Source organism: Dietzia massiliensis (assembly GCF_018390595.1).
Lineage (GTDB): Bacteria > Actinomycetota > Actinomycetes > Mycobacteriales > Mycobacteriaceae > Dietzia > Dietzia massiliensis.
This window is the reverse complement of the sequence record NZ_JAHBAV010000001.1, coordinates 1-57251: the sequence shown is the minus strand read 5'-3', so window position 1 is coordinate 57251 and position 57251 is coordinate 1. Positions and strand designations below refer to the sequence as shown.

Annotated in this window: 52 protein-coding genes and 1 tRNA gene (1 of these 53 running past the window's edge); 33 read left to right on the top strand and 20 right to left on the bottom strand. The window is 71.9% G+C overall.

The features are described 5' to 3' along the window. The 5 genes from KHA85_RS00265 to acnA all read right to left on the bottom strand — a co-directional run. Positions 1-1466, bottom strand: partial view of a pyridoxal phosphate-dependent decarboxylase family protein gene (locus tag KHA85_RS00265; RefSeq protein WP_213184392.1) — the 5' portion only. 97 nt of this gene lie to the left of the window's left edge; the window shows 1466 of its 1563 coding nt (coding positions 1-1466); the start codon lies at positions 1464-1466; the stop codon falls past the left edge of the window. Next, complete coding sequence (locus KHA85_RS00260; RefSeq protein ID WP_213184391.1) at positions 1463-2827, bottom strand: MFS transporter; 1365 nt, start codon at positions 2825-2827, stop codon at positions 1463-1465. Before KHA85_RS00260 ends, KHA85_RS00265 begins: the two co-directional genes overlap by 4 nt. A gap of 63 nt (positions 2828-2890) precedes the next feature. Then, positions 2891-3733 (bottom strand): aldo/keto reductase, encoded by an 843-nt coding sequence (locus tag KHA85_RS00255; protein ID WP_213184390.1) that lies wholly within the window; start codon positions 3731-3733, stop codon positions 2891-2893. A gap of 30 nt (positions 3734-3763) precedes the next feature. Continuing rightward, on the bottom strand, positions 3764-4333 hold the full coding sequence (locus tag KHA85_RS00250) for a TetR/AcrR family transcriptional regulator (protein WP_043568887.1): 570 nt from the start codon (positions 4331-4333) through the stop codon (positions 3764-3766). Positions 4334-4425: 92 nt separating this feature from the next. Then, positions 4426-7227: an aconitate hydratase AcnA gene (acnA, locus tag KHA85_RS00245; RefSeq protein WP_213184389.1), complete on the bottom strand. Its 2802-nt coding sequence runs from the start codon at positions 7225-7227 to the stop codon at positions 4426-4428. A 253-nt stretch (positions 7228-7480) separates the two neighbouring features. Between acnA and KHA85_RS00240 the strand changes: the two genes are divergently transcribed. From KHA85_RS00240 to KHA85_RS00205, 8 genes are all read left to right on the top strand, one after another. Next, positions 7481-8011 (top strand): Rv1476 family membrane protein, encoded by a 531-nt coding sequence (locus KHA85_RS00240; RefSeq protein ID WP_213184388.1) that lies wholly within the window; start codon positions 7481-7483, stop codon positions 8009-8011. A 361-nt stretch (positions 8012-8372) separates the two neighbouring features. Continuing rightward, positions 8373-9899: an NlpC/P60 family protein gene (locus KHA85_RS17760; RefSeq protein ID WP_308936804.1), complete on the top strand. Its 1527-nt coding sequence runs from the start codon at positions 8373-8375 to the stop codon at positions 9897-9899. 14 nt (positions 9900-9913) lie between these two features. Next, entirely contained in the window at positions 9914-11053 is a 1140-nt protein-coding gene (locus KHA85_RS00230) for an AAA family ATPase (RefSeq protein ID WP_438802035.1), read from the top strand. Further along, positions 11050-12033 carry a DUF58 domain-containing protein gene (locus KHA85_RS00225; RefSeq protein WP_213184386.1) on the top strand — a complete coding sequence of 328 codons (984 nt, stop codon included), beginning with the start codon at positions 11050-11052 and terminating at the stop codon, positions 12031-12033. The genes KHA85_RS00230 and KHA85_RS00225 overlap by 4 nt, the downstream gene beginning before the upstream one ends. Then, positions 12030-13010, top strand: a complete 981-nt coding sequence (locus tag KHA85_RS00220) for a VWA domain-containing protein (protein ID WP_213184385.1) — start codon at positions 12030-12032, stop codon at positions 13008-13010. The genes KHA85_RS00225 and KHA85_RS00220 overlap by 4 nt, the downstream gene beginning before the upstream one ends. Before the next feature lie 64 nt (positions 13011-13074). Beyond that, positions 13075-13806 carry a 3-oxoacyl-ACP reductase FabG1 gene (gene fabG1 / locus KHA85_RS00215; RefSeq protein ID WP_043567277.1) on the top strand — a complete coding sequence of 244 codons (732 nt, stop codon included), beginning with the start codon at positions 13075-13077 and terminating at the stop codon, positions 13804-13806. 1 nt (position 13807) lies between these two features. Beyond that, a complete protein-coding gene (gene inhA / locus KHA85_RS00210) occupies positions 13808-14665 on the top strand; it encodes an NADH-dependent enoyl-ACP reductase InhA (protein WP_007629338.1) in 858 nt (285 codons plus the stop codon). A 5-nt stretch (positions 14666-14670) separates the two neighbouring features. Next, positions 14671-15735: a ferrochelatase gene (locus KHA85_RS00205; protein ID WP_061915118.1), complete on the top strand. Its 1065-nt coding sequence runs from the start codon at positions 14671-14673 to the stop codon at positions 15733-15735. 10 nt (positions 15736-15745) lie between these two features. Here the strand turns inward: KHA85_RS00205 and KHA85_RS00200 are convergent, their stop codons facing one another. Then, the gene (locus KHA85_RS00200; RefSeq protein ID WP_213184384.1) at positions 15746-16558 is read right to left on the bottom strand and encodes an Rv1486c family protein; all 813 of its coding nucleotides are present in this window, start codon (positions 16556-16558) and stop codon (positions 15746-15748) included. Positions 16559-16625: 67 nt separating this feature from the next. Here KHA85_RS00200 and KHA85_RS00195 point away from each other — a divergent pair, with 67 nt between their 5' ends. After that, positions 16626-17447 carry a DUF3097 domain-containing protein gene (locus KHA85_RS00195; protein ID WP_007629106.1) on the top strand — a complete coding sequence of 274 codons (822 nt, stop codon included), beginning with the start codon at positions 16626-16628 and terminating at the stop codon, positions 17445-17447. Here KHA85_RS00195 and KHA85_RS00190 read toward each other — a convergent pair. Next, positions 17431-18066, bottom strand: coding sequence for a TVP38/TMEM64 family protein (locus KHA85_RS00190; RefSeq protein WP_308936803.1), 636 nt, complete (start codon positions 18064-18066; stop codon positions 17431-17433). The two genes, KHA85_RS00195 and KHA85_RS00190, sit on opposite strands and share 17 nt — an antisense overlap. 163 nt (positions 18067-18229) lie before the next feature. Here KHA85_RS00190 and KHA85_RS00185 point away from each other — a divergent pair, with 163 nt between their 5' ends. From KHA85_RS00185 to meaB, 3 genes are all read left to right on the top strand, one after another. Continuing rightward, complete coding sequence (locus tag KHA85_RS00185; protein ID WP_213184383.1) at positions 18230-20068, top strand: methylmalonyl-CoA mutase family protein; 1839 nt, start codon at positions 18230-18232, stop codon at positions 20066-20068. Between the two features lies 1 nt (position 20069). Continuing rightward, a complete protein-coding gene (gene scpA / locus KHA85_RS00180) occupies positions 20070-22343 on the top strand; it encodes a methylmalonyl-CoA mutase (protein WP_213184382.1) in 2274 nt (757 codons plus the stop codon). Between the two features lie 63 nt (positions 22344-22406). Continuing rightward, positions 22407-23453, top strand: coding sequence for a methylmalonyl Co-A mutase-associated GTPase MeaB (meaB, locus tag KHA85_RS00175; protein WP_007629102.1), 1047 nt, complete (start codon positions 22407-22409; stop codon positions 23451-23453). 43 nt (positions 23454-23496) lie between these two features. On the opposite strand, the gene KHA85_RS00170 is transcribed toward meaB, so the two are convergent. The 3 genes from KHA85_RS00170 to KHA85_RS00160 form a co-directional block, all read right to left on the bottom strand. After that, entirely contained in the window at positions 23497-24750 is a 1254-nt protein-coding gene (locus KHA85_RS00170; RefSeq protein ID WP_213184381.1) for an RNA polymerase sigma factor, read from the bottom strand. A gap of 40 nt (positions 24751-24790) precedes the next feature. Beyond that, a complete protein-coding gene (locus KHA85_RS00165; protein WP_213184380.1) occupies positions 24791-25156 on the bottom strand; it encodes a YciI family protein in 366 nt (121 codons plus the stop codon). A gap of 154 nt (positions 25157-25310) precedes the next feature. Beyond that, entirely contained in the window at positions 25311-26678 is a 1368-nt protein-coding gene (locus KHA85_RS00160; protein WP_213184379.1) for an acyltransferase family protein, read from the bottom strand. A 172-nt stretch (positions 26679-26850) separates the two neighbouring features. On the opposite strand from KHA85_RS00160, the gene KHA85_RS00155 reads away from it, so the two are divergent. Beyond that, complete coding sequence (locus tag KHA85_RS00155) at positions 26851-27897, top strand: NAD(P)/FAD-dependent oxidoreductase (RefSeq protein ID WP_213184378.1); 1047 nt, start codon at positions 26851-26853, stop codon at positions 27895-27897. 23 nt (positions 27898-27920) lie between these two features. On the opposite strand, the gene KHA85_RS00150 is transcribed toward KHA85_RS00155, so the two are convergent. The 5 genes from KHA85_RS00150 to KHA85_RS00130 all read right to left on the bottom strand — a co-directional run bounded on the left by KHA85_RS00150 (position 27921) and on the right by KHA85_RS00130 (position 31769). Next, entirely contained in the window at positions 27921-28928 is a 1008-nt protein-coding gene (locus KHA85_RS00150; RefSeq protein ID WP_213184377.1) for a nucleoside hydrolase, read from the bottom strand. After that, positions 28925-29431: a mycothiol transferase gene (locus KHA85_RS00145; protein WP_213184376.1), complete on the bottom strand. Its 507-nt coding sequence runs from the start codon at positions 29429-29431 to the stop codon at positions 28925-28927. The genes KHA85_RS00150 and KHA85_RS00145 overlap by 4 nt, the downstream gene beginning before the upstream one ends. Continuing rightward, positions 29428-30906, bottom strand: a complete 1479-nt coding sequence (locus tag KHA85_RS00140; protein ID WP_213184375.1) for an SDR family NAD(P)-dependent oxidoreductase — start codon at positions 30904-30906, stop codon at positions 29428-29430. The genes KHA85_RS00145 and KHA85_RS00140 overlap by 4 nt, the downstream gene beginning before the upstream one ends. A 34-nt stretch (positions 30907-30940) precedes the next feature. After that, on the bottom strand, positions 30941-31603 hold the full coding sequence (locus KHA85_RS00135) for a hypothetical protein (protein ID WP_213184374.1): 663 nt from the start codon (positions 31601-31603) through the stop codon (positions 30941-30943). A gap of 80 nt (positions 31604-31683) precedes the next feature. Further along, positions 31684-31769: transfer RNA gene (locus KHA85_RS00130), tRNA-Leu, on the bottom strand. A gap of 187 nt (positions 31770-31956) precedes the next feature. Here KHA85_RS00130 and KHA85_RS00125 point away from each other — a divergent pair. Beyond that, positions 31957-32499: a YbhB/YbcL family Raf kinase inhibitor-like protein gene (locus KHA85_RS00125; protein ID WP_061915078.1), complete on the top strand. Its 543-nt coding sequence runs from the start codon at positions 31957-31959 to the stop codon at positions 32497-32499. A gap of 43 nt (positions 32500-32542) precedes the next feature. Here the strand turns inward: KHA85_RS00125 and KHA85_RS00120 are convergent, their stop codons facing one another. Then, on the bottom strand, positions 32543-33610 hold the full coding sequence (locus KHA85_RS00120) for a quinone-dependent dihydroorotate dehydrogenase (protein ID WP_213184373.1): 1068 nt from the start codon (positions 33608-33610) through the stop codon (positions 32543-32545). Positions 33611-33645: 35 nt separating this feature from the next. Then, the gene (locus KHA85_RS00115) at positions 33646-34677 is read right to left on the bottom strand and encodes a YncE family protein (RefSeq protein WP_213184372.1); all 1032 of its coding nucleotides are present in this window, start codon (positions 34675-34677) and stop codon (positions 33646-33648) included. A gap of 171 nt (positions 34678-34848) precedes the next feature. Here KHA85_RS00115 and KHA85_RS00110 point away from each other — a divergent pair, with 171 nt between their 5' ends. The 5 genes from KHA85_RS00110 to mshC are packed head-to-tail and all read left to right on the top strand — an operon-like array spanning position 34849 to position 39118. Further along, on the top strand, positions 34849-35694 hold the full coding sequence (locus KHA85_RS00110; RefSeq protein WP_236884932.1) for an undecaprenyl-diphosphate phosphatase: 846 nt from the start codon (positions 34849-34851) through the stop codon (positions 35692-35694). Positions 35695-35727: 33 nt separating this feature from the next. Continuing rightward, on the top strand, positions 35728-36432 hold the full coding sequence (locus KHA85_RS00105) for a histidine phosphatase family protein (protein WP_007629257.1): 705 nt from the start codon (positions 35728-35730) through the stop codon (positions 36430-36432). Positions 36433-36472: 40 nt separating this feature from the next. Further along, positions 36473-37060 carry a DUF3090 domain-containing protein gene (locus KHA85_RS00100; RefSeq protein WP_061228711.1) on the top strand — a complete coding sequence of 196 codons (588 nt, stop codon included), beginning with the start codon at positions 36473-36475 and terminating at the stop codon, positions 37058-37060. Then, on the top strand, positions 37057-37839 hold the full coding sequence (locus KHA85_RS00095; protein WP_213184370.1) for an SCO1664 family protein: 783 nt from the start codon (positions 37057-37059) through the stop codon (positions 37837-37839). Before KHA85_RS00100 ends, KHA85_RS00095 begins: the two co-directional genes overlap by 4 nt. A gap of 25 nt (positions 37840-37864) precedes the next feature. Beyond that, positions 37865-39118 (top strand): cysteine--1-D-myo-inosityl 2-amino-2-deoxy-alpha-D-glucopyranoside ligase, encoded by a 1254-nt coding sequence (gene mshC / locus KHA85_RS00090; protein WP_213184369.1) that lies wholly within the window; start codon positions 37865-37867, stop codon positions 39116-39118. Positions 39119-39124: 6 nt separating this feature from the next. On the opposite strand, the gene KHA85_RS00085 is transcribed toward mshC, so the two are convergent. After that, positions 39125-40051, bottom strand: a complete 927-nt coding sequence (locus KHA85_RS00085; protein WP_007629264.1) for a PAC2 family protein — start codon at positions 40049-40051, stop codon at positions 39125-39127. Between the two features lie 50 nt (positions 40052-40101). Here KHA85_RS00085 and metH point away from each other — a divergent pair, with 50 nt between their 5' ends. The 5 genes from metH to hisG all read left to right on the top strand — a co-directional run bounded on the left by metH (position 40102) and on the right by hisG (position 46244). Next, on the top strand, positions 40102-43662 hold the full coding sequence (metH, locus tag KHA85_RS00080; protein WP_213184368.1) for a methionine synthase: 3561 nt from the start codon (positions 40102-40104) through the stop codon (positions 43660-43662). A gap of 70 nt (positions 43663-43732) precedes the next feature. Then, a complete protein-coding gene (locus KHA85_RS00075; RefSeq protein WP_050797152.1) occupies positions 43733-44257 on the top strand; it encodes a hypothetical protein in 525 nt (174 codons plus the stop codon). 108 nt (positions 44258-44365) lie between these two features. Further along, positions 44366-45073: an HAD family hydrolase gene (locus KHA85_RS00070; RefSeq protein ID WP_007629270.1), complete on the top strand. Its 708-nt coding sequence runs from the start codon at positions 44366-44368 to the stop codon at positions 45071-45073. A 5-nt stretch (positions 45074-45078) separates the two neighbouring features. Further along, a complete protein-coding gene (locus KHA85_RS00065; RefSeq protein ID WP_007629271.1) occupies positions 45079-45342 on the top strand; it encodes a phosphoribosyl-ATP diphosphatase in 264 nt (87 codons plus the stop codon). A 50-nt stretch (positions 45343-45392) separates the two neighbouring features. Next, positions 45393-46244 carry an ATP phosphoribosyltransferase gene (gene hisG / locus KHA85_RS00060; RefSeq protein ID WP_213184366.1) on the top strand — a complete coding sequence of 284 codons (852 nt, stop codon included), beginning with the start codon at positions 45393-45395 and terminating at the stop codon, positions 46242-46244. Positions 46245-46314: 70 nt separating this feature from the next. Here the strand turns inward: hisG and KHA85_RS00055 are convergent, their stop codons facing one another. Both KHA85_RS00055 and KHA85_RS00050 read right to left on the bottom strand, forming a co-directional pair. Further along, on the bottom strand, positions 46315-47082 hold the full coding sequence (locus tag KHA85_RS00055; RefSeq protein WP_007629273.1) for a thioesterase family protein: 768 nt from the start codon (positions 47080-47082) through the stop codon (positions 46315-46317). After that, positions 47082-47993 (bottom strand): RecB family exonuclease, encoded by a 912-nt coding sequence (locus KHA85_RS00050; protein WP_213184365.1) that lies wholly within the window; start codon positions 47991-47993, stop codon positions 47082-47084. Before KHA85_RS00050 ends, KHA85_RS00055 begins: the two co-directional genes overlap by 1 nt. A gap of 56 nt (positions 47994-48049) precedes the next feature. Here KHA85_RS00050 and KHA85_RS00045 point away from each other — a divergent pair, with 56 nt between their 5' ends. The 9 genes from KHA85_RS00045 to tatC all read left to right on the top strand — a co-directional run. After that, positions 48050-48889 carry a tRNA (adenine-N1)-methyltransferase gene (locus KHA85_RS00045; RefSeq protein WP_213184364.1) on the top strand — a complete coding sequence of 280 codons (840 nt, stop codon included), beginning with the start codon at positions 48050-48052 and terminating at the stop codon, positions 48887-48889. A gap of 94 nt (positions 48890-48983) precedes the next feature. Then, positions 48984-50684 carry a proteasome ATPase gene (gene arc, locus KHA85_RS00040; protein ID WP_213184363.1) on the top strand — a complete coding sequence of 567 codons (1701 nt, stop codon included), beginning with the start codon at positions 48984-48986 and terminating at the stop codon, positions 50682-50684. After that, positions 50681-52168 carry a depupylase/deamidase Dop gene (dop, locus tag KHA85_RS00035; protein WP_213184362.1) on the top strand — a complete coding sequence of 496 codons (1488 nt, stop codon included), beginning with the start codon at positions 50681-50683 and terminating at the stop codon, positions 52166-52168. Before arc ends, dop begins: the two co-directional genes overlap by 4 nt. Positions 52169-52212: 44 nt before the next feature. Continuing rightward, the gene (locus KHA85_RS00030) at positions 52213-52389 is read left to right on the top strand and encodes a ubiquitin-like protein Pup (protein ID WP_007629282.1); all 177 of its coding nucleotides are present in this window, start codon (positions 52213-52215) and stop codon (positions 52387-52389) included. A gap of 6 nt (positions 52390-52395) precedes the next feature. Further along, positions 52396-53802: a Pup--protein ligase gene (gene pafA / locus KHA85_RS00025; protein WP_213184361.1), complete on the top strand. Its 1407-nt coding sequence runs from the start codon at positions 52396-52398 to the stop codon at positions 53800-53802. Positions 53803-53812: 10 nt separating this feature from the next. After that, complete coding sequence (locus tag KHA85_RS00020) at positions 53813-54781, top strand: helix-turn-helix transcriptional regulator (RefSeq protein ID WP_007629286.1); 969 nt, start codon at positions 53813-53815, stop codon at positions 54779-54781. Further along, positions 54778-55752 (top strand): helix-turn-helix transcriptional regulator, encoded by a 975-nt coding sequence (locus KHA85_RS00015; protein ID WP_213184360.1) that lies wholly within the window; start codon positions 54778-54780, stop codon positions 55750-55752. The genes KHA85_RS00020 and KHA85_RS00015 overlap by 4 nt, the downstream gene beginning before the upstream one ends. 97 nt (positions 55753-55849) lie before the next feature. Beyond that, the gene (gene tatA, locus KHA85_RS00010) at positions 55850-56290 is read left to right on the top strand and encodes a Sec-independent protein translocase subunit TatA (RefSeq protein ID WP_213184359.1); all 441 of its coding nucleotides are present in this window, start codon (positions 55850-55852) and stop codon (positions 56288-56290) included. Positions 56291-56404: 114 nt separating this feature from the next. Then, a partial coding sequence (gene tatC, locus KHA85_RS00005) for a twin-arginine translocase subunit TatC (RefSeq protein ID WP_236884926.1) occupies positions 56405-57251 on the top strand: 847 nt, incomplete at its 3' end.

The following is a 57251-nucleotide window of genomic DNA, read 5'->3' as shown; positions in this document are numbered from 1 at the left end:
CCCGCTCCGACACCGGGCGCGTCCGCGAGGACCCCCGACACCATGGCGTGCACGTCGTCCTCCGGTAGCGCGAGCAGATCGCCGGGGGAGAGGGCGCCGGAGTCCAGCGCGGCGAGGACGTCGCCGAACGCGGCCGGAGGCGTCGGCGCGCCCTGACCGCGTACCTCGTCGGCGGCCTCACGCGCCACCAGGAGGATGTCGTCGACCAGCCGTTCGGTCACCGGCGTGACGGTGAGATGAGACGACGACGACAAGGCGCCCCGCTCCTGGCGGTGGGCGGGCTGCGCCTGGACGGAGATGCCCCTCCGACCGCAGGCGTCGGCCCAGAGGTGGGGGTGGACGCGTCGGCCATCGGGGACGGTGTCGTCGGTGGCGACTGCGATGAGTGGACCCGGGTCGCGATCGAGAACACGCAGTCCCTCGATGGCGGACAACCCCTCGACCAGGCGGTCGGTGGCGCGGGCGGTGCGGGCGACGAGTTCCCGCTGCCCGTCGTCGCCGAGTGCCTCGAGCACCGTCCACGCCGCGGCCGCGGGTTCGAGGGGCTTCGACCCGGCGAGCGTCGGGTTGACCACGGGGTAGCCCGGCCAGGCGACGGTGGCGAACCAGGACGCGCGGTGGCGCTCCCGGCCACGGCTGAGCAGAACCGAGGTGCCCTTGGGGGCGAAGCCGTACTTGTGCAGATCCGCCGAGATGCTCGTGACGCGCGGCACGCGCAGGTCCCACCGCGCAGCTCCGGCCGCGGGCCAGTACGGCAGCACCAGCCCTCCGAGGCAGGCGTCGACGTGCAGCCCGATCCGCGGGTCCTGGCGTGCCTCGAGCCCGGCGGCGACCTCGGCGACCGGGTCGATCACCCCGTTCGGATAGGCCGGGGCCGAGCACACGACCAGCACGGTGTGCTCGTCGACCGCGGCGAGCAACTCCTCCGCGGTGACCCGCCCCGTCGACGGGTCCACCTCGACGCCCACGAAGCGCAGTCCCAGCAGGTGGGCGGCCTTGCGGAACGCGGCGTGCGCGGTGACGGGAGCGACGATCGTGCCACCGCTTCCGGGCTCGCGGCCCGAGACCTCGCGGGCGGCGAGACAGGCGAGGATGCAGCTCTCGGTCCCGCCGGAGGTGACGCTGCCGTAGACCTCACCGCCGTCGGCCGCATCGCCACCGGCCGCATCGCCACCACGTGCAGCGCCGCCGGGCGCACCACCGAGGATCGCGCGGACGCGGTCGACGATCCCGCCGTGGATCTCGGCGACCGAGGCGAACACCGTGGGATCCAGGCCGTTGACCCCGTGCGCCAAGCGGGCGGCGCGGGTCGCCAGCTCGTCGAGCTCCTCCAGCCCGGAGTCGTAGACATAACTGATGACCCGCCCACCGATCGTGGGTGGATCCTGCGCCCGCAGCGCGGCCAACCGGGCCAGGGCGTGCTCCCCACGGTCGGCGATCTCGAGGGCCAGGGGATCGGGGGTCATGCGCGCTCCGTCCATCGGGGATAGGACCTGCCGAGGGTCCGGATCAGCAGCAGGCTCGTCGCCGCGAGGACCGCGGGGACCAGGGAGAACGCCAGGACGATCGCCCAGTGCGCCGACCCGGGCTGATCGGCCACCCCGCCGGACCGGAAACCACCGACCGCCAGCAGGGCGAGGACGACCACCGGCCCCAACGCCATCGCGCCGGTCTCGGAGGCCGTCCACAGGCCGCTCATGGCGCCACTTCGTCGTCGTCCCCCCAAGGTGCGGTCCAGGTCGGTGCAGTCGGGCAGCATCGACATCGGTAGCGCCTGCATGCCCGCGTACGCGACGCCCGCCAACGCCACCGGCACGTGCACCCACTCACCCGGCGCGAACCCGGCCGGGACGAGCAGGAGGGTGGCGAGCGTGAACAGGGCCGTCGCCGCGGCGAGAGCCGGCACCTTGCCCCGCGCGTGCGCGAGCCGCGCCCACAGCGGCATCACCAGCAACGCCGGCCCCACGAGGGCCAGGAACAGGCCCGTCAACGCGGTCTCGTCGCCCAGCACGTACGTCGCCACGTACTGACCGCCCGCGAGCATCACCGCCGTGGCCACCGCCTGCAGGCAGAACACCACCACCAGCAGCCGGAACGGCCGGGTGGTCCGCAGCGCGTCGAGGCCGTCGCGGTACTCGTGGGCGAGGCCGCCCGCGGGCGCGTCGGCGCGCATGATCGTGCGGCGGCCGGCCACGAACGTCGACCACAGCATCCCCACCAGCATCAGCGCGGCCACGCCCGCGGCCATCACCACGTACCCCGTCGCCCCGCCGCCGGCCGCGTCCCGCAGCGCCGGGCCGCCACTACCGGTGAGCAGGATCGCCGCGGCGAGCACCGCCACTCGCCACGCCAACACCGTCACGCGGGCGGCGGCGTCCTCGGTGAGCTCGGCCGGCAGCGCGAGGTACGGCACCTGGAAACACGAGTACGCGAGCGAGGCCAGCAGGAAGAAGCCCATCACCCACACGCCCGCCGCGCCCGTGCTCCAGTCCGTCGGCGCCGCGAACGTCGCGACGAACAGCACCGGAAGCGCCAGGGCGCCGGACAGCATCAGGCCCGTGCGGTAGCCGGTGCGGTGCGACGCGCGGTCGGAGATCGCCCCGATGAGGGGATAGGCGAGCACGTCGACGACCTTGGGCACCAGCACGAGCACCGTCGCCACCGCCGCGGCGACCCCGATCGAGTCGGTGAGGTAGTACGCCAGCACCAGGCCGGGCAGCGTGCCGAACGCGCCCGTACCCAGGCTGCCCGCCGCGTACGAGGCCAGGACCGGGGCCGTGGTGGCGCGGTCGCGCTCCGCCCGGTCGGGCACGTCGGTGGTGGTCATGGACCGACTCTAGGGCCCGTCGCCCACATCCCGCCGGCCTTCGCCTGCGGATTCGGTGAGGGTTCAGCCGCGCCAGTCGAAGACGTCCGGGTCCGGGCCGGAACGCGTGCCGTTGTGCAGCGCCGAGACCGAGGCCATCTGCTCGTCGGTCAGCTCAAAGTCGAACAGCTCAAGGTTCTCCTGCATCCGCGCGGGGTTGGAGGACTTCGGGAACACGATGTCCCCGCGCTGCAGGACCCACCGCAACACCACCTGGGAGACGGTGCGCCCGACCTGCTCGGCCAGCGCGGTGAGCTGCGGGTCGCCGAACACCGACCCCTGGGCGAGCGGGCTCCACGCCTCCACCGCGATGCCCCGCTCGACGCAGGCGGCGCGGAGCTCGTCGTTGACGAAGTAGGGGTTCGATTCGATCTGGTTGACCGTCGGGGTGCTCAGCCCGGCATCGGCGAGACGGGCGAGGTTCGCCTCCGTGAAGTTGGAGACGCCGATCGAGTCGACGGGCAGGTCGGAGCGGATCTCCTCCATGGCCTCCCAGACCCGCGCGACATCGTTGTGCATGGCCAGCGGCCAGTGGACGAGGTACAGGTCGATCCGGCCGCCGAGCGCCTCGAGCGACCGCTCGGTGGCCTCACGGGCGGCCGTGCGCTCGTGGAAGGTGTTGCTGAGCTTGGTCGTGATCCAGAACTCCTCGCGCGGTATCCCGGAGGCGGCCACCGCCCGGCCCACGCCCTCCTCGTTGCCGTACATCTGCGCGGTGTCGAGGTGCCGGTACCCGACCTCGATGGCGTCGGTGACCACCTTCTCGGTGTCCGCGGGCGGGACCTGGAACGTGCCGAACCCGAGTTGCGGGATCGACCGCCCGTCGTTCAGTTCGATCGTCGGGACGTACGTCTGGGGTGTGCTCATGCGCTACAACGTACGCCCCGGCGCGCGTTGTCACCCCTGACCGGTGCGCAGCGACGCCTCCACGAGGTCCAGCATCTCGCTGACGTGCTCGGTGCCGCGGCCGGTGGCCAGGTGCGTGATGAGTCCGTCGAGGATGATGTCGAGGTAGACCCGCAGCACGTCGGCCGGGATGTCAGTGCGCATCCGACCGGAGGCCTTCTGCTCGCGGAGTCGAGCGACGATCGCCGCGTCCACCTCCGCCTGCCGGTCCGTCCACCGTTCCCGGAACTCCGGGTCCGTACGGATTCGGCGGGCGATCTCCAGACGCGTGCCGAGCCACGAGAACTCGTCGGGGTCCGCGAGGATCTCCCTCATCACCTGGACGAGGCCCTGCTCGGCGACCGTGGCGGCCATCGCCGCGGCGTCGTCGTGGGCCAGGGCGAGGAAGAGGGCGTCCTTGTCGTCGAAGTGGTGGAAGATGGCGCCGCGGCTCATGCCGGTGGCCTCCTCCAGCCGGCGCACGGTGGCCCCCTCGAACCCGTACTCGGCAAAGCACTCACGGGCGCCGGACAGGATCTGCCGGCGTCGGGCGTCCATGTGGTCCTGGCTGACCCTGGGCATCTCACAACCTTTCTCGCGGATACACCGCGGCGGTGCGCAGTTCCTCGCCCGATTCAGGGAGTACCGCGCACCGCCGTCGATGTGTGAGGGGATCAGCCCTTGATCATGTTGCGCAGCACGTACTGCAGGATGCCGCCGTTGCGGTAGTAGTCCGCCTCACCGGGGGTGTCGATGCGCACGGTGGCGTCGAACTCGACGGTGGAGCCGTCCTCCTTGGTCGCGGTGACCTTGACCGTCTTGGGCGTGGTGCCGTTGTTCAGCTCCTCGATGCCCGTGATGTCGAAGGTCTCCGTGCCGTCCAGCCCGAGGGTCTCGTGGGACTCGCCCTCGGGGAACTGCAGCGGGATGACGCCCATGCCGATGAGGTTGGAGCGGTGGATGCGCTCGAACGACTCGGTGATCACGGCGCGCACGCCCAGCAGGCGGGTGCCCTTGGCGGCCCAGTCACGCGAGGAGCCGGTGCCGTACTCCTTGCCGCCCAGCACGACGAGCGGGATGTCCTTCTCGGCGTAGTTCTGCGCGGCGTCGTAGATGAACGCCTGCGGCGCACCCTCCTGGGTGAAGTCGCGGGTGTAGCCGCCCGTCACGCCGTCCAGCAGCTGGTTCTGCAGACGGATGTTGGCGAAGGTGCCGCGGATCATGACCTCGTGGTTGCCGCGGCGGGAGCCGAAGGAGTTGTAGTCCTTGCGCTCCACACCGTTGGCGTCGAGGTACTGCGCCGCCGGGGTGCCCGGCTTGATGGTCGAGGCCGGCGAGATGTGGTCGGTGGTGACCGAGTCACCGAGCTTGGCCAGGACGCGGGCGCCCTTGATGTCCTTGACGGGCTCCGGCTCCATCTCCATGCCGTCGAAGTACGGGGCCTTGCGGACGTAGGTCGACTTCTCGTCCCACTCGAAGGTCTTGCCGTCAGGGGTGTCGAGGCCGCGCCAGCGCTCGTCGCCGGCGAACACGTCGGCGTACTTGGACTTGTACTCGTTCGACGAGATGGAGGCCTTGATGGTCTCCTCGATCTCCTCGGAGGTGGGCCAGATGTCCTTGAGGAACACGTCGTTGCCGTCGTGGTCCTTGCCCAGCGAGTCGCTGGAGAAGTCGAAGTCCATCGTGCCGGCGATCGCGTACGCGATGACCAGGGGCGGGGACGCCAGGTAGTTCATCTTGACGTCCTGGTTGATCCGGCCCTCGAAGTTGCGGTTGCCGGACAGGACGGCGGTCGCGGTGAGGTCGTTCTCCTGGATCGCGTTGGAGATCTCCTCCGGCAGCGGGCCGGAGTTACCGATGCAGGTGGTGCAGCCGTAGCCCACGAGGTGGAAGCCGAGGGCCTCCAGGTCCGGCCACAGGCCGGCGCGCTCGTAGTACTCGGTGACGACCTGCGAACCCGGAGCCATGGAGGTCTTGACCCACGGCTTGGCGGTCAGACCCTTCTCGTGGGCCTTACGGGCGAGCAGGCCGGCGCCGATCATGACCGACGGGTTGGACGTGTTGGTGCACGAGGTGATCGACGCGATCGAGACGATGCCGTGGTCGAGCACCATCTCCTCGCCCTCGACGGTGACCTCGACCGGCTTGGAGGGCCGGCCCTCGGCGCCGGCGGAGGCGTCGGCGCGGACGGATCCCTCCTCGGCGTGGACGAGCGTGGCGCCCTCGGCCGGGACGTCGCCGTACTGCGTGGAGCCCTTCTGGGTGTCCTCGAGCGTCGTGGCGTCGTCGCCGACGTAGTTGTGGATGTCCTTGCGGAAGGCGCTCTTGGAGTCGGACAGCTCGATGCGGTCCTGCGGCCGCTTGGGGCCGGCGATCGACGGGACGACGTCGCCGAGGTCCAGCTCGAGGTACTCGGAGAACTCGGGCTCCGGGGCCGTGGGGTCGAGCCACATGCCCTGCTCCTTGGCGTAGGCCTCGACCAGAGCGAGCTGCTCCTCGTCGCGGCCCGTGAGGCGCAGGTAGTCGATGGTCTCGCCGTCGATCGGGAACATGGCGCAGGTGGAGCCGAACTCCGGGCTCATGTTGCCGATGGTGGCGCGGTTGGCCAGCGGCACGGCCGCGACGCCGGCACCGTAGAACTCGACGAACTTGCCGACGACGCCGTGCTTGCGCAGCATCTCGGTGATCGTGAGGACCACGTCGGTGGCGGTCACGCCCGGCTTGATCGAGCCGGTGAGCTTGAAGCCCACGACGCGGGGGATGAGCATGGAGATCGGCTGGCCGAGCATGGCGGCCTCGGCCTCGATGCCGCCGACGCCCCAGCCGAGGACGCCGAGGCCGTTCTCCATGGTGGTGTGGGAGTCGGTGCCCACGCAGGTGTCGGGGTAGGCGACGCCGTCGCGGACCATGACCGTGCGGGCCAGGTACTCGATGTTGACCTGGTGGACGATGCCGGTGCCCGGGGGGACGACCTTGAAGTCGTCGAACGCGCCCTGGCCCCAGCGGAGGAACTGGTAGCGCTCCTCGTTGCGCTGGTACTCGATCTCGACGTTCTTGTCGAACGAGCTGTGGTCACCGAAGGACTCGATGATCACGGAGTGGTCGATGACCATCTCGGCGGGGGCGAGAGGGTTGACCTTGTCCGGGTCGCCGCCGAGCTTCTCGACGGCCTCGCGCATCGTGGCGAGGTCGACGATGCAGGGCACGCCGGTGAAGTCCTGCATGATCACGCGGGCGGGCGTGAACTGGATCTCGGTGTCCGGGTCGGCGTTGGGATCCCAGTTCGCCAGGGCGTCGATGTGCGCCTTGGTGACGTTCTTCCCGTCCTCGGTGCGCAGGAGGTTCTCGGTGAGGACCTTGAGGGAGTAAGGGAGCTTCTCCGCTCCCGGGACCGCCGACAGGCGGTAGATGTCGTAGGCCTCGTCGCCGACCTCAAGGGTCCCCTTGGCGCCGAAGCTGTCAATGCTTGCTGTCACGTCAGCTCCACTCGTGGTGTCTATGTCGATTCGTCATCCCTCCCGGAGCCGCCACCTCGTGTGTGTCGGGCGGCGACGCCGGGGCGGACACACGGTCCATTGTGGACCCTGCCATCCGTCTGCGGCCCCCAATTTACCAGTACGGACGTTCTGTATAAACCCGGCACGCCCGAACGTGGGAACGGCACTGCGGTTGTCGCGCCGTCGGCGCGTGGGTTCGGTGCGACGACGACGAGATGGCACCATATCGGGCGTGGACAACCCCGACGATGACGTAGTGACGCTCGCCCGTGAGGCCGGGCCGATCCCGTCGTTGGGCGAGGACGAGGTCCCGCAGTGGCTGGACTTCCCGGCGGTCGTCGCGGATCTCGCCGACGACGGGGTGTCGGCCCCGGAGCCCTTCGTCGAGGGTCTGCGGACGGTGGTCGAGGAGGCGGCGGATCGCGGCCTCGACCTCAAGGTCGTCTACACGGAGGCCCCCGCGGCGGTCTACACGGACGCGCGCGACGTGGCGACGTTCCTCAACGAGGAGTACGAGGGCACGATCCTCGTCCGCACACCCGCCTTCATCGGCAGCTCCAGCGACACGATCCCGCGGCACCGGCTCGAGGCGGGCCAGGACGACGCGTGGGAGGAGTTCGACCCCGTCGCCTCCGCCGCGGTTTTCGCGCACAAGGTCACGGCGCCGACCCCGCCGTGGGGGACCGTCACGGCGGTGACCCTGGTGTTGGCCGTGGTGGCGCTCGTCGCCTTCGTGGTGGCCCTGCGCCGTCGCACCCGGTGACCGCCCTCCTCTGACCGTCCGCCGCTGACCGTCCGCCGCTGCCCCTCCGACGCTGAGCGGACGTCGTCACGCGCGCGGTCCGGCCCGGCGACACGCCGCGTCGCACTGCTGTGAAAATAGTTACAGCAGTGTATTTTTCCGCCTGCTGTTTCACATGTGTTCGCTGTGACTTACGGTGCTTAAGGAACCATCGGTTCTCCCGAGGCGGTAACGAACTCCAGTGGCGCAGGGGAAGGCATCACCGGAGCCCGCGCCGCCCCGGTCACGCGTCCCGCCGTGCGGGGCGCGCGGTCAGCCGCACCCCGGTGCGGTCAGCGGAAGGTGAAACGTGGAGCCTGAGCATTCGTCCCGCCGTGCCCCCGTGGCACGGCAGCCGAAGAGCCCGTCGTGGGCGGCAGGTCGCGCGGCCCTGGCCGCGGCGCTCGTGTTGGGAACGGCCTCCGGGCTGCTGCACCCCCCGGCCGCGGGTGCGCAGGGGGTCTCCGCCGTCGCCGCGGGCGACATCTCCGGTCTCATCCGGGCCGTCGCCGACGCCACCGCGAGACTGGACGGCACCCGGGAGTCGATCGCGGTCAAGCGTGAAGGGGTGAACAAGACCCTCGTCGATCTCCAGATGGCCCGGATCGACCTCGATCGCGCGATCGCCGAGGCCGATCGCACGTCCGCCGAGCGCGCGCAGGCCGACTCCGGTGTCGAGTCCGCCCGCAGCACACTCGACGACTACTCGCGATTGCTGCACCGGCAGGGCACGGCGCCCGGCGCCGCGTCGGCGATCCTCGACCCGGGCGGGCCCGGCGAGGCCGGCCTGCGCCAGGAGTACCTCCGTCGCGCGGCGGCCGACCAGCGTCACGTGGTCGGGGAGATGGTCGCCGCGGCCGACGAGGCCGCCCGCCGGGAGGCCGAGGCGGTCACCGCCCGCGACGCGGCACAGCAGCGGTACTCCGACGCCGCCGCCCGTCGCGACGCCGCCGAGTCGGAGGTGTCCCGGGTCGCCGCCGAGGTCGCCGGACTCGAGGAGCGGGTCGCGGAGCTGACCCGCGAACTCGAGAACCACCGCACCGCGCTCGCGGAGTCCGGGGCCACGCCGGCGGGGCCCCCGTCGGTTCCCGCCTCCGGGATCGACGCCGAGGCCGAGGCCATGCGCGCCGAGGCCCTGCAGGTCCTCGCCGCCGAGCCGGAGGCGGGCGAGCAGGCCGCCGACATCGCGTCCGCCCTACCCGCCCATCTCGACCTGGGCGCCGTGCGCCAGTTCGCCGGCGGGTCCTCGGACCAGGCCACCCGCGCTCTCGGCGGGGCGGTGGGGGGCGCGGTCGACGCGGGCAGCGTGGGAGCCGCCGTCGACGCGGGCATCCGCGGCGACACGGACGCGATCGTGCAGCAGGTCGCCGACGCGATCGGCCGCGCCGACCTCGGGTCGATCGCCCAGGGGCCCGCGTCCCCGGGCACCGGCCACGGCGGGGACCCGGGCACGCCCTCGGGCAACGCGAGGGTGGAGACCGTCGTCAACCGCGCGCTCTCCCAGCTCGGCGTCCCGTACGCCTGGGGAGGGGGAGACGCGAACGGGCCCACGCGCGGAATCCGCGACGGCGGCGTCGCCGACAGCCACGGCGACTACAACAAGATCGGGTTCGACTGCTCCGGCCTGATGATCTACGCCTTCGCCGGCATCGGGAAGGCCCTGCCCCATTACACGGGCTATCAGTACACCGCCGGCCCGCAGTACCCGGTGGCCACCCGCAAGCGCGGCGACATGCTGTTCTGGCCCGGCCACGTGGCGCTGTACCTCGGCGACGGCAAGATGGTCGAGGCCCCGCAGTCGGGGGACGTCGTGAAGATCTCGCCCGTCCGCATGGCCGGCATCTCACCCATGGTGGTCCGGCTGGTCTGAGCCGCGCAGCGGTACTGTCGTCCCCAGCCCGTTCGGACGGCCCGGGCGGGGCCCCCGGAACACCCGACCACGCGAAGGAGCCCTCCGCGGTGAGCGATCCCCACCCCGACCACCCGACCCCGGCCGCCGCGCCTCCCGCGGTGAGCGCCTTGAGCGCCGCCGAGGACGCCCGGCTCCTCGAGCGCGCGGTCTACGAGGTCAAGAAGGTCGTGGTGGGCCAGGACCGCCTGATCGAGATGATCCTGGTCGGGCTGCTCTCCCGCGGTCACATCCTGCTCGAGGGCGTGCCGGGCGTGGCCAAGACGCTGACGGTCGAGACCTTCGCCGCCGTGGTGGGCGGGAGCTTCCGCCGTCTGCAGTTCACCCCGGACCTCGTCCCCGCGGACATCGTGGGCACCCGCATCTACCGCCAGGGCCGCGAGGAGTTCGAGGTCGAGCTCGGCCCGATCCTGGCCAACTTCGTCCTCGCGGACGAGATCAACCGCGCCCCGGCGAAGGTCCAGTCGGCCCTGCTGGAGGTGATGGCGGAGGGGCACGTCTCCATCGGCGGGCAGACCTTCCCCATGCCGAGCCCGTTCCTCGTGATGGCCACCCAGAACCCCATCGAGAGCGAGGGCGTCTACCAACTGCCGGAGGCCCAGCGCGACCGCTTCCTGTTCAAGCTCGTGGTTGACTACCCGAGCCCCGAGGAGGAACGCGAGATCGTCTACCGGATGGGTTCCACCCCGCCGACGCCCACGCAGGTCCTCGGCGTCGACGCGCTCGTGCGGCTGCAGAGCGCGGTCCGCGAGGTGTTCGTCCACCACGCACTGGTCGACTACGTCGTCCGCGTCACCGTCGCCACCCGCGAACCCGCCCGGCACGGACTCGAGGACGTCGCCCGGTGGCTGTCCTACGGCGCCTCGCCGCGCGCCACCCTCGGCGCCGTCACCGCCGCCCGCGCCCTCGCTCTGGTGCGGGGCCGCGACTACGTCGTCCCCCAGGACGTCGTGGACGTCCTGCCGGCCGTGCTCCGCCACCGGCTCGTGCTCACCTACGACGCGCTGGCCGACGAGGTCTCCGCCGACACGGTCGTCCGCCGGGTGCTCGAGGCGGTTCCCCTCCCGCAGATCAGCGCGGTCCCCGCCCAGGCCGGCCCGCCGCCGTCACGGTGACCACCGCGGACGAGGGCAGACGCGACGACCCGGTCGACGCGTCCTCCCGCGCGGCCCTGACCCAGCTCGAGCTGCTCGTCACCCGCCGCCTCGACGGCGTCCTCAACGGCGACCACCGGGGGCTGCTCCCGGGGCCGGGCACCGAACCGGGGGAGGCGCGCGCCTACGAACCGGGCGACGACGTCCGCACGATGGACTGGTCGGTCACCGCCAGGACCACCGTGCCCCACATCAGGCAGACCATCGCGGACCGCGAGCTCGAGACCTGGCTCGTCGTCGACCTCACGCCGAGTCTCGACGTGCAGGGCCGCCACGCCGTGAAGAGGCGCCTGGTCGAGGCGGCGGTCGCGACCGTCGGGTTCCTCTCCGCCGGCGGCGGCAGCCGCGTGGGGATGGTCCTCACCGGCGACGGGCGGCCGCGGGTCCTCCCGGCCACCGGAGGACGCGACCACGTCCGGCGGCTCCTCGAGGAGGTCTCCCGGGCCGCGACCGGTGTCTCGCCCGGGGGCGCGCTCGACGACTGCCTCCACGCGGTCCGCAACGCCGCCCGCCGCCACGGTCTCGTGGTGGTCATCTCCGACTTCCTGTCCGAGGTGGACTGGGAGCGCTCCCTGCGCGTGCTCGGCACCCGGCACGAGTTCCTCGCCGTCCACGTGGCCGACCCGCTCGACATCGCCCTGCCGGTCGTCGGCGCGGCCCTCCTCCAGGACCCCGCCACCGGCGAGGTCCTGGAACTGGACGTCGACGACGCCCTCGCGGCCGACTACCGTCGCGCGGCCGGCGAACACCGCGAGCGCGTCCACTCCGCGCTGCGACGGTGCGGTGCGCCGGTCCTCGCTCTGCGCACCGACCGCGACTGGATCCGCGACGTCATCGACTTCGTCGGCATCCGACGCCGGGGTGGGCTCCCGACCGGCGACAGCGTGACCCGTGATCTACCCGACGACCACCGCCCGGCGGGGGAGGTGACGAGCCGATGAGCCTGTCCGAGTTTCAGCACCCGCTCTGGCTGTTCCTACTGATCGTCCCGGTCGCCCTCGCTGTCGGGTACGTCATCGCGCTGCGCTCGAAGAAGCGGCGCACCGTCCGCTTCGGCAACTTCGGCACCCTGCGTACCGTCGACCGCCGCGGTCGCCGCTGGTTCACGCACGTCCCGGCGGTGCTCCTGGTGCTCTCCCTGCTGGCGCTCGTCGTGGCACTGGCCGGCCCACAGAGGGAACAGAAGGTCCCACGGAACCGGGCCACTGTCATGCTCGTCGTCGACGTCTCCCTGTCCATGGAGTCCACCGACGTCTCACCCTCGCGCCTCGAGGCCGCGCAGCAGGCCGCCACGACCTTCGCCAACAATCTCACCCCGGGCGTCAACCTGGGCCTCGTCTCCTACGCCGGGACCGCCTCGATGCTCGTGGCCCCCACCACGGACCGGGGTCCGGTCGTCCGCGCCGTCGACCGGCTCAGCCTCGACGAGCGCACCGCCACCGGCGAGGCCATCTACACCGCCACCCAGGCGATCACCACCTTCACCGAGAGCCTCGGCGGCCCCGACCAGGCCCCGCCAGCCCGGATCGTCCTCCTCTCCGATGGCAAGGAGACCGTCCCCGCCGACCCCACCGAGGAGCGCGGCGCGTTCACCGCCGCCGAGCGCGCGGCCGAGGCCGGGATCCCCGTCTCCACGATCTCGTTCGGCACCCTCTACGGCACCGTCGACATCCAGGGCCGGCCCCAACCGGTCCCCGTCGACGACGCCTCCCTCCGCACCATCGCCGAGCTGTCCGGCGGCGACTTCTTCACGGCGTCGACCCTCGAGGAACTGGACTCGGTCTACCGCACCCTCGAGGAGCAGATCGGCTACGAGTGGAAGAAGGCCGACGCCTCGCGGCCGTGGCTCATCGTCGGCTCGCTACTCGCCATGACGGCGGCGGCGGGATCGCTCACCGCACACCGCCGGATCCCCTGAGTCCGGCGGGCCGGCAGAACGCACCAGCGCCGGGCCCGCCGGCCCGGCTCGCTAGGGTGGGGGCATGGTTTCCGAGAGCACGCACGGCACCACCCCACGGACAGTCCTCGTGACCGGGGGCAACCGCGGGATCGGACGCGCCGTCGCCGCCAGGCTCCACGCCGACGGCCACCGGGTCGCCGTCACCCACCGGGGCTCCGGCGCCCCCGACGGACTGTTCGGGGTGCAGTGCGACGTCACCGACCCCGACTCCGTCGACGCGGCGTTCACCGCGGTCGAGGCCGAGTACGGGCCGGTCGAGGTGGTCGTGGCCAATGCGGGCACCACCGAGGACACCCTGCTCATGCGCATGAAGGACGAGCAGTTCACGCGCGTGCTCGACGCCAACCTCACGGGGGCGTTCCGCGTGGCCAAGCGCGCCTCGCGCGGGATGCTGCGCGCCCGTTTCGGTCGACTGATCTTCATCGGCTCCGTCGTGGGCCAGTCCGGCACCGCCGGTCAGGTCAATTACGCCTCCTCCAAGGCCGGGCTCATCGGTATGGCCCGTTCGCTCACCCGTGAGCTGGGTTCGCGGAACATCACGGCCAACGTCGTCGCGCCGGGTTTCATCGACACCGACATGACAGCGGGGCTGGACGACAAGACGCAGGAGATGGCCGTCGCCGCCATCCCGCTCGGGCGCAAGGGCTCGGCCGACGACGTGGCCGGGCTCGTGAGCTTTCTCGCCGGCGACGACGCCGGCTACATCTCCGGGGCCGTGATCCCGGTCGACGGCGGAATGGGAATGGGGCACTGACATGAGCCAGACCGAGACGGACGCCACGGTCGCCTCCGGCGATACCACCACGACCGGCGGCGGACTGCTGGCCGGCCGGACGATCCTCGTCACGGGAGTCATCACCGACGCCTCGATCGCCTTCCACATCGCCAAGCACTGCCAACTGCACGGCGCGAAGGTCATCCTCACCGCGTACGGTCGGCCCTCCCTCGTCAAGGCGATCGCGAAGCGCCTCCCCGAACGTCCGCCGGTGATCGAGCTGGACGTGCAGAGCGAGGACGACCTCGCCGCACTGGCCGACCGGGTCCGCGAACACGCCGATTCGCTCGACGGCGTCGTCCACTCGATCGGGTTCGCGCCGCCCAGCTGCCTCGGGGACCCGTTCCTCGACGCGCCCTGGAAGGACGTGGCAGTCGCGCTCGAGGTCTCGGCCTACTCGTACTCCGCCCTGGCCAAGGCCACCAGGCCACTGCTCAACCGGGGCGCGTCGATCATCGGACTCGACTTCGACCCGCGGTTCTCCATGCCCTTCTACAACTGGATGTCGGTCGCCAAGAACGCGCTCGAGGCCGTCAACCGCTACGTCGCCCGCGAACTCGGCCCCGAGGGCGTGCGGTCCAACCTCATCGCCGCCGGCCCCGTCAAGACCCTCGCGGCCAAGGCGATCGCCGGCGAGGCGCTCGGCCCCGGCGGCGAGCTGGACAGGATGCAGGACGAGTGGGATCGGCGGGCGCCACTCGGCTGGGACGTGGACGACCCCACCTCGGTCGCGACGACGGCCGTCGCCCTGCTCTCCGACCTCATGGCCGCCACGACCGGCACCGTCATCTACGCCGACGGCGGCGCCGGGACCGTTTCCTTCAGCGGACAGGAGTGATCTGTATGACCGCATCGACCGACGCCCCCTCCACCCCGGGCGCCACCTCAGGGCAGGTGGACGCCCTGCTGGTGCTCTCGTTCGGCGGCCCCGAAGGCCAGGACGACGTCATCCCGTTCCTCGAGAACGTCACCCGCGGCCGCGGGATTCCGCGCGAGCGCCTCGAGGAGGTGGCCACGCACTACCGGCACCTCGGCGGTCGCAGCCCCATCAACGACCTCAACCGCGAGATCATCGCCAACGTCGAGGCCGAGCTGGCGGACCGCGGCCGCGACCTGCCCGTGTACTTCGGCAACCGCAACTGGACGCCGATGGCCGAGGACACCGTCCGACAGATGGTCGCGGACGGGGTCCGCAACGCCGCCGTCTTCGCCACCTCCGCGTGGGGCGGGTACTCCGGCTGCGCGCAGTACCAGGAGGACATCGCCCGCGCCCGCGAGCAGGTCGAGGGCGCGCCCACCATGGTGCGGCTCCGCCAGTTCTACGATCACCCGCTGTTCATCGAGCGGTTCGCCTCCGACCTGCGGGAGGCCATCGCCTCCGCCGCGCCGGGGGCCCGGGTGATCTTCACCGCCCACTCCGTGCCCACGTCGGCGGACGAGGCGGCCGGTCCGCCGTCCCTCGGCGGCCACCTCTACAGCCGTCAGGTCGCCGAGGCGTCGCGTCTCGTCGCCGAGGCGGCGGGCGTCGCCGACTACGACCTGGTCTGGCAGTCCCGCTCCGGTCCGCCGAGCGTGCCGTGGCTCGAGCCGGACGTCGTGGACCACGTGAGCGAGCTGGCCACCTCGAACGGCGTCACGGACGTGGTGATCGTCCCGATCGGATTCATCTCCGATCACGTCGAGGTCATCTGGGACCTGGACACCGAGCTCGTCGACGAGGTCCGCGAGCTGGGGGTCACGGTCACGCGGTGCGCCACGCCGGGTCCGAGCCGAGAGTTCGCCCGGATGGTGCTCGAGCTCCTCGACGAGGTCGAGACCGGGTCTGCTCAGGACCGCCCCGGTTCCGTACCCGCCCTCGGCCGGAACCGCGACGGCGCCCGCTGCGCCCTCGGCTGCTGCGGGGGCTGACGGCGGCCGACTAGCGCGCCCGGAGAGCGGCGTCGCCGGCCGCGGCCACGGCGGACCGGCGCGCCGCGTCCTTGACCGCGATCAGCCGCCGGAGCACCGGTTCGCGCGCGGCAGGGTCCGCGCCGACGTCCGGCTGGGCCAGGGCGACGGCGATGATCGCCTCGACCCGGTCGATCCGGTCGACGAGCTCCACCACCCGCGAGGGGAGCCCGGCCGGCAACCGCGAGACGTGGCCGTGAATGTCCACGTGCGTGCTCGGGCCGGTCCGCACCGCGGTCCGTTCGATGAGTTCGGCGGCGTCCATGACTGCGCGACCGAGTTCGGCCAGTGCCTCGGACGGACCCGTCGGCTGGGGCGCCACCGGGCAGTCGAGCACCCCGCGCGCCCGCCAGCGCAGCACGTCCGGATGGGGCTGGACGCAGGTCAGACACACCGCCTCGCGGGAGGCGGGATCGCGGACGAGCACACCCCAGCCGGCGTCGGCCACGTCCGCCCGGACCGAGGGGATCGGGGGCAGGCTCGACGAGTCACCGGGCGCTGTCGTGAGCAGCGACAGGACCTCGGGCGCCGGGTGCTCACGGCCCGCGCGCCGCAGGGTGGTCACCAGGTCCGGCAGCAGACCCGTGGGACCGCCGGCGGGGGAGAGCCCGTCCAGCATCCGCACCGGCTCGCCGACGATGTCGAGCAGATGGGACCCGGCGAGGCCGGACACGTACGCGGTCAGTTCGTCGAAGGGTTGATCCGCCCACGCGGTCCGGAGCAGGTGGAGGGGCAGCGGCCACGCCGGTGACAGCACGGAGTCACGGGTGAGGGGTCGGGACATGACGATCGATCCTACCGACGGTGCGCCGCCGATACCCCCGGCGCGATTGCGGCTACGGTGTCTGGCCATGGCAGACATGTACGGTTCCGACATCCTGTCCGGGACGGCGCGGCGGCGCCGCCCGGAGGTCCCCGTCGTCGACGCCGAGCGGGACCTGGTGGTGGAGGACGCCGAGTCCGGGTTCTGCGGTGCGGTGGTGGGTTTCGACCGGAGTTACGACGGCGAGTTCGTCAAACTCGAGGACCGGCACGGTCGGGTCCGCCTCTTCGCGATGACGCCCTCGGCCTTTCTCATCGACGGCTCGCCGGTGACCCTGCGCAAGCCGGCTCCGGCCGCCCGGCGGGGGCCCGCGGTCACGGCCTCGGGGTCGCGGAAGGTCGAGGGTCTGCGCGCCCGCACGGCCCGGGCGGGCCGCATCTGGGTGGAGGGCATCCACGACGCCGCTCTGGTCGAGAAGATCTGGGGCCACGACCTGCGCGTCGAGGGCGTGGTCGTGGAGCCGCTCCACGGCATCGACGACCTGGCCGCGCTGGTCGCCGGGTTCGGACCCACTCCGTCGGCGCGCCTCGGGGTGCTCGTGGACCACCTGGTCGAGGGCAGCAAGGAGTCGAGGATCGTCGCCGGCCTGGGGGAGAACGTCCTGGTCACCGGCCACCCGTACGTCGACATCTGGCAGGCGGTGAAGCCGTCCGCGGTGGGCATCCGCGAGTGGCCGGTGGTACCACGCGGCGAGGACTGGAAGACGGGGATATGCCGACGACTGGGCTGGGGCGAGCCCGCCGACGGGTTCCGGCGGGTGCTGGCGTCGGTGAGCTCCTACCGTGACATCGAGCCGGCGCTGCTCGGCGCGGTGGAGCGGCTGGTGGACTTCGTCACCGAGCCGGCCTGACCGGCAACCGGGCGTCGAGGACCATCCCGGCGAGTCCGACGGCGGCGAACCCGACCGTGGCCCACAGCGCGGCCGCACCGTCGCCGGACGTGAGCGAGTCGCCCAGCAGGATCGCCGCGACGGTTCCCGGGGCACTGCCGATCACCGTGGCCGCGATGAACTGAGGGTAGGGGATCGAGGTCAGGGCGGCGGCGTAGTTCACCACCGAGAACGGCGCGGCCGGCACCAGTCGCAGGCTCCCCACGGACAACCACCCGCGGCGACGGAGTCGGGCGTCCACGGCGGCCACGCGGGGGTGCGCCCGCAGCGCGGCCGTCCGTTCGTGACCGAGCCGCCGCACCGCGACGAACGCCAGTGCCGCCGCGACGCCGGTGGCGACCAGGGAACACGGGATCGCCACGGCCGGGGTGAACAACACGGCCGCCGAATAGGTGAAGGTCGAACGCGGGATCGGCGCGACGGTGACGACGGCGTAGGCGGCGAAGAACGCCGCGGCGAACCACGGCCCGAACTGCGCGGCCCACTCGCGCAGTTGCTCGAGGCCCGGCGTCGGCACGAAGGTAGCGACCAGCACGACGAGCGCCACGGCCCCCACCCACGCGATCACCCGTCCCCGCACGCGGGCGACTGTAGTCCACGCGTACCGGCCAACCCGTCCGGCGTGCGGGCGGACGCCTTCCCCCGCGTGCGGGCCAGCGGGTATTGCCGCGTTCCCTCTGCGAACAGGGCTCGGCTAGAGTCCGACAGTGACCCCCTTCACTCCACACGAGAACGAGGTACCGGTGACCAGTCCGACCACAGGTCCTGACCTTCACTCCTGGTACGCCTCTGTGGGAGCCGTCCTCGCGAAGGCCGCCCGCAAGGATCCCGCCGACATGCCGGAGGACGCGTGGCGCGCCCTAGTGGCCACCACCCGGGACGGAATCGAGATCAACCCGCTCTACACCCGGGTCGACGAGATCGCCGAGCGCCCCGCGCCGGGGCAGTTCCCGTTCGTCCGCGGCGGGGACCGGTCGGGCCTGCCGGAGAGCGGCTGGCACGTCAGCGCCCGCGTCGAGGCGACGGGGGATGCCTCCGAGCTCAACACCGAGGTCCTGGACCTGCTGAACCAGGGCGTCTCGGCGCTCTGGCTGTCCGTGCCCGCCGCGGACCTCGCGGGGGTCCTCAAGGACGTCTACCTCGATCTGGCCCCGGTCACCTTCGACGCGGGCGCCGACCTCGACGAGGTCGCGGGCGCGTTCCTGGACCTGCTGGACCAGCGCCGCTCGGCCGGTGACGGGGTCGCCGACCGTGCCGCGGTCATCGCCGACCTGGGCGCCGCCCCGGTCACCGCCGCTTACGCCGGTGCCGACTCGATCGGACTCGAGGCCGCGGTCGCACTCGCCGCCCGGATGTCCGAGCGTGAGGAGACCATCCGGACCTTCGTCGCCGACGGCACGGTCTTCCACGACGACGGTGCCGGTGACGCCCAGGAGCTGGCCTACGCGGTGGCCGCGGGCCTCGAATACGTGCGCGCGCTCGTCTCGGCGGGCGTGCCCGCCGCGGCCGCGTTGCGCCAGGTCTCGTTCCGGTTGTCCGCGACCGACGACCAGTTCGCCTCGATCGCCAAGTTCCGCGCCGGCCGCCTCATATGGGCCCGCGTCGCCGAACTGCTGGACGCCCCCGAGGCCGGCGGCGCGCCGCAGCACGCCGTGACCTCCGCCGCCATGATGTCGCGCCGCGACCCGTGGGTGAACATGCTGCGCACGACACTGGCCGCATTCGGCGCCGGCGTGGGCGGGGCCACCTCCGTGACGGTCCTGCCCTTCGACGCCTCCATTCCCGGCGGGCTCGAGAGCACCTCCCGCTCGTTCGCCGAGCGCATGGCCCGCAACACCCAGCTCCTGCTCCTCGAGGAGTCCCACCTGGGCCACGTCGTGGACCCGGCGGGCGGCTCCTGGTACGTCGAGTCGATCACCGACTCCCTCGCCGACGCCGCGTGGTCGGCCCTGCAGACCATCGAGGCCGAGGGCGGCCTGGTCGCGGCGATCGAGTCGGGGACCGTCCGCGAGGCGATCGCGCGGGTCCGTGAGGCCCGCGACACCGACATCGCCCACCGCCTGGCGCCTGTCACGGGCGTGTCCGAGTTCCCGAACCTGGCCGAGCAGCCGCTCGACGCCTCCCGGCGCGGCGGCGACGACTACCGGTACGGCCGCGCGTTCGAGGACCTGCGTGACCGCTCCGACGCGCACCTGGAGGCGACCGGGTCCCGGCCGACCGTCCTGTTGGCGGGTCTGGGCCCGCAGGCCGAGACGACGCCGCGTGTGACGTTCGTGGCCAACCTGCTCGCCGCCGGCGGCATCGAGGCGCGTAACCCGGGTGTCACCGAGGCCGGCCAGTACGCCGCCGCCCGCGAGGGTGAGGACATCGCCGTGCTGTGCGGCGCCGACAAGCGCTACGCCACCGAAGGGGAGGGCGCCGTGCGCGCCCTCCGCGACGCGGGCGTGTCGACCGTCTACCTCACCGGGGCCGAGAAGGGCTTCCCGGCGGACGCCACCGACCGCCCGGACGGCTACCTGGCGCTCGGCATCGACGCCGTCGCCGCCCTGACCACCCTCCTCGACCAGCTGGGAGTGAAGTGACATGACGACCTTCCCCGATTTCAGCACCGCCTCCCTCCGCGACACCGACGGCCCCGACGCCCGGGCGGCCGCCGTGGCTGTCGAGGACGGCATCGCCGCCGACGCGCACTGGGAGACGCCCGAGGGTATCGACGTCAAGCGCGTCTACACCAAGGCCGACCGTGACGCCGTCGAGGCCGGCACCGCCCCGACCGACGACGGCGAGAAGGTCACCCCCTTCCCGTTGGACACCGTGCCCGGTCACGCGCCGTTCCTCCGCGGGCCGTACCCGTCGATGTACGTGAACCAGCCGTGGACCATCCGCCAGTACGCGGGCTTCTCCACCGCTGCCGAGTCCAACGCCTTCTACCGCCGCAACCTCGCCGCCGGGCAGAAGGGCCTGTCCGTGGCGTTCGACCTCGCCACCCACCGCGGTTACGACTCCGACCACCCGCGCGTGGCCGGTGACGTGGGCATGGCCGGCGTGGCGATCGACTCCATCCTCGACATGCGGGAGCTGTTCGACGGCATCGACCTCTCGTCGGTGTCGGTGTCGATGACCATGAACGGTGCGGTCCTCCCGATCCTGGCGTTCTACGTGGTCGCGGCCGAGGAGCAGGGGGTGACGCCGGAGCAGCTCGCGGGGACCATCCAGAACGACATCCTCAAGGAGTTCATGGTCCGCAACACCTACATCTACCCGCCCAAGCCGTCCATGCGGATCATCTCGGACATCTTCGCCTACACCTCGCAGAAGATGCCGCGCTTCAACTCCATCTCGATCTCCGGGTACCACATCCAGGAGGCCGGGGCGACGGCCGATCTCGAGCTCGCGTACACGCTGGCCGACGGTGTCGAGTACCTACGTGCGGGCCTGGACGCGGGCCTGGACATCGACAAGTTCGCCCCGCGGTTGTCGTTCTTCTGGGCGATCGGCATGAACTTCTCCATGGAGATCGCCAAGCTGCGCGCCGGACGTCTGCTGTGGAGTGAGCTCGTCGAGAAGTTCGGTCCGAAGAACCCCAAGTCCAAGTCGCTGCGGACCCACTCTCAGACCTCGGGCTGGTCGCTGACGGCCCAGGACGTGTTCAACAACGTCGCCCGCACCTGCATCGAGGCCATGGCATCCACACAGGGCCACACGCAGTCGCTGCACACCAACGCTCTCGACGAGGCGCTCGCGCTGCCGACCGACTTCTCCGCGCGCATCGCCCGCAACACCCAGCTGCTGCTGCAGCAGGAGTCGGGCACCACCCGTCCGATCGACCCGTGGGCCGGCTCGTACTACATCGAGTGGCTCACGGCCCAGCTCGCCGACAAGGCCCGGCTCCACCTGCTGGAGATCGAGGAGGCCGGCGGCATGGCGCAGGCCATCGGCGAGGGCATCCCCAAGCTGCGCATCGAGGAGGCCGCGGCCCGCACGCAGGCGCGCATCGACTCCGGCCGCCAGCCGGTCATCGGCGTGAACAAGTACGTCGTCACCGAGGACCAGGAGATCGAGGTCCTCAAGGTCGACAACTCGCGCGTGCGCTCCGAGCAGCTCGCCAAGCTGGAGAAGCTGCGGGCCGAGCGCGACGAGGACGCCTGCCAGGCCGCCCTCGCCCGACTGACGGAGGCCGCCTCCGGTGGCCCCAGCAGCGACCTGGAGAACAACCTCCTCGCGCTGGCCATCGACGCCGCCCGGGCCCACGCCAGCATCGGTGAGATCTCCGACGCGCTGGAGAAGGTCTACGGTCGTCACAAGGCCGAGATCAAGACCCTGTCCGGTGTGTACCGGCAGGAGGTCACCAAGGAGGGCGCCGTGGACAACGTCACCCGGGCCATGCGGATGGCCGATGCGTTCGCCGAGCAGGACGGGCGCCGCCCGCGGATCCTGCTGGCCAAGATGGGCCAGGACGGTCACGACCGCGGCCAGAAGGTCGTCGGTACCGCGTTCTCCGACCTCGGCTTCGACGTGGACATGGGTCCGCTGTTCCAGACGCCGGAGGAGGTGGCCCAGCAGGCCGCCGACGCCGACGTCCACGTGGTGGGCGTGTCCTCGCTCGCGGCCGGGCACCTCACGCTCGTGCCGGCGCTGCGTTCGGCTCTGGCCGAGGTGGGCCGCGAGGACATCATGGTCACCGTCGGCGGCGTGATCCCTCCCGGCGACTTCCAGGAACTCTACGACGCCGGTGCCGCCGCGATCTACCCGCCCGGCACGGTCATCGCCGAGGCCGCGATCGGGCTGCTCGACACCCTCGCCGGCGAGCTCGGCTACGACCTGTCGTCGGCGGCCACCGACGCCACGGAGGCCTGATCGGACGTGGCACGGCTCGGCTCGGGACCTGATCCGGCGGGTTCGGGGAACCCCCTGGGCGCCATGTCCACCACGGCGGGCACCGGCGCCCCGCGGGGTCCGGTGCCCAGGTCGACCGGGCCGCGCCCCCGCCGCGAGATCGACGTCGACGCGCTGCTCGAGGGAGTGCTGGAGGACCGGCGGCCCGTGCTGGCCCGCGCGATCACCCTGCTCGAGTCCACCAATCCGGCCCACCGGGAGAAGGCCCAGCAGCTGCTCCTCGGCGCCCTGCCGCACGCCGGCGGGGCGTTGCGGATCGGCATCACCGGGGTGCCGGGAGTCGGCAAGTCGACGTTCATCGAGTCCCTCGGCCTCTATCTGGTGGAGCAGGGCCACAAGGTGGCGGTCCTCGCCGTCGACCCCTCCTCCACGCGTACCGGTGGCTCGATCCTCGGCGACAAGACCCGCATGGCCACTCTCTCCACCGAGCCGCGGGCCTACATCCGGCCCTCGCCGACCTCCGGCACGCTCGGCGGCGTCGCGAAGGCGACGCGGGAGACGATGGTCCTGCTCGAGGCCGCCGGTTTCGACGTCATCCTCGTCGAGACCGTCGGCGTGGGCCAGTCCGAGGTGACCGTGGCCGGCATGGTCGACTGCTTCACCTTCCTCACTCTCGCGCGGACGGGTGATCAGCTGCAGGGCATCAAGAAGGGCGTCCTCGAGCTCGCCGACGTGGTGGCCGTGAACAAGGCCGACGGGCCGCACGTGAAAGACGCCCAGCGGGCCGCCCGCGAGCTGGGGGCCGCGCTGCGCCTGGTCAGGCCGGCCGATGCGGTGTGGAAGGTCCCCGTCCTCACGATGTCCGGCCTCGAGGGCGAGGGCCTCGAGGGCTTCTGGGACGCGGTCCGCAAGCACCAACAGACGATGGCCGAGATCGGCGAGGTCGAGGCGCGTCGCGCCCGCCAGCAGGTCGACTGGACCTGGTCGATGGTGCACGAGACCCTCATGGCACGCCTGGCCGCGGATCCCGACGTCAAGAGGGTGGCGCCCGAGGTCGAGCAGCAGGTCCGCGACGGCACGCTCACGGCGGCCCTCGCCGCACAGGCGATCATCGACGCCTTCGACTCCTGACCGATCGCGGAGAGCCCGGATCGCGCGGCGCCGAGCGGCACGGTCAGGCGCCCCACCACCGCTTCCGCAGATACGCACGCTCGGCGTCGTTGAGGGCGAGCTCGTGAGCGCGTGACCACGCCTCTCGAGCCTCCTCCGACCGGCCGAGCATCTCGAGCGTGACCGCGCGGGCCTCGTGGAACGGGTGATGCCGCCGGAGCGCGGGGTCGGCGGACAGAGCCTCGAGTTCGGCGAGCCCGACCGCCGGCCCGTCGCGGCGTCCGCGGGCCACCGCCCTGCCCAGACGCACCGTCGGACCGGGCGCGATGCGGGCCAGAGCGTCGTACAGGACCGCGATCTGGGCCCAGTCGGTGCTGTCGAAGGTCGCGGCCTCGGCGTGCACGGCCGCGATGGCCGCCTGAACGGCGTACGGCCCCGGCCCGCCGGACGCGGACTCGCGGGCCAGCGCCAGCCCCTCATCGAGGAGTAGCGGATCCCAGGACGCGCGATCCTGCTCTCCCAACGGGACGGGCGTCCCGCCGGGACCGGCGCGGGCGGGCGCGCGCGCCTGGGTGAGCAGCATCAGGGCCAGCAGTCCCGTCACCTCTCCGACCCCCGGCAGGAGCCGGTGGATGATCCGTGCCAACCGGATCGCCTCCGCCGTCGGGTCCGACCTGATGTGGGCGGTGCCCCCGGTCGCCGCGTACCCCTCCGTGAAGATGAGGTAGATGACGGCGAGCACGGCGGGAAGACGGCGGGGGATTTCGGACGCCTCGGGTACCCGTACGGGGATGCGGGTGACCCGCATCCGCTTCTTGGCGCGCACGAGCCGCTGCTGCATGGTGGCGACCGGAACCAGGAACGCGTGCGCGATCTCCACGGTCGTCAGCCCGGCGAGGTGGCGCAGGCACAACACCACCTGTTCCTCGACCCTCAGGGTGGGGTGGCAGCAGGCGAAGAAGAGCTCGAGTCGGTCGTCCGGGATCTCATCGGGATCGGCGGGGGAGAGCGCCGCGGCGGGCAGGCGGCGCGGGTCCTGCTCCACCTTGAGTCGAGCGAGCCTCTCGGTGAGGGCGCGCTCCCGACGAAGCCGGTCGATCGCCTTGCGGGTGGCCGTGGTCATGAGCCAGGCCAGCGGGCGGTCCGGTACTCCGGTACGCGGCCATGACTCCGCCGCGGCGACGAGCGCGTCCTGCGCGGCGTCCTCCGCGAGGTCCAGGTCGCCGAATCGCGAGACCAGCGCCGCCAGCAGCCGCGCGCGCTCCTCCTGCCGGATCCGGAGCAGCGCGTCGGGGAGCGCCGGGCGTCCGGCAGTCACGGCGGGGCCCCGGTTCCGCTCGCCGCCCGGCGGATCCTCATCAGTACTCCGCGATCGCTCGGACCTCGACCCGACCACCGTGCACGCCGGGGCACCTCGCGGCCCAGGCCAGCGCCTCGTCGATGTCCGCGACGTCGATGACGATGGTCCCACCGACGAATTCCCGGCTCTCGGGGAGCGGACCCGAGGTGACCACCGGCTCCGCGCCTCCGGGCGGGCACGCGACGCTCACACCTGTCTCCGGATCCTCGAGGGCGAACCCTCCGGCCAGCACGCCGGCCTTGTCGAGCTCCGCGTCGAACGCCATAAACGCTTCCGGGCCGGGGCCCTGCTCGGCGTCGTCGTTGCCGGGCTCCCCGCAGCGCGCGTCGTCGAGGTATCCGAAGAGCAGTAGTACGTATTTCATTGGTATCACCTGGCCGTTCGTGGTGGACGCCGGTCGCCGGAGTGCGCCGACACCATGATGACGAACGGGAGCGACCGGGATCGACACCTCCGCAGAAGTTTCTTCTCGCGGGCGCGCCGGGACACGCCACGTCGTGGGACGTCCGCGCCGGCGGTCAGCGTCGTTCGAGCACCCTGCGCGCGGGCTCCTCGAGGAATCGGTGACTCGCTGCGCCCGCCGCCAGTGAACCCGCGACGGTGACCGGCCAGATGACCGCCATGCGCGGCGCCCACAGCGGGGTGCGGGTGAGGGGGAACGCGGCGTGCAGCACGAGTTGGTGCCACAGGAAGATCCCGTACGACCAGGTACCGACCTTCTGCAGCGGAGCCGATTCCAGCACGGGGAACCGTGTGCCCTCCGGCGCCAGGACGACAGGGGCCAGGACGAGGAACGCCATCGTGCCCGCCAGCCCGGTGCGGGCGGCGAACTCGAGCGGCCCCGGATGGACGAATCCCTCGGAGAACCACGCCGGCACGGTGGTGACGACCAGCGCCGCCCCACCGGCGATCCACCAGCCCCAGCGCGCGAGTCGATCGCGACACGCCCGGACGAGCGTGCCGGGCGGGGCCGTCACGACCTCGGCCAGTAGCATCCCCGCGGCGAACCAGGCGGTGAACGACGGTGGGAGGATCTGCACGTTGACATCGGTCGGCAGGAGGCCGAGCGCGTGCCACGGGATCATGGGGAACACCAGACCGGACGCGCCGAACGCGGCGATGGCCGGGATCCGCCACTTCGCGGCGTCGCCGCGCAGGCCCCTCAGCGCGGTCCACAGCAGCGGGAACGCGAGATAGTACGCCATCTCCACCGCGAGCGACCATGCATGGGTGAGGCCGGCGACGAGGAAGTTCGACGTGTAGATCTGCGTGAGGGTCAGGTTGGCGATCCACGAGGCGGGCCCGTTGACGTGGTTCTGCTCGAGCAGCAGCATCGCGGCGGCGACCAGCACGGCGTAGGCCGGCATGATCCGCACGAGCCGCGAGCGCAGGTACTCGCGTGTGGGCCTCGCCGTTCCCGGCCTGTCCCGGCGGGCGTGATCGGCGTGCGCACGCCACAAGAGGAAACCGGACTTGGCGAAGAAGACCGCGACGGCCAGGTCGAGACGGCCGAACAGTCTCTTGATCGGCGAGCCGGTGGACGACCGCGTGACGAACGCGACGTGCGTGGTGAGCACACCGACGGCGGCGAGACCGCGAATTCCCTCGAGCGCCGGGACGAAGCCCTTGGCACCAGCCGGAGGGCGTATCGCGCCGCCCGGGCCCGGGGTCCGCGGGGTGTGTCCCGCACACGCAGAGCCGGACCCCGCGGCCGCGACCGGTGTCGTGGTGTCGACCGGGTGGACGGAACCAGGGGTCGCGGCGCCCGGACCAGCCATCGTGAACACCGGCCGGCCCGCCCGACGACGCGAGGCCGCCCACACCGCGGCGCGGGCGGCGACCGCTCCGCCCGCGGCGACGATCAGGGCGGCGGCGACAGACCTCATGGACTCTCCCAGGGCGGTGACAGGGGACGACAACGCGCGTCCGGGCCCCTTCTGAGCCGTCGGACATCCGGTGGAGCCTAGCACCGGTTCTAGTTCCGTCACCGGCGTACACGGTGGCCGTCCGACCTTTTCCGTAGGGTGGCGTCACCCGGCCGCCCGCGAGAGGACAGACATGAGCGACGCCCACACCGGCCCCCTGACCGACTCCTCGGAAGAGCCGGTTCCCGAGTCGGTGGACGTCCTCGTCATCGGCGGGGGCCCGGCCGGGCTGTCCGCCGCGACGTGGGTCGGCCGGTATCAGCGCTCGACCCTGCTCGTCGACGCCGGCCACCAGCGCAACCTCGCCGCGACGGAGATCCACGGCATGCTCGGCACGGGGCCCACGACGCCCGCCGAGTTCTACGCCGACATCCACGAGGGTCTCGAGGGATATCCGACCGTCCGCCGGCTCGACGGCAACGTCGCCGAGCTGGAGAAGGAAACCGACGAGAGGTTCGTCGCCCGCATCACCCCGGCGAACGCCTCGAACGGCGGCGCGGACGACACGATCACCGTCACGGCCAAGCGGATCATCCTCGCCACCGGCGTACGCGACCGGCTGCCGGAGCTCGCCGGGATCGACGAGCACTACGGGGTCGACGTGCACCACTGCCCGGCCTGCGACGGCCTCACCGCGGCGGGCCAGCGCATCATCGTGCTGGGCGTCGGCGCCCACGTACCGGCGTACGCCTCCGAGCTGCTCGACTGGGCGTCCGAGGTGGTGATCGTCACCGAGAGCGACGCGGACCCGGCCTTCGACGACGACCAGCGCGCCGCGTGCGCCGAGCACAGCATCGAGGTGGTCGACGGCGTCGCCCGCGAGCTGGTCGGCGCCCCCGGCGCGCTACAGGGGGTGCGGCTCGACGACGGGAGGGTGATCGAGGGGTCCAAGGTGTTCTTCTCCTACGCACACCACCCGACCAACGAACTCGCGGAGGCACTGGGCTGCGAGATGGACGAACACGGGGGCCTCATCGTCAACTCGCTGCAGCTGACGAACGTCGCGGGGGTGTACGCGGCCGGCGACATCGTGACCGGCCTGCAGTTGGTGCCGATCGCCGTGGGCACCGGCGCGGCGGCCGGGGTGGCGTGCGCGACCTCGCTGCGCGGGCACGATACCGAGCAATGCGTCCCGGACCCGGCGCCACCGACGCGGAGCTTCACCCGGCCCGACAGCTGACGCCGGCGGGCGGCCCAGCCGGCTCAGGCCTGTGGGCCGGCCAGTGAGGCGAGCGCCGCGCAGACCTCGTCGAGCACGGCGCCCGCCCCGCCCGGCAGGAGCAGGTCGGTCGCGACGCGCGCGTTGTCAACCCGCCCGCGCTGACCACGCACGTCCGCGACCGTCATCCCGCGCGTGTGCTCGCCGGCGCACTCGACCCGCACGTGCGCGGGCACGGACACCTCGGACCCCGGGTGCAGCGCGAGCCAGGCGACCAACGGATCGTGCACCTGTGCCAGGTAGCCCTCGCCTACGGACTCGTGGAACTCGAAGTAGAACCGCAGCGCGTCCACCAGGGCGCGGGTCAGGGGAGTGTCGGCGGCGGCGAGCAGCCCCCGCGACCGCTCGGGCGTCCACACCGCCCGCTCGGTGAGATTCAGGCCGCACCACAGCGGGGCGGTGACGGCGGGATCGGCGACCCGCGCGTTCTCCCAGACCCGGCAGATCCGATCGGCGGCCTCGGGGTCGACGTCGACGTTCCACTCGCTGACCGGGGTGGTGTTACCCGGGTGCCCCCGGAACGTCCCACCCATCACGACCAGGCGCGCCAACAGACCGGGGAGGGCGGGGTCGAGCGCCACCGCCCGGGCCAGGCTGGACGAGGGACCGGTCACGATCCCCACCAGCTCACCCGGATGTGCGCGCGCCAGCTCCACCCAGAGGCGGACGCCGTCGCGGGGATCGAGCGCCCTCGTCGTCGTCGTCAGTTCCGCGTGCCCCGCCCCGCGGGGGCCGTGCGTCTCGGGGGTCAGCACGTGGGGGACGGCGATCGGGCCGGGTGCACCGGCGGACACGGGCACCGGGGGCGCGCCGGCCAGGTCCAGCCACGCCAGGGCGTTGGCGACCGTGTCGTCGAGTCCGACGTTGCCGGCCGTGCACACCAGCCCGGCGAGGTCGATCCGCCCGGCCCGGTGCTCGGCGACCAGGTAGGCGATGGCCAGCGCGTCGTCGATGCCCGGATCGCAGTCGAGCAGGACCGGGGTCCGGGTCACGGCCGGCGGCCCCGGGCCAGCAGCACGTCGCGGGTGAGCTCGAGGTGCCCGGCGTGGGTCGCGAGATCGTGGAGGATGTGGCCGAGCACCCACTCGACGGTGAGGGTCCCGGCCCGGCGCGCGGCGTCGACGTCGAACGCCGTGCCGGTGGGATGGGCGAGGTCCCCGCGCTCGACCGCCGCGGCGGCCCAGGCGGGAAGCCGGCCGACGAGCGCGGCGAGGCGGTCGAGCTCGGGGCCGACGGGCTCGGAGTAGTCGAACTCGGCGTCGCGGTCGCGCGTGACGTCCTCGCCACCGAGGCACGCCGCGCCCCACGAGGCCGCCACGCCGCACAGATGGTGCACGGTCGCGGCCGCGGAGTTCGTGGGCCACGCGGCGCCCTCCGGCGTGGGGCGGGTGTGCACGAGGGTGCCGGGCCCGTCGCCGCCGAGATCGGCCACGACGGCGCGCAGCGTCGGCAGCACCTGGTCGGCCAGGATGAGGTGGACGGCGTCGGCGGTCACCACGGGCTCGGCTCGAAGTCCTTGAGGAAGCAGCCGTAGAGGTCCTCGCCGGCCTCACCGCGCACGATCGGGTCCACCACGCGCGCGGCGCCGTCGACCAGGTCCAGCGGGGCGTGGAAGCCCTCCTCGTGGAGGCGGACCTTGGTCACGTGCGGGCGCTCGTCGGTGATCCACCCGGTGTCCACGGCGGTCATGAGGATGCCGTGCTCGGTGAACATCTCCTCCGCGGAGGTGCGGGTGAGCATGTTGAGGCCCGCCTTGGCCATGTTGGTGTGCGGGTGCCCGGCGCCCTTGTAGCGTCGCGAGAACTGGCCCTCCATGGCCGAGACGTTGACGACGTACTTGCGGCGCGCCTTCGAGGCCGCCAGCGCCGGGCGCAGGCGCGAGACCAGGATGAACGGCGCGACCGAGTTGCACAGCTGCACCTCGAGCATCTCCATGGGCTCGACCTGCTCGACCGTGGCCACCCAGCTGTTGTGGTCCACCTCGTCGGGCAGGAGCCCGCCGGCGTCGATCGCGGTGCCGGCGGCCATCCGCTCGAGCGACGCGGAGCCGCCCTGCAGCGCGAGGGTGGCGATGTGGTCGGCCTCCCGCTCGGCCTCCTCGCTGCCGATGAGTGCCGACTCGCCGCCCATGAGCGCGGCGGGGTGCAGCTCGGAGGTGCGGCCCATCGTGACCATGGGGATGTCCGCGGCGCGGCCGGTGATCGGCGCCGACTCGCCCTCCACCAGGCCCGAGTACGAGCCGGGGGAGCGGCGCACCGTCTGGGCGGCGTTGTTGATGAGGATGTCGAGCGGCCCGGCGGCGGCGACCTCGTCGGCCAGCGCCACCACCTGCGCGGGGTCGCGCAGGTCCACGCCGATCACGTGGACGCGGTCCGCCCAGTCGGTGTAGTCGTCCATCGACGCGAAGCGGCGCACGGCGTCGCGCGGGAAGCGGGTGGTGATGGTGACGTCGGCGCCCGCACGCAGCAGCATGAGCGCGATGTACATGCCGATCTTGGCGCGGCCGCCGGTGAGCAGGGCCCGCCGGCCGGTGAGGTCCATGTGCGGGTCGCGCTTGGCGCGGTTGACCGCCGCGCAGGCCGGGCACAACTGGTGGTAGAAGGCGTCGACCTGGGTGTAGAGCTGCTTGCACACGTAGCAGGCGACCGCGCGCTGCAGGTGGCCGGCGACGGCGCCCGGCGTGTTGGAGACCAGACGGATTCCGGCGGTCTCGTCGTCGATGCGCGTGGGGGAGCCGGTGGCCGTGGCCTCGATGACGGCCTTGTCGGCCTCCTGGCGCGCGCGGCGCACCTCGGCGCGCCGCGCCTTCTTGAGGAGCTTGAACATGTGGCCCACCGACCGCTGCACCCGGATGGAGTCGGGATGGTCCTCGCCGAGCGCCGCGGCCCGGTCGAGGACGCGCAGGCACGTCTCGAGGTCGTCGGGGTCGATACCGTCTGCGGGGATACCGTCTGGGTTGGTGCCGGTCACGACAGATACGGTACGACGACGAGGTGGTCAGTCCCTAAACCGTCCGCCCCCGCAGGGTGCTCGCGTCACCGGCGCGCAGACCGGTCAACACGTCCTCCACCGCCCGCAGGTGCTCGTCCCGCCCGGAGAGGGCCGGCTGCCGGGGCGGGCCGTAGCGGGCGGCGTAGGCGTCGGACACGAGCTGGGCGTGGGCCTCCACCGGCAGAGCGGCCCGCTGGTCGAGCACGGCCCGCTGGTCGAGCACGGCCCGCCAGTCGTACGCCCGGCGCCCGAGCCGGATCTGTTCGCCCAGGGCCCGCACGACGTACCGCGGGCCGAGGAAACGCCCCTGCCAGATGTGGACCAGCTCGTGGACCAGGGTCGGGGTCGCCCGTGGGCGGACGGCGCCGTCGGGGCCCGCGATGCCGACGACGCCGGGGTCGGCGCCGAGGTAGATCAGCCCGGGCAACGCGAACGCACGCGGGTGCGGGATCCCGGGGACGTGGCCGCGCCGGATCGTCACGGCCGTGGGGTCGACGGTTCCGGCGAAGAACGCGCGGAGATCGGTGCGGACCCCGGGCGGCAGGTCGAGCGGCGGCGGGGCCAGGCCGAGGGCGTCGAGCCGGCGGTCGGCCGCACGGGGGACGGCGCCCAGCGCACGGCCCAGCGCGTCCGCGACGCGACCGGCTGAATCGACGGGTACCGGCGTCCGGGCCATCTGTCGGAACCTTCCCGTGAGACGAGAGCGGGCCCCGGTTCATCGCGGATCCGGGGCCCTTCTACTGTCTCGACACAGTGTGCGCGAGGGGGGACTTGAACCCCCACGTCCGTTAATAGGACACTAGCACCTCAAGCTAGCGCGTCTGCCATTCCGCCACTCGCGCTCGCACACTGGCTGCCTTCGCCGGATCTGATCCGCCTTGGCCGTGCGAGGAATGACATTAGCCGATGCCCGGACCCGGGACCAAATCGCGGTCCCGCCGCGGGGCGCGCGGGGCGGTCATCGCTGGTAGACAGGGACGTGACCGGCTGGAGGACCACTCCACACCGTCCGATCGCAGGAGGAGAACGATGACCCAGTTCCGCGTGCCCGACCCGTATGCCGCCCTTCCGGATCTGCCCGCTCTGGAGGTGACCAGCGAGTCGTTCACCGAGGGCGCCACACTGTCGGCCGCGCAGCTCGGCGGGAAGATGGGCGTCGAGGGCGGCCAGGACAAGTCGCCCCAGGTGAGCTGGAGCGCCGGCCCCGAGGGCACCAAGACGTACGTGGTGACGGTGTTCGATCCGGACGCGCCCACGGCGTCGGGTTTCTGGCACTGGTCCGTCGCCAACATCCCCGCGGACGTGACGTCGCTGCCCGAGGGCGCGTGTACGGGTGACGACACCTCGGGCCTGCCGGAGGGTGCCGTCGTGGTGCGCAACGACGCCGGCTTCAAGGGTTTCGTGGGCGCGGCGCCGCCGGCGGGTCACGGCCCGCACCGCTACATCCTCGCCGTCCATGCGGTGGGCGACGAGATCGAGTTGGGCGACGACGCCTCGTGTGCGTTCGTCGGTTTCAACCTGTTCGGTCAGGGCTTGGCCCGCGGCACCGTGACGGGCATCTACGAGCAGTAGCGATACAGCACGACGGCGCTCACGCGCCCGATCGATTCGGCGCTCAGCGCACCGCCGAGCCGACCGCCTCCGCCAGCGAGCCGAACCCGCCCTGGCGGAGGCGCCTGGCCACCAGGCGGTTGGTGCCGCACACGAGCGAGGGGCCGGTGAAGATGAACCCGGTGTAGGTCTGCACCAGGTTCGCCCCGTGGGTGATGCGGTCCCACACGTCCTCGGGGGTCTCGATGCCGCCGACGGAGATGATCACCAGACGCCCCCCCGCGCGCGCGTGGATCCGGGCGAGCACCTCGCGCGAGCGCGCGGCCACCGGCGCGCCGGAGATGCCGCCCGCCCCCAGGGCCTCGACGTGCGCGGCGGGGGTACGCAGGCCGTCCCGCGAGATGGTGGTGTTGGTGGCGACGATGCCGGCCAGCCCCAGGTCGAGCACCAGGTCGGTGACCGCGTCGATGTCGGCGTCGTCCAGGTCGGGCGCGATCTTGACGAGCACGGGGATCGTCGCCACGTCCCGGACCGCGGCGAGGATCGGGCGCAGCGACTCGACGGCCTGCAGGTCACGCAGGCCGGGGGTGTTGGGGGAACTGACGTTGACGACGAGGTAGTCGGCCAGGCCCGTGAGCATCGTCGCCGAGGCCACGTAGTCGCGGACCGCGTCCTCCGCCGGCACCACCTTGGTCTTACCTATGTTGATCCCCACGGGATCGCTGCTGCGGCGCCGGCGGAGGTTGTTGGCCGCGTTGCCGGCGCCGTGGTTGTTGAAGCCCATCCGGTTGAGGATCGCGCGGTCCTCGACGAGCCGGAACAGACGCGGGGCCGGGTTGCCCGGCTGGGGCGACGCGGTCACCGTGCCGACCTCGCTGAAACCGAATCCGATAGCGCCCCACGAGTCCACGGCGGCGGCGTTCTTGTCGAACCCGGCCGCGAGGCCCAGCGGGCCGGGGAAGGTGCGACCGAGGACCTTCTGCGCGAGCACGGGGTCGCGCACGCCCAGGACCCGCCGCACGACGGCGCCTAGGGGCGGCACCAGGGTCAGCAGCTTGAGCAGGCCGAACACCAGGTGGTGTATCCGCTCCGCGGGAAAGCGGAACAGCACCTTCTTGAGCAGTGCGTACACGGTCCTCCTCGATGGGACGTTGGTCGTCGGTGCGATCAGCTCGCCGGCTCGGTGAGGGTCGGACGGAGGAGGTGCAGCCCTGCGCCGTCGGCGGACCCGACCACCACGGTGCCGGACTCCGTGACCGCCAGGGAATCCGGCTGGCGGACCGTCGGGATGTCCGCCCGCAGGATCCCCACGCCGTCGCCGAGATCGTACGTCTGGATGGTGTTCGTCCCCGTGGAGGCGACCCACACGACCTGCCGGGTCGGGTCCTCGGCCACCGCCCACGGGGCCGGGGCGACGGGGAACTGCTGGTGCAGCCGGACGGGCGAGGTGGAGTAGACGAGCAACGTGCCGCCGACGGTGTCACTGGCGATCACGGAGCCTTCCCCGAGCTCGTCGAGGAGCCCCGCGCCCTTGCCCGCGCGCAGGAGCGGCCCGGCGTGGTCCTCCTCGAGGTCCACGCTGGCGATCACGGTGTCCGGTCGGCTCAGGGCGGTGACGGACCCGTCGCCCGAGACGCTGATCTCGTCGACCGACGTCAGCCCGTCGATGCGGTGCTGTTCCGCGCCGTCGGCGTCGCGCACGACGATCTCCCCGTCGGGGGTCCCCGTCAGCAGGCGCCCGTCGAGGGTGAGGGCGGCGGCCGAGACGGGCCCGAGGCCCGACAGTTCACGGACCCCGCCGTCGGGGGAGACCAGCACGACCCCGTCGCCGTGGGGGACCAGCACGGTCCCGTCGTGCGCGGCCGAGGCGGTCCCGGCCCCGGCCGGCAGGGGCACGGAGTCCTCCGCACTCCAGCTGGTGCCGTCGACCCGGCCCAGCTCGAGCGACGGCGGGTTCTCGACCTGCGCGGCCACCCGGTCGCCCGTGGCGACCAGGGCGCGGACCGACCCGGGCACCGGGATGAGCTCGCCCCCCGACGGGTCGGAGACCTGGGGGGATTCGGCGGGGGCCGCGTTGCCCTGCGCGACACGGTCCTGCTCCTCGAGCTCGCTCGTGGGCGAGGAGCAGGCGGTCAGGCCGATCGCGAGAGCGATGAGGGCGGCGGGCACGCCGGAACGGCGGAGGACACGTCGGTGCACGATGTTCCTTTCGACTGCCCGCCATTGTCCACCACGCGGGTCCGGGGTCCCCGTCCAGGTCCGGGCGACTACTCTCGCGGCGTGCCGTGACGCGACCGCGTCCGAGCCGCAGGCTGCCGAGAGGAAACCGCACACGTGAACACATCGGTCCTCGCCCAGGGCGCGGAGGGGATGTCCTGGCTCCAGGTCGTCGTCCTGTCCGTGCTCCAGGGACTCACCGAATTCCTGCCCGTGTCCTCGTCCGGGCACCTGAGGATCTTCTCGACGTGGTTCTTCGGTGAGGACGCCGGCGCCTCGTTCACGGCCGTCGTCCAGCTCGGCACCGAGCTGGCCGTCCTGGTCTTCTTCTTCAAGGACATCGTCCGCATCCTGGTGGCGTGGTTCCGTGGCGTGGTCGACTCGGCCCGGCGCGACGATCCGGACTACCGGCTCGGATGGTTCGTCATCGTGGGGTCGATCCCGATCGCGATCATCGGGTTCGTCGGCAAGGACTTCATCCGGGACGCCGCCCGCAACCTCTGGATCACCGCGATCGTGCTCATCGTGTTCTCGTTCGTGTTCCTGGCCGCCGAGAGGTTCGGCAGGCAGGACCGGCCGGTCGACGCGAAGTCGCTCGAGGGACTGTCGATGAAGGACGCGATCGTCATGGGCCTGGCCCAGTGCCTGGCCCTCATCCCCGGCGTCAGCCGCTCGGGGGGCACGATCTCGGCCGGCCTCTTCCTCAACATGTCGCGCGAGGCCGCCGCCCGGTTCTCCTTCCTCCTGGCGATCCCCGCCGTGCTCGCCTCCGGGCTCTTCAGCCTGCCCGACGCGTTCGACCCCGGCGCCGGCCAGGCCGCGACCGGGTGGCAGCTCCTCGTCGGCACGGCCGTCGCGTTCGTCATCGGCTACGCCGCGATCGCCTGGTTCCTGAAGTTCGTCCAGAACCATTCGCTGGGCTGGTTCGCCGGCTACCGGATCCTCCTGGGAGCCCTGGTGATGATCCTGCTCGGCACCGGGACCATCCCCGCGACCTGACCGCACCGGCCGGGGCGTCGGTAACCTGCCGGTATGACCGTCATCCTGCTCCGGCACGGCCGCTCCACCGCCAACACAGCCCTCACCCTGGCCGGCCGCACCCCGGGCGTCGGGCTCGACGACACCGGTCACGCCCAGGCGCAGGACCTCTGCCGGCGGCTGGAGGGCTTGCCGGTCGAGGCCGTCGTCCGCTCGCCTCTGATGCGGTGCCGGCAGACCGTCGAGCCGCTCGCTGCACAGTTCGGAGTGGAACCAGAGGTCGAGGAGGACCTCGTGGAGGTGGACTACGGCACCTGGACCGGCCGTCCCCTCAAGGACCTCACCGCCGAGCACATGTGGTCCGTGGTGCAGCAGCACCCCTCGTCCGCGGTCTTCCCGGAGGGGGAGTCGCTCGCCGGGATGGCCGGCAGGTCGGTCACGGCCATCCGGAAGCACGATCGGCGGCTCGCCGAACAGGCCGGCCGGGACGTGCTGTGGGTCGCGTGCAGCCACGGTGACGTCATCAAGGCCGTGCTCGCCGACGCGTACGGCATGCACCTGGACCAGTTCCAGAGGATCGTCGTCGAGCCCGCCTCGATGTCGGTCGTGCGCTACACCCCTCACCGACCGTTCGTCCTGCGGGTCAACGACACCGGCGGTGACCTGGCCAGCCTGCGGGGGGAGCCGGCCGGCCAGGTCGGTGAGCCGACGCCCGGCAACGCCAGCTCGGACGCGGTACCCGGCGGGAACGTACCCTGATGATCCGCACCACCATCGAGCACACGAGGAGACGACCGGCATGAGCAGGGCAGTGCACGAGTTCCGCGATCCGGCCCGGTTCGTGGTGGGCACGGTCGGCCAGCCGGGCGAGCGCGTCTTCTTCGTCCAGGCCACCGAGGCGGGCCGGACGATCTCCGTCCGCTGCGAGAAGCAGCAGGCCCAGATCCTGTCCGAGCGGATGGGCGACCTGCTCGACGAGATCGCGGCCAAGTCCGACATCCCCGTGCCCCCGGCCGGAGGGGACGTCGACGACCTCGATCCGCTCGAGATGCCGGTCGACGCGGAGTTCCAGGTCGGCACCATGGGCCTCGGCTGGGACGGCGAGCGCAATCAGATCGTCGTGGAGCTGCTGGCGATGGACCCGTCGGCCACGGACGAGTCGGTGGTGCTGTCGGACGCCGAGGACGCCCCGGACGCGCTGCGGGTGTTCCTCACCCCCCAGCGGGCCCGCCAGTTCGTCCTGCGCAGCGAGCGCGTGGTCTCCGCGGGCCGGGCGCCGTGCCCACTGTGCGGTGAGCCGATCGACACCACCGGTCACCTGTGTGTCCGCCTCAACGGGTACCTGCCGCGGTCGGGGGAGGCGCTCACCGACCTCATCGACCCGTGACCGACCGTCCGGCGGGCCCCGAGCTCACCGTCCTGTCCCGGATCCCGTCCGGCAGCAACGCGGTCTACCACTGCGTCGACGAGCGGGGCGACAGCTGGGTGTACAAGCCGTCGGCGGGGGAGCGCCCGCTGATGGACTTCCCCGACGGCAGTCTCGCGGCGCGGGAGATCGCCGCCTACGCCGTGTCCGAGGCATCGGGCTGGGGACTGGTGCCGGAGACGGTCGCGGCTCACGGCCCCGGCGGGCCGGGCATGGCGCAGCGGTGGATCGAGAAGGTCGACCGCGAGCACGCACCCGGTCACGACCCGGTCGACGTCCACCCGGCCGACGCGGTGCCGCACGGCCGTGCCGTGGTGCTGCGCGGCGAGGGTTCCCGCGGTGAGGACGTGGTGGTCGCCCACGTCACCGACGGCCGGCTGCGCCGGATCGCGGTGTTCGACCACGTGGTGAACAACGCCGACCGCAAGGGCGGGCACGTCCTGGTCGACGCCGCGGGGGTGGTGTGGGCGATCGATCACGGTCTGTCGTTCCACACCGATCCCAAACTGCGCACCGTCCTGTGGGGGTGGGCGGGCCAGCCCCTGGACGGTGACGAGGTCGAGGGCCTCGAGCTCGTCCGTCGCGGCCTGGAGGCGGGTGGGGAGCTGCGGCGCACCCTCTCCGACCTACTGTCCGACGCCGAGATCGCGGCGCTGTGCGAGCGTGTCGACACCTTGCTGGCGAGTCGGACGTTCCCCTTCCCGGGGCCGGGCTACCCGTTACCCTGGCCGCTCTTCTGACCGGGCGGTCTCTAGACTCGGCCCCATGCACTCGTGGTCTTCGCCTGTCGTCCCCTCGGTCCCCGGCGACGGCGTCCCCCTGAAGTTGTTCGACACGGCCGGGGGTGAGGTCCGCGAGGTGGCGCCCGGCCCGGTCGCGGGCATGTACGTCTGCGGGATCACCCCCTACGACACCACCCACCTGGGTCACGCGGCGACCTACCTGACGTTCGACCTCGTCTACCGGCAGCTGCTGGACGCCGGTCACGAGGTCCACTACGTCCAGAACACCACGGACGTCGACGACCCGCTGTTCGAGCGCGCGGAGCGTGACGGGGTCGACTGGCGCGAGCTGGGGGACCGGGAGACCGACCTGTTCCGCGAGGACATGGAGGCGCTGCGGGTGCTACCGCCGCGCGACTACGTCGCGGCCACCGAGACGATCGACGAGGTGGTGGAGATGGTCGGCGAGCTGCTCGACCGCGGCCACGCCTACCGGATCGACCCGGACGTCGACGGCTACTCCGACGTGTACTACCGGCATAGAGCCACCGCCGACTTCGGATACGAGTCGGGGTACGACGACGACGAGATGGCGGTCGCGTTCGCCGAGCGCGGTGGCGACCCGGACCGGCCAGGCAAGGAACACCCGCTGGATGCCCTGCTGTGGCGGGTCGAACGGTCCGGCGAGCCGTCGTGGCCGTCCCCCTGGGGGGCGGGCCGACCGGGGTGGCACATCGAGTGTTCGGCGATCGCCCGCAACCGGCTCGGGATGGAGTTCGACATCCAGGGCGGCGGCAGCGACCTGGCGTTCCCGCACCACGAGTTCTCCGCCGCGCACGCGGAGGCCGCGGCGGGCCGGCGACCGTTCGCCCGGTTCTACGTGCACGCCGCGATGATCGGCCTCGACGGCGTCAAGATGAGCAAGTCGCTCGGCAACCTCGTGCGCGTGCAGGCGCTGCGCGAGCAGGGTGTGGATCCCGCCCTCATCCGGCTCGGGCTGTTCGCCGGGCACTACCGTGTCGACCGCTCGTGGTCCGACGACCTCCTCGAGCGGGCCCGCACCCGGTACGACCTGTGGTGCCGGGCCATCGCCCGCGGAGTCGGCGCGGACGCGGCACCCGCGATCGCGGAGCTGCGTGAGCGCCTCGCGGACGACCTCGACACGCCCGGAGCGCTCGCGGTGGTCGACGCGTGGGCGTCCGCCACGCTGGACGGAGACGACTCCGACCCGTCCGCCGGCGCCGGCCTCGCGACCGCACTGGACGCCCTGATGGGGATCCCGACGATCCCCGCCTGACGCCGGTCAGCCGGCGTCGGGCTCGTCCCGGTCACCCCGCAGGAAGCGCTCGAACTCGGCGGCGATCGCCTCGCCGTCGACCAGTGGCATCGCCTCCCCGCCGGACGCGCGGCCGCGGTCGGGCTCGGGGTCCACGCCCGGCGTGACCCCCGACTCCTCGTCCAGCCGGTCCTCCAGGGACCGGATGTAGTCGCGCAGGTCCTCGTCCTCGCTCGCCGCGGCGTCGACACGCTCGGCCCACGTCCGGGCCTGGACGCGGAGCGCGTCCATCGGCACGGCCATCCCGAGGTTCTCGGCGAGCCACGACAACATCGCCTCGGTCCCGCGCGGGTTGGGCGGGGAGGCCACGTAGTGGGGCACGCCCGCGAACAGGCTCAGGGTGGGCACGCCGGCCTCGGTGAGCAGCTGCTGCAGCACGCCCGACATCCCGGTCGGCCCCTCGTAGTCCGAGGGGGCCACGCCCATGGTCGTCATCCGCTGACGGCTGAACGCCGCGCCGGTGAGGGGCACCGGGCGGGTGTGCGGCACGTCGGCGAGGTAGGCCCCCAGCAGCACGACCTGGGAGACGCCCAGGGTGTCGACGAGGTCGACGAACTCGGAGGCGAACCGCCGCCACTTCAGGGCCGGCTCGGGCCCGCGCACCAGCAGGACGTCGTTGGCGACGCCGTCCGGCCGACACGCCGAGACGACGATGCGCGGCCACTCCACCGAGCGCGAGACCCCGCCGGCGAACCGGACGACGGGCCGCTGCTCGAGGTAGTCGAAGAACTCGTCACCACCGACCTCGGCGATCTGGCGGGCCTCCCAGTTGAGCGCGAGGTGTTCGATGGTGCCGGTCGCCACGTCCGCCGCGTCGTTCCAGCCCTCGAAGGCCACGATCATCACCGGGTTCTCGAGATCGAGATGCCCGTCGGGACTCCATTCGACAGTCATTAGTACAGCCTACGTACCTCCGATCCGGAGGCACCCATACACTGGGGCCCATGTCTGTCGATTTCGATTCGCCCTTGTTGGACGCCGCCCGTCGGCGAGTACTGATCGGTGACGGGGCGATGGGCACGATGCTTCAGGCTGTCGACCTCGACGTGGACGAGGACTTCCTGGGTCTCGAGGGCTGTAACGAGATCCTCAACGCGACCCGGCCGGACGTGGTGGAGGGGATCCACCGTGCGTTCTTCGAGGCCGGAGCCGACCTGGTCGAGACCAACACCTTCGGGTGCAACCTGTCCAACCTGGGTGACTACGACATCGTCGACCGGATCGGCGAGCTCGCCGAGAAGGGTGCGGCGATCGCGCGCAGGGTCGCCGACGAGATGGGCCCGTCCGAGGACGGGACCCCGCGGATGGTGCTGGGTTCGCTCGGGCCCGGGACCAAACTGCCCTCGCTGGGGCAGACCACCTTCGAGGACATCCGTGACGCGTACTCCAAGGCCGCCGAGGGGCTGGCCCGCGGGGGAGCGGACGCGTACCTGATCGAGACGAGCCAGGACCTGCTGCAGGTCAAGGCCGCGGTCCTCGGGTGTCAGGACGGCATGGCGGCCGCGGGGCGGCGGTTGCCGATCATCTCGCACGTCACCATCGAGACGACCGGCACGATGCTGCTCGGTTCGGACATCGGCGCGGCACTGACCGCGCTGCAGCCGCTGGGCATCGACATGATCGGCCTGAACTGCGCCACGGGGCCGGCCGAGATGGTCGAGCACCTGCGCTACCTGTCGCGGCACGCCGAGATCCCGGTGTCGGTCATGCCCAACGCCGGCCTGCCCGAGCTGGGGGAGCACGGCGCCGTCTACCCGCTGGGTGCGGAGGAGTTCGCGCCCCAGGTGGCCGACTTCGTCTCCGAGTTCGGGCTCTCGATGGTCGGCGGGTGCTGCGGCACCACGCCCGAGCACATCACCCGACTCAAGGAGCAGGTGAGCGCGCGGAGCAAGGCCGAGCGCACGGTCGAGCCGGTCAACGCGGTCGCCTCGCTGTACAGCTCCACGCCGCTGCGCGCGGACGCCGGCATCATCATGATCGGTGAGCGCACCAACGCCAACGGTTCCAAGCGGTTCCGCGAGGCGATGCTGGCCTCCGACTGGGACACCTGCATGGACATCGCCAAGGAGCAGATGCGCGACGGCGCCCAGATGGTCGACCTCTGCGTCGACTACGTCGGCCGCGACGGCTCCGGGGACATGGCCGAGCTGGCCGGCCGGATGGCCACCTCCTCGACGCTGCCGATCATGCTCGACTCGACCGAGCCCGAGGTCATCAGGGCGGGCCTGGAGAAGCTGGGCGGTCGCTGCGCGGTCAACTCGGTCAACTACGAGGACGGCGCGGGGCCGGACTCGCGGTTCCAGCGGATCATGCGGCTGGTGTCCCGGCACGGCGCGGCCGTCGTCGGCCTGACGATCGACGAGGAGGGCCAGGCCCGCACCGCCGACCGCAAGGTCGAGATCGCCGAGCGGCTCATCGCCGACCTCACCGGGAACTGGGGGATGGCGGAGGAGGACATCATCATCGACTGTCTGACCTTCCCCATCTCGACCGGGCAGGAGGAGGTCCGCCGCGACGGCATCGAGACCATCGAGGCGATCCGTCGGCTCACCGAGGCCCACCCGCGGATCCACACCACGCTGGGTCTGTCGAACATCTCGTTCGGCCTCAACCCGGCCGCCCGCCAGGTGCTCAACTCGGTGTTCCTGCACGAGTGCGTCCAGGCCGGTCTCGATTCGGCGATCGCGCACAGCTCCAAGATCCTGCCCATGAGCAAGATCGACGACCGCCAGCGGGAGGTGGCCCTGGACCTGGTGTACGACCGTCGCCGCGAGGGCTACGACCCGCTGCAGGTGTTCATGGAGCTCTTCGAGGGCGTCTCCGCGGCCGGAGCCAAGGACGCCCGCGCCGCCGAGCTCGCGGCGATGCCGCTCATGGAGCGCCTGGCCGCGCGGATCGTCGACGGCGAGCGCAAGGGACTCGAAGAGGATCTCGACGCCGCGATGGCGGAGATCCCCCCGTTGGAGATCATCAACGAGCACCTGCTCGGCGGGATGAAGACGGTCGGTGAGCTGTTCGGCTCCGGTCAAATGCAGCTGCCGTTCGTCCTGCAGTCCGCCGAGACGATGAAGGCGGCGGTCGCCCACCTCGAGCCCCACATGGAGGCGAGCGACGAGGACGGCAAGGGACGGATCGTCCTGGCCACGGTCAAGGGCGACGTGCACGACATCGGCAAGAACCTCGTGGACATCATCTTGTCCAACAACGGCTACGACGTGGTCAACATCGGCATCAAGCAGCCGATATCGGAGATCATCTCCGCCGCCCGCGAGCACAAGGCCGACGTGATCGGCATGTCCGGCCTGCTGGTGAAGTCCACCGTGGTGATGAAGGACAACCTCGCCGAGCTCAACTCCGAGGGCATTGCCGGTGAGTTCCCCGTGCTGCTCGGCGGCGCGGCCCTGACCCGCTCCTACGTCGAGGTCGACCTCGCCGAGATGTACCAGGGCGACGTGTTCTACGCGCGTGACGCATTCGAGGGCCTGCGGCTGATGGACGAGGTGATGACGGCCAAGCGGACTGGCGTGCCGATGGCACAGTCCTCGGAGGCCGCAGCCAAGGCGGCCGAGCGGCGCGAGCGCCGTGCCCGCAGTGAGCGGATCGCGGCCAAGCGCGCGGCCGAGGCCGAGCCCGTGGTCATCCCCGAGCGCTCTGACGTCGCCGCGGACCAGCCGATCGCGACCCCGCCGTTCTGGGGCACCCGCATCGCCAAGGGCATCCCGGTGGCCGACTACCTCGGGCACCTGGACGAGCGCGCGCTGTACTTCGGGCAGTGGGGCCTGCGCGGCACCCGCAGCGGGGAGGGGCCGGACTACGACGAGCTGGTGGAGACCGAGGGAAGGCCGCGCATGCGTGCCTGGATCGACCGCCTCACCACCGAGGGCATCCTGTCGCACTCGGCCGTGGTCTACGGCTACTTCCCGGCGTACTCGGTCGGCGACGAGATCTGGGTGCTGGCCGAGCCCCGCCCCGACGCCGAGGTGCTCCACAAGATCGCCTTCCCGCGCCAGCAGCGCTCCCGCTTCCTGGCGATCCCCGACTTCGTGGCCTCCCGCGAGCGCTGCGAGGCGGAGGGGACCGTGGACGTCCTGCCGTTCCAGCTGGTGACGATGGGCTCGCCGATCGCGGACTTCGCCAACGAGCTGTTCGCAGGTGACAACTACCGGGACTACCTCGAGGTACACGGATTGTCGGTGCAGCTCACGGAGGCGCTGGCGGAGTTCTGGCACCGACGCGTGCGCGACGAGCTCACGCTGCCCGACGGATCGGTCTCCGACGAGGACCCCGACAGCATCCAGGACTACTTCAACCTCAAGTACCGGGGAGCCCGCTACAGCTTCGGCTACGGTGCCTGCCCGGATCTGGAGTCCCGCAAGGTGGTCGTGGACCTGCTCGAGCCCGAGCGCATCGGGGTGATCCTGTCCGAGGAGTTGCAGCTGCACCCGGAACAGTCGACGGACGCGTTCGTGCTGTACCACCCGGAGGCGAAGTACTTCAACGTCTGAGCCGTCGGACGAAGGCTCGGCCGGATGCCGGTTGGGGAAGATCACCTTCATCCGGCTGAAGGAGACCGTCATGCCCAGCATCCGCAGATCCGCGGCCCTCGCAGTGGCGGGTGTCGTCCTCGCCGGGGGAGCGGCCGTCGCCGCCGCCCCGGCGGCCTCCGCTCAGGTGTGGCACGACTCACCCGCGTGGGACGTCCGCATGCCCTACCCGTTGGGTGGCGAGCACACGATCCGCTTCGGCGTCTTCCCGAGCTGCCTGCGGGGTGGCGATGACAGATTCCACCAGGCGATCGCCGCCAACGCGAGGGATCTCGACCAGCCGATCGGATCCTTCGACTTCTCCGCGACCCTCTTCCCGTTCAACTCGGCGACGGTCGAGTGGCACAACCTGGACACCGACGCTCGGGGGACGCAGACCGTGCAGTCCACAGGACCCGAGGTGGGGATCGGTGCCACGCACACCGGTCGGGGCTGGGTCGCGGTCACCATCACCGCCAGCAGATCCGCCCTGCCCACGGCGGCACCCGGCTCGGTGGCGCCGTTCGCCTCCGCGACGCACACGGAACGGTTCATCGTCCCGCCGCAGGACTGCTGACGAGAGCGGGGCCGGCCGGCGGGCTGCCCCGCGGCACCATCGGTCGGGGCCTCCGCCGGGCTGCCGCGCGTCACCCCCGGTTCACCCGGTTCGGGTAGACAGTAGGCCGTGACCAGCACCTCTCCCGCCCAGCTCCCGGCCGCCGTGTGTCTCGACATGGACGGCACCCTCGTCGACACCGAACGACTGTGGGACATCGCCGTCTTCGAACTCGCCGAGCACATGGGGCGGCCGTTGGACGAAGCGACCCGCGAGCGGACACTGGGCAACTCCCTGCACGGGTTCTTCGAGATCCTCGGCGAATACACCGGACGCCGGATCGAGGGGGAGGAGTTCGACCGGCTCGCGCACCGCCTCAACTCCCGGGTCACGGAGCTCATGCGGACGGACATGCGGTGGCGCCCGGGCGCCGAGGAACTGCTGGCCGACATCGCCGCGACCGGGATCCCGGTCGCCCTGGTGACCAACACGACCGCCGACGTCGCCGTGGTGCCCCTTGAGTTCATCGACCGGTCCCGGTTCGATGTGGTCGTGACCGGCTGCATGGTGGCCGAGGGTAAACCAGCGCCGGACCCGTACCTGCTCGCCTGCGCTGAGCTGGGCGTCGAGCCCGGGTCGGCGGTCGCGGTCGAGGACTCGGTCACCGGGGCCACGGCGGCGGTCGCGGCCGGGTGCCGCGTCCTCTACATCCCGTCCACCGACGGTCAGCCCGACGTCGCCGGGGCCCACACGCACTCGACGCTCGAGGGGGTCGACGTCGCGGGGCTCCACGCGCTCACCTCGGGGTCACCCGTGGGCGCGGCTGTGGGACAATAGGCCGCGTGAAGACCTTCGACTCCCTGTTCGCCGAGCTCTCCGAGCGCATCACCGCGCGCCCCGAGGGGTCCGGCACCGTCGCCGCGTTCGACAAGGGCGTCCACCATCTGGGCAAGAAGGTCATCGAGGAGGCCGGAGAGGTCTGGATCGCGGCCGAGTACCAGTCGGACGAGGAGTTGGCGGAGGAGATCTCCCAGCTCATGTACTGGACCCAGGTCATGATGCTCAAGCGCGGACTGACCCTCGAGGACGTCTACCGACATCTGTAGGCGCCGCCCCGCCCACCACCCGCACGCACCGAACCTCCGGAGCCGCCATCATGCTGCGCGTCGCAGTGCCCAACAAGGGCGCCCTGTCCGAATCCGCCTCCGAGATGCTCTCCGAGGCCGGTTACCGCCGCCGCCCCGAGGGGAGCAAGGACCTCTCGCTCATCGACCGTGAGAACGACGTCGAGTTCTTCTTCCTCCGCCCCAAGGACATCGCCGTCTACGTCGGGTCGGGCCGCCTCGAACTGGGGATCACCGGCCGCGACCTGGCCGCCGACTCGATGGCCGAGGTCGATGAACTGCTCGACCTGGGCTTCGGCCACTCCACGTTCCGCTACGCCGGCCCGGCCGGTGCCGGGTGGACCACCGAGCGTCTCGCCGGCGCCCGGATCGCCACCTCCTATCCCAACATCGTCCGACGCGATCTGCGCGAACGCGGGATCGAGGCCGAGGTGATCCGGCTCGACGGGGCGGTGGAGATCTCGATCCAGCTCGGGGTGGCCGACTGCATCGCCGACGTCGTCGGATCGGGTCGCACGCTCAAGGTGCACGACCTCGAGGCGTTCGGAGACGTCCTGTGCGACTCGGCGGGAGTGCTCATCGGTCGCACCGACGCCGTGTCGTCCCCGGCGGTGGCGCGGATGCGGGCCCGGCTCCAGGGCGTCGTCTTCGCCCAGCAGTACATGATGCTGGACTACGACTGCCCCAAGGAGATCTTCGACTCCGTGTCGGCGATCACGCCGGGGATCGAGTCGCCGACCATGTCCCCGATGGCCGACCCGGCCTGGGTGGCGGTGCGCTCGATGGTCCCCCGGAAGAAGGTCAACGCGATCATGGACGAGTTGGCGGAGGCCGGGGCGAAGGCGATCATCGCCACCGACATCCGCTCCTGCCGCATGGGCTGATCCGCCCCGGCGTACCCGAGAACCGGTCCGGCCGGCCCCGCGCTGCGTGTGCGGGGCCGGCCGGCGGCGTTCAGACCGGCTCGACGAGAAGCGCCTGCAGGGTGTCGCCGATCGCGCCCTTCTCGTCGAACAGCGTCCCAGAGGTCGCGCCGACCCCGTCCGGCCCGATCGACGCCCGGGCGGCCACGCCGATCCAGCGTCCGACGGGCGGTCGGTGCAGGTGCGTGACGAGGTCGGTGTTGAGGAACCGCCACTCGGCGGGCTCGAGGACCGCGCCGACCCCGTTGGCGATGTCGGCCACGCACATCACGTGCTGGACGGGCGTCGGCTCCTCCCCGGCGACCAGCGGCAGAGTGGGCCGGGCCCAGACGGTGCCGTCCTCGGCGCCGCGGATCTCGAGCGAGTCGATGTAGCCGCTGGTCCAGCGGGTGAAGAAGTCGCCGTTGTGATCGGTGTCCGGCAGTACGCGCGGCGTCTCGGCCGCCTGCTCGACGTGGGTGGTGTCGCCGGTGGCGAGTCGCCACGCACTCGCCCGCGCGACGGTCCGTCCGCCGGCGACGAGCTCCGACTCGAGCAGCTGGATCCGGCGGCCCGGTCGGGCCACGCGGGCACGGGTCCGCAGTTCACCGAGCGGGACGGGCCCCAGCAGATCGACGGCCACGCGGGCGATGCGTGCGTCGCCGCCGGCGTCGAGGCGCTCCATGGCGCGGGTGAGGATGGCCGAGGGCGGCGCTCCGTGCTGCAGGTCCGGGCCCCAGGCGCTGACGGTGTGCGGGGTCGCGCGGAAGACCTCCCAGCCGTCGTCGGATCCCAGCGGCTCGAAGTAGGCCTCCGTCATCATGAACTCCTCGGTCCTCCTCGCCCGGTCAACAGATCGTGTGCGCCGGCGGGGACCACGCGGGTCCCCGGCCACCCCGGGTACTCGGGCGGGGTGCCGCCGAACGCCGGGCACAGCGCCTGATGATTGCACCAGTCGCACAGGCGGGACGTGCGGGGGCGGAAGTCACCGGTCTGCCCGGCCCGCTCGATCTCCGACCACAGCGCGTCCAGGGACGCCTCGGTCTCGACGAGCGACGCGTGGTCCGGGGTGAAGGTGAGCCAGCTGCCGTTCTTGAGATAGATGAGTTTCAGCTGCGCGGGCAGCACACCATGGATGCGCTGGTACATCAGGGCGTAGAACCGCATCTGGAACATCGCCTGGTCCTGGAAGCGCGGGTGCGGGGGTTTACCCGTCTTGTAGTCGACCACCCGGACCTCCCCGGTGGGCGCGACGTCGACCCGGTCGAGGAAGCCGTGCAGCGGGGTGCCGGCCGCGGTGGCGGTGACCAGGTACTGCTCGCAGGAGGCGGGGGAGAAGCGCTGCGGGTCCTCGACGCCGTAGAGCGCCGCGACCAGCGCCGCGACCTGCGCCTGGAAGTCGGCGCGGTCGGACAGCGGGACCACCGTCGCGCCGTCCTCCTCGGCGTAGAAGCGCTCGACGGCGGCGGGGACGAGGTCCGCGGCGCGCTGCGGCGCCCGCTCGGACTGCTCGAGTCCGTACAGCTCCTCGAGCACGGAGTGGACGACCGTGCCGAGGACCTGGGCGCGAGTCTTGGGCTCCGGGATGCGGTCCACGGCGCGCAGCCGGTACAGCAGCGGGCACTGCCGGTAGTCGGACGCGCGAGAGGCCGACAGGGCGAGGGGCTTGCGCTCCGGCAGGGGTACGTCGCCCGCTGCCGGGATGGCACCGATTTCGAGGGGATCCGTCACACCTGGCAGGGTAGACAACCGGTCGGACAACCGACCCCCCGTCCTCTGGAGGTCCCGTGCAGCGATCCGGCCCGTTCGTCGTGGGTGACCGCGTCCAGCTCACCGACACCAAGGGGCGCAAGTACACCGTCGTGCTGGTCGACGGTGCGGAGTTCTTCACCCACCACGGCGCGGTGCGCCACGACGATCTCATCGGTGCGCCCGAGGGCTCGATCATCACCTCGACCAAGGACGCGCAGTACCTCGCGCTGCGCCCGCTGCTCACCGACTATGTGCTGTCGATGCCGCGCGGCGCGCAGGTGATCTACCCCAAGGACGCCGCGCAGATCGTCCACGAGGGCGACGTGTTCCCCGGTGCCCGTGTCCTCGAGGCCGGCGCGGGGTCGGGGGCCCTGACGTGCTCGCTGCTGCGGGCGGTCGGCCCGGAGGGGAGGGTGTTCTCCTACGAGATCCGCGAGGACCACGCCGAGCACGCCGAGCGCAACGTCCGCACCTTCTACGGTGAGCACCCCGGGAACTGGGACCTCCGGGTCGCGGACCTGGCGGAGACCTCGGTCGAGGCGCTGGGCGGTCAGGTCGACCGCGTGGTGCTGGACATGCTCGCGCCGTGGGAGTGCCTGCCGACGGTGAGCGAGGTCCTGGTGCCGGGTGGGGTGCTGGTGGCCTACGTGGCCACGACCACGCAGCTGTCGGACGTCGTCGAGGCGCTGCGGCGCCAGCAGTGCTGGACCGAGCCCCGAGCGTGGGAGTCGATCAACCGCGGGTGGCACGTGGTGGGCCTGGCCGTGCGCCCCGAGCACCGCATGCAGGGCCACACCGCGTTCCTGGTGACCGCGCGTCGCCTCGCCGAGGGGGTGACGACCCTCAAGCCCAAGCGTCGCAGTGGTAAGGGCTGAGGGAGCGCGCGCCCACCCGCGTGGCACCCCGGCGATAGGGTGAAGGGGACGACGACGAGGTGACCCGTCGACGACCAGGAGGGCAGGTGATCGCGTGACCGAGGGACGTTCCCCGGCCGGCCAGGGCGAGGACAGGGTGGCGGTCGACCGCGCCGAACTCGCGCGGCTGCGCAAGGCCGTGGACGAGGGGGCCCGATCGGATCGGGAGAAGTCGATCAAGATCGACGCCCTCGGCGCCCGCAACGTGCGTCTAGCGGAACTGCTCAAGGACTCACGCGACCAGCTCGAGGCCCTCAAGGGCGAGGTCGAGCGGCTCGGTACCCCGCCCAGCACCTACGGCGTGGTCCTCACCCGTCCCGCCGGCGCGGACACCGTCGAGGTCATGGCCGCCGGTCGCCGCATGCGCCTGGCGATCGCCCCCGGCGTGGACGCCGCGGACCTGACCCCGGGCGTGACCGTGCGCCTCAACGAGGCCATGACCGTTCTGGAGGTCTCGAGCGAGCTCCCGGTCACCGGCGTGACCGCCGTCCTGCGGGACGTGCTCGCCGACGGCGTGCGGGCGCGGGTGGTCATGGGCAACGACGAGGAGCACATCGTGGTCCTCGCCGCCGCCCTGCGCGGTGCGCGCACGGCCGAGCACCCCGCACCCGTCCGCCCCGGCGACGCCGTCCTCGTCGATCCCAAGGCCGGCGTGGCCTACGAGGTGGTGCCCAAGGCGGAGGTCGACGAGCTCCTCCTCGAGGAGATCCCGACGGTCGAGTACTCCGACATCGGCGGTCTGGGGCCGCAGATCGAGCAGATCCGCGACGCGATCGAGCTGCCGTTCGTCCACCACGACCTGTACCGAGAGTTCCACCTGGCCCCGCCGAAGGGCGTCCTGCTCTACGGCCCTCCCGGATGCGGCAAGACCCTCATCGCCAAGGCCGTGGCCCACTCGCTGGCGCGTGCGGCCGCGGTGGCCCGGGGTGACGACGTCAGCGACGGCCGGTACCCGAACTCGTACTTCCTCTCGATCAAGGGCCCCGAGCTGCTCAACAAGTACGTCGGCGAGACCGAGCGGCACATCCGGTCCATCTTCGAGCGGGCGCGGGAGAAGGCCACCGAGGGCAACCCGGTGATCGTCTTCTTCGACGAGATGGACTCGATCTTCCGCACCCGCGGGTCCGGCGTGTCCTCGGACATGGAGACGACGATCGTCCCGCAGCTGCTCGCGGAGATCGACGGCGTGGAGGACCTGCGCAACGTCATCGTGATCGGCGCCTCCAACCGTGAGGACATGATCGATCCCGCCATCCTCCGGCCAGGCCGCCTGGATCTGAAGATCCGCATCGACCGGCCCGACCGGGACGCGGCGGCGGACATCCTCGCCAAGTACATCACCCCGGACCTGCGCTTCGACCCGGTCGAGATCGGCGACGCGGACCGTGAGACCCACGTCCGCGAGCTCATCGAGCGCATCGTCGACCGGCTCTACACCCGTGACGCCTCCACGACCTACGTGCACCTCGTTTACGCCTCCGGCCGCCGGTCATCGCTGTACCTGGCCGACCTCACCTCCGGGGCGATGCTGCGCAACATCGTCGACCGGGCCAAGAAGCTGGCGATCAAGGACATCGTCCACGGCACCGGCCGGGGCCTGACCACCGACGACTTCCTCGACGCGGTCGACGCCGAGTTCGCCGAGAACACGGACCTGCCCAACACGTCCAACCCGCAGGAGTGGGCACGCCTGACCGGTGTCCGCGGTGAGCGCGTCATCGAGGTCTCCGTCCCCAACCGGGGAGCCGGGCAGTGAACCCGCGCGGGCGCGTCATCGGCACGGAGATCGAGTTCGGCATCGTCGCCGTCGGGCAGCCGCTGCTCAGCTCGGTGGTCTCCTCGACCCAGGTGATCAAGGCCTACACCGACCCGGGCGAGACCGCGGGAGGAGCCGACGAGGCCCGCTGGGACTACGGTTCGGAGTCACCCCTGCGCGACGCCCGCGGCTTCGACCTCGGCGCGGCCCGTGCCTACGACCCCAGTGAGTTCGGGGTGACCAACCGGGTGCTGACCAACGGGGCCCGCTTCTACGTCGACCACGCCCACCCCGAGTACTCGGCGCCCGAGGTCGACTCCCCACGCGACGCGGTGATCTGGGACAAGGCCGGCGAGGTGATCATGCACCGCGCGGGCGTCGAGTCGACGGCCACCGAGGGCAACGCCGAGCTCAAGCTCTACAAGAACAACGTCGACGGCAAGGGCGCCTCCTACGGCGCCCACGAGAACTACCTCGTGCGCCGCGACGTCGACTTCGACGGGCTCACCGTGAGCCTGGCCCCGCACCTGCTGTCCCGCCAGGTGTTCAGCGGGGCCGGCCGCGTGGGGATCGGCCAGTCCGGGGAGACGGCCGGGTACCAGCTCTCCCAGCGTGCCGACTACATCGAGGTCCTCACCGGGCTCGAGACCACCCTGCGCCGCGGCATCATCAACACCCGCGACGAGCCCCACGCCCCGGACGAGACGTGGCGCCGCCTACACGTCATCATCGGCGACGCCAACATGTCCGAGCTGGCCACCTATCTCAAGATCGGCACCACCTGCCTCGTGCTGGACGCGATCGAGGCGGGGGTCGACTTCTCCGACCTGCTGCCCGTCGACCCTGTCGAGGCCGTCCACACCATCAGCCACGACCCGTCGCTCCGCGCGACCGTGCCCCTGCCCGACGGCCGGAACGTCACCGGCCTCGCCCTCCAGCGCGAGACCCTCGAGCGGGTCGCGGGCGTCATCGGCGACGGCACGGGCCGCCCGGGCTGGGCGCTCGAGGTCCTGGACGAGTGGCGCGGGATCCTCGACGCGCTCGAGGAGAACCCGATGTCGTGCGCGGACCGACTGGACTGGCCCGCCAAGCTCCGGCTGCTGGAGGGCTTCCGCACCCGCGACGGCCTGGACTGGGACCACGCCCGGCTCGCCCTCATCGACGTCCAGTACCACGACATCGACCCGCAGCGCGGGCTCTACAACCGCCTGGTCGCCAAGGGCGCCATGCGCCGACTGGTCACCGACGACGAGGTCGAGGCCGCGGTCACGACCCCGCCCGCACGAACGCGGGCCTGGGCCAGAGGACGCTTCCTCGCCGAACTCGGCGACCGCATCCGCGCCGCCGGGTGGGACCACGTCGTCGTCGTCGACTCCCGCGGCCACGAACGCCACGTCGACCTCACCGACCCCTACGTGGGGTCCCGCGAGTACTGCGAGGCCCATCCCGGCTTCCTCGGGCCCGACGGGCCCGACCCGTACTGACGGCCCGCACACCCCCGTCCCGCTCAGACACACGAGGAGACACCATGTCCCAGATCCAGAAGAACGCCGGCGGCCCCGCCGACCCCGACGACGAGGCCGGGCAGGTCGTCAAGGCCGCCGACACCACCTCCGCCGACTCGCTGCTCGACGAGATCGACGACATCCTCGAGACCAACGCCGAGGAGTTCGTGAAGTCCTACGTCCAGAAGGGCGGGCAGTAGACCCCCATGATCCGTCGCATCGTCGGGATCGAGACCGAGTTCGGGATCACCAGCGTCAGCGGTGAGGGCGCCCGCGGGCTCGGCGCCGACGAGATCGCCCGCTACCTGTTCCGCCCCGTCGTGGAGCGCTGGCGCAGCTCCAACGTCTTCCTCGACAACGGCGCACGCCTCTACCTCGACGTGGGCTCCCACCCCGAGTACGCGACCGCCGAATGCGACGGGCTGCGACAGATCGTCGCCCACGACAGGGCGGGGGAGCGGATCGTCGACGACCTCGCCCTGGCCGCCGAACAGTCCCTCGCGGACGAGGGCATCGACGCCCGCGTCTACCTGTTCAAGAACAACACGGACTCCGTGGGCAACTCCTACGGATGCCACGAGAACTACCTGCTCGACCGCAGCACCCAGGTGCGGGGCATCGCCAACACCCTGCTGCCGTTCCTCGTCAGCCGGCAGCTCATCTGCGGCGCCGGCAAGATCCTGACCGGCACTCCCGCCGGCGTGGGCCTGGGGGAGACCTCCGAGCCGGTGTACTGCTTCTCCCAGCGCGCCGAACACATGTGGGACGGCGTGTCCTCGGCGACCACCCGCTCGCGCCCGCTCATCAACACCCGCGACGAGCCGCACGCCGACTCGACGCGGTTCCGGCGCATGCACGTGATCGTCGGCGACTCCAACATGATCGAGACCTCGACACTGCTCAAGGTCGCCAGCACCCGGCTCGTGCTGGAGATGATCGAGGCCGGCGTCGAGCTGCGGCCGATGGCCGTCGCGCACCCCGTGCGCGCGATCCGCGAGATCAGCCGCGACCTCACCGGCACCCGCCCCGTCGCCCTCACCGACGGCACCACCATGTCCGCGCTCGAGATCCAGCGCGAGTTCCTGGGCGCGGTCCGGCGCTACCTCGACGCCGGCGGATGGGAGCGCGACGACCGCCCCGACGTCGAACACTGCGTGGCCCTGTGGGAGCGCATCCTCGACGCCGTGGAGTCCGGGGACCACGACTCGATCGCCGCCGACGTCGACTGGGCCGCCAAGCTGCGTCTCATCCGGCAGGTGCAGACCAAGACGGGTTCCGATCTCGACCACCCGCGCCTCGCGCAGATCGACCTCACCTACCACGACATCCGGCCCGGGCGGGGGCTGCACTCCGTGCTCGAACGCCGGGGGATGGTCTCGCGCGTCGTCGACGACGCCGCGGTCGCACGCGCCCGCGCCGTCGCCCCCGAGACCACCCGCGCCGCGCTGCGCGGCCGGTTCATCACCGCCGCACGGGAGGCCGGACGCGACTTCACCGTGGACTGGGTGCACCTCAAGGTCTCCGACGGCACCGTGCCCACCGTCGCGCTGACCGACCCGTTCGCCGAGGTCGACCCGCGTGTCGACGATCTCATCGCCGCGCTCGGACGATAGCGTTCCAGCAGTGTCCACCTCGAAGTCGCAACGCCTGGTCAACCTCGTCATCTGCCTGAGGTCGACCAACGCCTTCCTCTCGGCCGACGAGATCCGCCGGATGGTCCAGGGCTACGACGACTGCGAGTCCGAGAACGCCTTCCTGCGGATGTTCGAACGCGACAAGCGGGAGCTGCGCGACGTCGGCGTGCCGCTCGAACAGGGCGCGTCGCTCGCGCCCGGCTCGCCCGCCGGGTACCGCATCCCCGCCCACGGGTACGAGCTGCCCGAGATCACGCTGACGCCCGAGCAGGCCGGCGTGCTCGCCGTGGCCGCCGAGGTGTGGCGTGAGGGGGAGCGGGCCGCCCGCGCCGGCGGGGCGCTGGCCAAGCTCACCGCCGCCGGGATCGACCCGGTCCACGACGCCGGCGCCACCGTCTCCGTGGCCGACCCGGCCGAACTCGCCACCGCCGCCCTGGTGGCCGAGGCGGTCGCCGAGGGCACCGGCCTCACGTTCTCGCACACCCCGGCCGGCGCCTCCGATCCGACGACCCGGCGGGTGGAGCCGTGGTGGACCGGTTCCCGCCACGGGCACTGGTACCTCGTCGGCCACGACCTCGACCGCGGCGAGCCCCGCACCTTCCGGCTCGTCCGCATCTCCGACGTCAAGGCGACGCGCGCGACCCGGACCGTCCCAATGCCGCCCACCGAGCAGGTCCTGGCGCTGCTCGACGACGCCGTCTCCCGCCTCAACCCGCTGCTCGAGGCCACCGTGTGGGTGGCCGACGGGCGCGCCGCCGAGCTGCGCGCGATGGCCCGCTCCGCCACGCCCGCACAGCGCTTCGGCAGGTCGGGCGCCGACCTCGGCCTCGCCGCGCCGCTGGGCGAGTTGTCCGCGCTGGTGGCCGCCCAGGGTCCCGACGCCGTCGCCCTGGAGCCGGCGGAGCTGCGGGTGCGCGTCGTGTCGATCCTCAGCGCCGCCGAGGAGGCCGTCCGATGAGTCCCCGCACCGTCCCGCTCGCGACGCTGCTCAGCGTGGTCCCGTACTTCCACACCCGCGGTCCGGTCCGCGTGGCCGACGCCGCCCGCGACCTCGGCATGAGCGAGAAGCAGCTCCGCGACGCCCTGTGGCAGCTGTGGTCCTGCGGCCTGCCCGGCTACGGCCCCGGTGATCTCATCGACCTGGCCTTCTCCTCGGAGGACCTCGACGACGCCGAGATGGTCGAGGTGACGTTCACCGCCGGCATCGACCGCCCCGTGCGCCTCACCGCCGCCGAGGCGGTCACCCTGGAGACCGGTCTGGCCGTCTTCCTCGGCCAGCCCGAGGTGATCGACCAGACCGCGCTGCGCGACCTGCTCACGACGCTGCGCGCGGCCACCGGCTCCGACGCCCGCGTCACCGCCGCCGACGCGCGCCGCGAGTCGGCGGACTCCGACGCGGACGTGGTGCGGACCGCGGTGCACGACGGCCGGGCGCTGCGCTTCGTCTACCACTCGGCCAGCTCCGACACCTCCACCACACGCGTCGTGGACCCGGCCCGCCTGTCCGTCGCCGACGGTCACTCCTACCTCCACGGCGTGGACCGCTCGTCCGGGCAGTGGCGGACCTTCCGCACGGATCGGATGAGCGGGGTGGAGGAGGTGGGACCGCGCCGCGCGCTCGGCCCGGAGCCACAGGACGACGGCGAGGGGGACGTCCGCCTGGAGGCCGCCCGTGTCCCGGCGGCCGCGGCGTGGTTCCTCGACGAGTTCCGCTTCCACACGGTGGTCCGCCGCCCCGACGGCGATCTGGACGTCGAGATCGCCTATCACGACCGTGCGTGGCTGCTCCGCTTCCTGCTCGGGCACGCCGACGTCGTGCGTCCCGCGGACCCCGGGCTCGCCGCCGAGGTCGCCCGCCGTGCCGCTGAGGGCCTGGCCGTCTACGAGACGGGCGACGACTCTGGCGACCAGCGCGTGAATTCCCGGTGAACGACGAGGTCACGGGGGGTTTCCCGGGTCTGCGAGGTGTCGTCGCCGGCGGCGGGTGCGCTAGCATGGAAACGTTGTCAGACAAACGGAGGTTGACATGGGTGCGTTGAGCATCTGGCACTGGCTCATCGTCCTCGCGGTGGTGCTCCTGCTCTTCGGTTCGAAGAAGCTCCCGGACGCCGCCCGCGGCCTCGGACGGTCTATGCGCATCTTCAAGTCCGAGATCAAGGAGATGCAGAACGACGACAAGCCGGCCGAGGACCAGGAGCCGCAGGCGCTCACCCAGGGTCAGCCGAACCCCGCCCAGTACGCGCAGCCACAGGCGAACCAGTACCAGTCGCAGGCTCCGCAGCAGTACCAGGCGCAGCCTTCGCAGCAGTACCAGGCGCAGGGGCAGCAGCAGGGACAGCCCCCGGCCCAGGGGTACCCGCAGGCTCCGCAGCAGCCGTACCAGCAGCCGGCCCCCCAGCAGGGTCAGCAGCAGTTCACCGACCCCACCGCCCCGTACCACGGCGGCCAGGGCCAGCAGGGGCAGTAGGCCGCCTCGTCCATGACACAGACCGGGACCACGGACACCGGCGCCACCCGTCAGGGCGGCGCCGGTCGCCTGCTGTCCAAGCGACGCCACAGGCCGCGTAACCCCGACGGCACCATGCCGCTCATCGAGCACATCTACGAGCTGCGGACCCGCCTGCTCATCTCGGTGGCGGCGATCGTGGTGACCCTCGGGTTCGGCTTCTGGTGGTACGGCACCGGGGTCCTGGGCGTGCCGTCGCTCGGCGGCATCCTCACCGGCCCCTACTGCGACATCCCGCCCGGCGCCCGCCTCCAGCTGGGCGACGCCGGCGACGAGTGCCGCCTTCTCGCCACGGGGCCGTTCGAGCAGTTCATGCTCCGCCTCAAGGTCGCCGCCACCGCCGGCATCGTCCTGGCCAGCCCGATCTGGCTGTACCAGCTGTGGGCGTTCATCACGCCCGGCCTGCACAAGAACGAGAAGCGCTACGGCATCGTCTTCACGATCCTGGCCGCCGTCCTGTTCATCGGCGGCGCGGTCCTGGCGTACGTCGTGATCGTCCACGCGTTGGAGTTCCTGCTCTCGATCGGCGACAACGTCCAGACCACGGCCCTGTCCGGCTCGCAGTACTTCACGTTCCTCATCCAGCTCATCCTCATCTTCGGCGTGAGCTTCGAGATCCCGCTGCTCATCGCCATGCTCAACGTGGCCGGTGTCGTGAGCTACGAGACGCTGGCCCGGTCGCGTCGCGGCATCATCATGGGCATCTTCGTGTTCGCCGCCGTCGCCTCACCCGGCCAGGACCCGTTCTCCATGCTCGCGCTCGCGGTGGCCGTGTGCATCCTGGTCGAGGCGGCCATCCAGTTCGCCCGGCTGCACGACAAGCGCAGGAAGAAGTCCCGCGCGGACTGGCTCGAGGTGGACGACGAGTCCGCGTCCCCGCTCGCCCCCGCCGACGGCCTCGGCGGCGCAGGCACGCTCGAAC

Excerpts from the sequence above, each read along its gene's own strand:
- KHA85_RS00260 (WP_213184391.1), bottom strand. The coding sequence starts at position 2,827 with ATGACCACCACCGACGTGCCCGACCGGGCGGAGCGCGACCGCGCCACC.
- KHA85_RS00255 (WP_213184390.1), bottom strand. The coding sequence starts at position 3,733 with ATGAGCACACCCCAGACGTACGTCCCGACGATCGAACTGAACGACGGG.
- KHA85_RS00250 (WP_043568887.1), bottom strand. The coding sequence starts at position 4,333 with ATGCCCAGGGTCAGCCAGGACCACATGGACGCCCGACGCCGGCAGATC.
- KHA85_RS00220 (WP_213184385.1), top strand. The coding sequence starts at position 12,030 with ATGAGCCTGTCCGAGTTTCAGCACCCGCTCTGGCTGTTCCTACTGATC.
- fabG1 (WP_043567277.1), top strand. The coding sequence starts at position 13,075 with ATGGTTTCCGAGAGCACGCACGGCACCACCCCACGGACAGTCCTCGTG.
- inhA (WP_007629338.1), top strand. The coding sequence starts at position 13,808 with ATGAGCCAGACCGAGACGGACGCCACGGTCGCCTCCGGCGATACCACC.
- KHA85_RS00205 (WP_061915118.1), top strand. The coding sequence starts at position 14,671 with ATGACCGCATCGACCGACGCCCCCTCCACCCCGGGCGCCACCTCAGGG.
- KHA85_RS00200 (WP_213184384.1), bottom strand. The coding sequence starts at position 16,558 with ATGTCCCGACCCCTCACCCGTGACTCCGTGCTGTCACCGGCGTGGCCG.
- KHA85_RS00195 (WP_007629106.1), top strand. The coding sequence starts at position 16,626 with ATGGCAGACATGTACGGTTCCGACATCCTGTCCGGGACGGCGCGGCGG.
- scpA (WP_213184382.1), top strand. The coding sequence starts at position 20,070 with ATGACGACCTTCCCCGATTTCAGCACCGCCTCCCTCCGCGACACCGAC.
- meaB (WP_007629102.1), top strand. The coding sequence starts at position 22,407 with ATGTCCACCACGGCGGGCACCGGCGCCCCGCGGGGTCCGGTGCCCAGG.
- KHA85_RS00165 (WP_213184380.1), bottom strand. The coding sequence starts at position 25,156 with ATGAAATACGTACTACTGCTCTTCGGATACCTCGACGACGCGCGCTGC.
- KHA85_RS00160 (WP_213184379.1), bottom strand. The coding sequence starts at position 26,678 with ATGAGGTCTGTCGCCGCCGCCCTGATCGTCGCCGCGGGCGGAGCGGTC.
- KHA85_RS00155 (WP_213184378.1), top strand. The coding sequence starts at position 26,851 with ATGAGCGACGCCCACACCGGCCCCCTGACCGACTCCTCGGAAGAGCCG.
- KHA85_RS00135 (WP_213184374.1), bottom strand. The coding sequence starts at position 31,603 with ATGGCCCGGACGCCGGTACCCGTCGATTCAGCCGGTCGCGTCGCGGAC.
- KHA85_RS00125 (WP_061915078.1), top strand. The coding sequence starts at position 31,957 with ATGACCCAGTTCCGCGTGCCCGACCCGTATGCCGCCCTTCCGGATCTG.
- KHA85_RS00110 (WP_236884932.1), top strand. The coding sequence starts at position 34,849 with ATGTCCTGGCTCCAGGTCGTCGTCCTGTCCGTGCTCCAGGGACTCACC.
- KHA85_RS00105 (WP_007629257.1), top strand. The coding sequence starts at position 35,728 with ATGACCGTCATCCTGCTCCGGCACGGCCGCTCCACCGCCAACACAGCC.
- KHA85_RS00100 (WP_061228711.1), top strand. The coding sequence starts at position 36,473 with ATGAGCAGGGCAGTGCACGAGTTCCGCGATCCGGCCCGGTTCGTGGTG.
- mshC (WP_213184369.1), top strand. The coding sequence starts at position 37,865 with ATGCACTCGTGGTCTTCGCCTGTCGTCCCCTCGGTCCCCGGCGACGGC.
- KHA85_RS00085 (WP_007629264.1), bottom strand. The coding sequence starts at position 40,051 with ATGACTGTCGAATGGAGTCCCGACGGGCATCTCGATCTCGAGAACCCG.
- metH (WP_213184368.1), top strand. The coding sequence starts at position 40,102 with ATGTCTGTCGATTTCGATTCGCCCTTGTTGGACGCCGCCCGTCGGCGA.
- KHA85_RS00075 (WP_050797152.1), top strand. The coding sequence starts at position 43,733 with ATGCCCAGCATCCGCAGATCCGCGGCCCTCGCAGTGGCGGGTGTCGTC.
- hisG (WP_213184366.1), top strand. The coding sequence starts at position 45,393 with ATGCTGCGCGTCGCAGTGCCCAACAAGGGCGCCCTGTCCGAATCCGCC.
- KHA85_RS00055 (WP_007629273.1), bottom strand. The coding sequence starts at position 47,082 with ATGACGGAGGCCTACTTCGAGCCGCTGGGATCCGACGACGGCTGGGAG.
- KHA85_RS00030 (WP_007629282.1), top strand. The coding sequence starts at position 52,213 with ATGTCCCAGATCCAGAAGAACGCCGGCGGCCCCGCCGACCCCGACGAC.
- pafA (WP_213184361.1), top strand. The coding sequence starts at position 52,396 with ATGATCCGTCGCATCGTCGGGATCGAGACCGAGTTCGGGATCACCAGC.
- KHA85_RS00015 (WP_213184360.1), top strand. The coding sequence starts at position 54,778 with ATGAGTCCCCGCACCGTCCCGCTCGCGACGCTGCTCAGCGTGGTCCCG.
- tatA (WP_213184359.1), top strand. The coding sequence starts at position 55,850 with ATGGGTGCGTTGAGCATCTGGCACTGGCTCATCGTCCTCGCGGTGGTG.